Below are 57,095 nucleotides of genomic sequence, written 5' to 3' on the forward strand. Positions count from 1 at the left end.
TTTGGTGGGTTGGTTTTTTTTTAATAGAGACCCCCTTGGGCGGAGCGCGCCGGCCCCCCCCCCCGGCGCCCGGCGCCCTCGACAAGGACAGGGAGAACATCGTGACCTACATCCCTGCTGTCACCCTCAACAACGGCGTCACCATGCCGCAGCTCGGCTTCGGTGTCTTCCAGGTCCCCGACGAGGAGACCACCGCCGCCGTCGCCGGAGCCCTGCGGGCCGGCTACCGCAGCATCGACACCGCCGCGATCTACGGCAACGAACGCGGTGTGGGCCGGGCGCTCGCCGACTCCGGCATCGACCGCGACGAACTGTTCGTCACCACCAAGCTGTGGAACTCCGAGCAGGGCTACGACACCACGCTCGCCGCCTTCGACGCCTCCCTGGCCAAGCTCGGCCTGGACCACGTCGACCTGTACCTCATCCACTGGCCGACCCCGGCCCGTGACCTGTACCTCGACACGTGGCGTGCGCTGGAGAAGCTGTACGCCGACGGGCGCGCCCGCGCCATCGGCGTCTCCAACTTCCAGCCCGCGCACCTGGAACGCCTGCTCGGTGCCGCCTCCGTCGTCCCGGCCGTGAACCAGATCGAGCTTCACCCGGGCCTGCAGCAGGCCGAACTGCGCGAGTTCCACGCCCGCCACGGCATCGTCACCGAGGCGTGGAGCCCGCTCGCCCAGGGTGCCGTCCTCAAGGACGACGCGGTCACCGCGATCGCCGCCGAGCACGGCAAGAGCCCGGCCCAGGTCGTCCTGCGCTGGCACCTGCAGATCGGCAACGTGGTCATCCCCAAGTCGGTCACGGAAACCCGTATCCGCGAGAACTTCGACGTCTTCGACTTCGAGCTCGGTCCGCGGGAGATCGACGCGCTCACCGCGCTCGACCGCGGCATGCGCACGGGCCCGGACCCCGACACCCTCAACTAGCCGACCACCAGGGCCGACGCCGCTCCAAGAGCGGCGCACCCACTTCGCATCCCCCCACGCAGTAACGCAGATTGAGGCTCCACCATGAGCATTCGCTCCCTCCTGCCGGGCCGTATCGGCTTCGGCACCGCTCCGCTCGGCAACATGTTCCGCGCCATCCCCGACGAAGAGGCCGCCGCCACCGTGCGGGCCGCCTGGGACCAGGGCATCCGCTACTTCGACACCGCCCCCTTGTACGGCGCGGGTCTGGCGGAGATCCGGCTCGGCGACGTCCTCGCCGACAAGCCGCGTGACGAGTACGTCCTGTCCACCAAGGTCGGCCGGGTCATCCTCGACGAGGTCGAGGACCCCGCGAGCCGTGAACTCGGCGAAAAGGGCGCTCTGTTCGAGCACGGCCGCCCCAACAGGATCGTCAACGACTACAGCGCCGACGCGACGCTGCGCTCCGTCGAGGACAGCCTGAAGCGTCTCAGGACGGACCGCCTCGACATCGTATGGGTGCACGACATCGCCCAGGACTTCTACGGCGACGACTGGATCGCCATGTACGAGAGCGCCCGCACCGGTGCGTTCCGCGTCCTGTCCCGGCTGCGCGAGGAGGGCGTCATCAAGGCCTGGGGCCTCGGCGTCAACAAGGTCGAGCCGCTGGAGATGACGCTGGACCTGGAGGAGCCGCGCCCCGACGCGTTCCTGCTGGCCGGCCGGTACACGCTGCTCGACCACTTCCGCGCCCTCCAGCGCCTGCTGCCCGCCGCGGCTGAGCAGGACGTCGACATCGTCGTCGGCGGCCCCTACAGCTCGGGTATCCTCGCCGGCGGCAGCCACTTCGAGTACGCCGAGGCGCCCGCGCACATCGTCGACAAGGTCGGCCGGATCAAGGCGCTCGCGCAGCAGCACGGCATCGGCATCAAGTCGGCCGCCCTCCAGTTCGTGCTGGCCCACCCGGCCGTCGCCGCGGCCATCCCCGGCGCGACCCGGCCCAGCCGTATCGCCGAGGACCTCGCCGCGCTCGTCGAGCCGGTCCCGTACGGCTTCTGGAAGGCGCTGCGCGAGCAGAAGATCATCGCGCACGACGCGCCGGTCCCCCTGCAGGAGACCGCGTGACCGCCGCCCGCGCCACCCTCGACGTGCAGCACCCCGCGGATCGGGTCTGGCAGCTCATCGGCGGCTTCGGCGCCCTGCCCGACTGGCTGCCGTACATCACGGCCAGCCGGTCGAGCCAGGGCGGCCGGCTGCGCACTCTGACGAACGCCGAGGGCGGCGTCATCGTCGAACGCCTCGAAGCGTTCGACGCGACAGCCCGCAGTTACACCTACTCGATCGAGCAGGCCCCCTTCCCGGTCACGGGTTACCGTTCCACGCTCCAGGTCGTCGAGCGCGGCGGCGACGGATGCCGGGTGGAGTGGTCGGGCACGTTCACCCCGGACGGCGTCACCGATGTCGAGGCGACCGCACTCTTCGAGGGCATCTACCGGGACGGCCTGGCCGTCCTGGCGCAGACACTCGCCACCTGACCGGGGACGGCCGACAGCGGACAAGACCGGCCGGGATCCCAGCGATCCCGGCCTGCCCGGCCCACGGCAGCGATGCAGCGGAACCGCACCGGCCGATACGGACCGCAAGCCGGCGTGGCAGCTGAGGGCAGCGTCCCCGGGCGGGCCCGACGCGCGCCTACATACCGGCCGGATCCTGCGGCCCCCGCCCCGACAGCACCTCTCCGTACGCCTGCATCAGGTCCGGCAACCGCAGCGTCGCCAGGTCGTCCCGCGACAGCACCCCCGGATACACGGACAACCGCAGATCCCGGTACGCACAGCTCTTCTCGTACAGCGTCCGCAGGAACCGCCCGTTGCCCAGTTCGTCGATCCACCCCTGGTCCACCACGTGCCCGGCGATCGACCTCAGCTCCTCCAGCGCCTCCTCGTCCCACGCGTCCCCGTTCTCGGCGGCCAGCACCTCGCCGATCGAGGTCAGTTCGAGCGGACGGTAGGAGGGGAAGTCCACGCGGGTCGTGAAGCGGGAGGACAGCCCCGGGTTGGCGGCCAGCAGCCGGTCCATGCCCTCCGGGTAGCCGGCCAGGATCACCACCAGGTGGTCCCGGTTGTCCTCGGCCCGCTTCAGCAGCACCTGGAGCGCCTCGTCGCCGTACGCGTCCCCCTTGCCGTAGCCGGAGTTGGAGAGCGAGTAGGCCTCGTCGACGAACAGCACCCCGCCGATCGCGGAGTCGATCAGTTCGTTCGCCTTCACGGCGGTCTGGCCCAGGTACTCGCCGACCAGGTCGGCCCGCTGCGCCTCCACCAGGTGGTCGCCGCCCAGCAGCCCCAGCGCGTAGAACACCCGGCCCAGGATGCGGGCGACGGTGGTCTTCCCGGTGCCGGACGGTCCGGAGAAGACGAAGTGGCGTTTCGGCGGCTGCACCGGCAGCCCCTGCCCGGCCCGCAACCGGGCCATGTTCAACTGCGCGGACAACGCCTTGACCTGCCGCTTCACGGGTTCGAGGCCGACCATGCGCTCCAGCTCCGCGAGCGCCTCCTCCAGCAGTGCGGGGTCGGTCGGCCCGGCCGGCAGCGCGGGCGACGGCACGACCTTCTCCCGTACCGCGGGGTCGATCACCGACGGCATCGCCCCGGCCGGCGGCTCCGGCTCCCCGAGCCGCAGATCACGCCCCTCCGTGCCGAAGAGCGGGTCGAGCATGTCCGGCCCGTCCATGACGTCCTGCCCGGCACCGGTGAGCGTGATCGCCGCGAAGTCGGCCGTGTCGTCGTACCCGTCGCCCTCGGCTATCGCGGCCAGCCGCGCCGAGGTGTCCATGAACGCGGGGTCGACGCGGTGCACGGCCCGGTAGAGGGGGAGTGCGGCGGCGCTGCGACCGGTGCCCTCGTGCGCCCGCGCCAGCCAGTAGCGCAGCTCCTTGCGCTGCGGCTGTTCGCTGCGGCAGCGCATCAGCGCGGCGGAGAGCAGCGGTTCGGCCTGGCCGTACATCTCCAGGCGGACCCGGGCCATGCCGCCGAACAGGCCGGCCTCGATGCCGAGCATGGGGTCGTCGAGGAGCGGGTCGGTGTGCCGTACCAGCTGCTCCCAGTCCTTGACCAGGTAGGCCCGGCAGGCGTGCAGGAAGCGGACCTGGGGGTCGGCGTCCACCGGCGGGAGTCCGGCGAGGGCCCGGTCGAGCTCCGGGACGTGCCGGCCGTCCAGCCAGTGGGAGGCGTGCGCGAGCAGCAGATCGCGCGGGCTTTCGAGGACCGGCTGCACCCACCAGCCCAGCCAGTACCAGGAGTTCAGGGTGCGGCGATGCCGGCCGCGCTGTTCGCCGAAGCGGTCCCGGTGCCGGAACATCCGCAGCAGCGCGGTCGTCGTGTCCACGCGCAGCGCGTGCAGCCCGAGCCAGCCGTCGGCCATCCCGGGATCCATCCGCACCGCGGTGCGGAACTCCTCCTCCGCCTGCGGATAGGCGCCCATCGTGTAGGCGTCCACGCCTCGTAGCCAGGCGAGGTCGGCCGGGGCCTCGGGGCCCTGCGTGCCGAAATCCATCACGTCCCCCACAAACCGTGCCCCCGTGGTTGGCCCCCGGGCTCCCCCCGATGGCCGCCGTTGGTCGAACCGCTGTGCCGCGGACCGGAGTTGCAGGTGCGCGAAGCAGTAGTTCGAAGGTCGCACCGAGGGCATCGTACCTGCGGTTCCACCGCCCGCCGAAGGGTGCCGCACAGGCCGTTTGGCGAGGTGGGGGCAGAGGGGGCGCACACGGGTCGGTGACCGAGGGTGAGCGCGGGGGACGCACGCGGCGCACACAAAAGGGGTAAAGGGCAGAACGAAGCCCCCGATCACGGGGGAACAACCGGGGGCTTCGCGTCTGAGGGGCGGCTTCGAATGGCCGCACATTGAGAACGTAAGTCCTGTACGGCCCCCGGGTCAAGCCGAGTTGAGGTACTCGGGCAACTTCTTGGAGGTGCGTCTTCACAAGTTCAGCACACAGCGGACGGTCCGTCACGGTGGGTGACGGCATGGTCCGGTCCAGCCGTGTACACCGGCCCCGGGAGTACCTCGTACCCCTTCTGTGACTGTGTCACCAGAAGGTCGGCGTAGGGCCTTGAGGGGTCCTCGGTGAAGTGTTCGAGTTCCGCCCTGACCCACTCGACCCAGAAGTCCCGTTGTTCCGCGCCGTCCCGCGCCCTGCCCCGCGTCCAGGACTCCTCGTGCGGCAGCTCCATCCACAGCAGTCGCGCGAGGAAGGGGCGCAGCGCCCGGCGGCCGGCGCCGACGCCCTCGACGAGGACCACCGGGGCCGGCGGCAGCGGGCGGGGCGGGCCGAAGCGGCGGGTGTGCCAGTCGTAGGGGGAGTAGTGGGCCGTACGGCCGTGGCCGAGGGGCTCGATCACCTGGGCCAGCAGGCGGCCGGTCCAGGCGAACAGCTCCTCGTGGCTGGCGATGTCGTCGAGGTGCAGCACCGGCGCCCCGCCCAGGGCGGTGGCCAACTGCCCGGCGAACGTGGTCTTCCCGGACCCGGCGTGCCCGTCGACGCCGACGAGACGCACCGGGCCGCAGGAGGGCGGCAGGGCCCGGAGTGCGGAGGCGAGGTGGTGAATGGCCGTTCCCGAGGTGTGCTGAGGTGTGGGGTGTTTTCCGGAAACATTCTAGTAGTGCGGCGCATAGCGGACGTTTGCGGCCCCGGGAAGGTATCGGCTTGAACCAATTTCGAGCCGTTCTTTGCCGTGCGCATTGATATTTCCGTCCGGCTGACCGATATGTCGACCTCGCGTGTTTCCGGTGCGCCCGGCCCTGAGTAGGGTGCCTTTAGCGTGCACGCGTCGAGCGGAGACGGACAGGGGAAGATGGCCGCGGAGTTATTCGAGGGGCAGTACGTATGGCATCCGGCGGCCGATGACCGCTTGCTCGCGAGCGTATGCGTGGACGTGCGCGCGGGAAGATATCTGAGTGCCCGCGAGGCGCTGGCCGAGACGCGTGCCGACTTCGCCCTGCGGGCCCACCGCTCCCTGGTCCTCGCCTCCGAGGCGGCCGGTACCGATCTGGTGGAGCGGTGGCTGGCCGAGGAGCCGGGCCCGGAGGCCACGCTGATGTGGGCCCGGGTGGCCGTGCAGCGGGCGATCCGGGCGGCCGACGACCGTGACGAGCGGGCCGAGGCACTGGAGCGGATCGCCCTCGCCGCCTGCGACCGGGCCAGCGCCATGAACCCCGCCGATCCCACGCCCTGGGCCGCCAAGCTGGCCATGGCCCGGCTGCACCGCCCGCACGACCCCGCCCCCGGCGGCCTGCTGACCTCCCCGCCCGGCCCGTGGCGGCTGTTCGCGCACACCCTCGCCCTCGACCCCTGGCACCGCGAGGCCCACCACCGCTTCCTGTCCTTCTTCTTCACCCGGTACGGCGGCTCGGTCAACGCGGCCTGGGACGTCGCCGCCTTCCTCGCCCAGCGGGCCCCTGTCGGCTCGGCGCTGCGGCTGCTGCCGCTGGTCGCGCTGGTGGAGAGCCACAACCCCACCCAGCTGCTCGCCGAGCAGGTCTGGGAGCAGCCCCAGTGGCGCAGCACCGCATTGTCGAACTACCACAACTGGCTGCCCACGATGGCCGGATATCGCTTCACCCCGGTGCTCGACCTGGCCTACCTCGCTCACGCGCTGGTCATGGCCCGGTGCGAGTTCGAGGCGCGGGCGGTGTTCACGGTCATGGGGCGGTACGCCTCACGCATGCCCTGGAGCGTCTTCGGCGAACCTGCCGACCAGCTCTCCCGGGCCCGCCGCGCCTGCGGCCTGCCCATCCCCTCCTAGATTCCCAGAGAAAGGCCGGCACGTGTCAGAACGCACAGCGGACCCCGTCACGCTCGACGACGACGCGACCCTGCACGCGATGGGTTATCCGCGGAAACTCACCCGCCGATTCCAGGCGTTCGACAATTTCGCCATCTCCTTCACCATCATCAATATTCTCTCCGGGATTTTCTCGTCCTTCGGATTCGGTATGAATGCGGGCGGCCCCCGCATTCTCGTGTTCGGCTGGATTGGCGTCTGCGTGATGGTGCTGTGTATCGGCGCCGCCATGGCGGAAGTCGCCTCCGCCTATCCGACGAGCGGTGCCCTGTATTTCTCCGCCGGTAAACTCGCCAAACGGCACAAGGGCGCCTGGTCCTGGTACACGGGCTGGCTGAACTTCGTGGGCCAGATCGGCGGCACCGCGGCCACCGGCTACGCGGCCGCCACCTTCATCCAGGCCTTCGTCGCCCTCCAGTGGCCCTCGTACACGCCGACCGCCCACCAGACGGTGCTGATCACGGCCCTGATCATCGTGGTCCAGGGGCTCGCCAACACCTACACCGTGCAGCTCGTCGCGCTGCTGAACCGGATTTCCGTCTGGTGGCTGCTGATCGGACTCGTGGTGATCGTGAGCACACTGATCGTGATGCCGGACCATCATCAGTCGGCGTCCTTCATGACGCATTTCGTGAACAACACCGGCTTCACCAACGGCCTTTACGGCGGCCTGCTCGGGCTCCTGGTCACCAGCTGGACCTTCACCGGCTTCGACGGCAGCTTCCACATGTCCGAGGAAACCGTCCAGGCGACCGTCAACGCCCCCAGAGGGATCATCCGTTCCATCGGCTATTCGGCGATCACCGGCCTGATCCTGATGCTCGCGCTGGTGTACAGCATCGGCGACTACGCCAAGGTGGCGAGCTCCTCCGCACCGCCCGTCCAGATCCTCATCGACGGACTGGGCATGGGCTGGGCGAAGGCGATGCTGCTCGTCGTCATCGGCGCCATGCTCTTCTGCGGCCTCGCCAACCTCACCAGCAACACCCGGCAGATCTTCGCCTTCTCCCGGGACGGCGCCATGCCCGGCTCCCGCCTGTGGCACTCGGTCTCGCCCCGCACCCGGACCCCCGTCAAGGCCGTCTGGCTGGCGGTGGTCTGCTCGCTCGCCCTGGTGGTGCCGGGCTGGTGGTCGCATACGGCGTTCACCGCGATCGTCAGCGTCAACGTCGTCGGCCTCTTCCTCGCCTATGCCGTGCCGGTGTTCCTGAGGCTGCGCCTCGGCGACGAGTTCCAGCCGGGTCCGTGGAACCTGGGCCGCTGGAGCAGGCCGGTGGGCTGGCTGGCGGTGATCTGGATCCTGCTCAGCAGCGTCCTGTTCATGCTGCCGCAGGCCTCGCCGATCACCGTCGACTCCTTCAACTACGCGCCGATCGCGCTGGCCGCCGTCCTGGTCGTGGCCACGGTCTGGTGGTTCGCCACCGCCCGCCGCCGCTTCCAGGGCCCGGTCAGCTACGGCCGCCCCGACGAGGTCGCCGCGATGGACCTCATCTGAACCGACGAGGACCGTGGAAAGGGCCCCCGCGACCGCGCCGGGGCCCTTTCGGTGGACCAGACCAATATTGGTGGGCGTGGCATGGGCGGAAGTGCTGGCAGGGGCATGGCGCCTGCTCCATAGTTGGCCCACAGCCTCTTGCTCCGGATCAGCCGTGACGCGTACACCTGGGGGTTCTCCACCCATGAGCAGAGCCGAACAGCCGTCCCGCAGAACCGTTCTGGCAGCCGCCGCCTCCGTGGCGGCCGCGGCCGTGGCCCAGGGCGTGGTGCCCGCGGTGCCCGCGGCCGCCGCGCCGGAGACCGACGCCGACGGGACCGCCCAGACCGAGACCCGCCGGGCCGGTAACGGCCGGCCGGGCCACGGCAGGGACGGAACCCGCCCGATCGACTATCGCTCCTGGACCACCTACAGCGACTGGAGGACCGGCACCGCCAAGGGCGTCGGGGCCGTCGCCGGGGACCGCCCCGGCGTGGTGATCGGGACCCCGGCCGGCACCACCTCCTACACCGACCCCCACACCGGCACCACCGCCTCCTGGGAGTACGCCACCTGGACCGGCCCGGTGCACCAGTCGGCCGTCCCCGCCACCGAGACCATCGCCTCCTGGAACGCGGACACCCCGGCCGGCACCTGGATCAAGGTCGAGCTGCACGGCACCTACTCCGACGGCACCGACACCCCCTGGTACGTGATGGGCCGCTGGGCGGCCGGCGACCAGGACATCAAACGGACCTCGGTGGACGGCCAGACGGACGGCAAGAGCACCATCTGGACCGACACCTTCGCCATCGACGACGCCACCACGGGCCTGCGCCTCAGCTCGTACCAGCTGCGCCTGACCCTCTACCGCAAGCCGGGCACCAAGCTCACCCCGACCGTCTGGCGGCTCGGCGCCATGGCCTCCGACATCCCGGACCGCTTCACCGTCCCGGCCTCCACCCCGGGCCTGGCCCAGGAGCTCAAGGTCCCGCGCTACTCCCAGGAGATCCACAAGGGCCAGTACCCCGAGTACGACAACGGCGGCGAGGCCTGGTGCAGCCCCACCTCCTCGCAGATGATCGTCGAGTACTGGGGCGGCCGGCCCACCGCCGCCCAGCTGTCCTGGGTCGACCCGTCGTACACCGACCCCCAGGTCTGCTACGCGGCCCGCTACACGTACGACTACCAGTACGGGGGCTGCGGCAACTGGCCGTTCAACGCCGCCTACGCGTCGACGTACCAGGACCTCCAGGGCGTGATAACGCGACTGGCCTCGCTCACCGACCTGGAGACCCTGATCGCGGCCGGCATCCCGGCCATAACGTCGCAGTCGTTCCTGGCCACGGAGCTGACCGGCGCCGGTTACGGCACCTCCGGGCACCTGATGACGGTGATCGGCTTCACCGCGGACGGCGACGTGATCGCCAACGACCCGTTCTCGGCCGACGACGACGCGGTCCGGCGGGTCTATCTGCGGCGGGAGTTCGAGAACATCTGGCTGCGGACCCAGCGGTACAACGCGTCCGGCAAGGTCGTCTCCGGTACCGGGGGAGTCTGCTACCTGTACTTCCCGGCCTGTCCGACCCCGGCCCAGACCAGGGCGCTGGAGGCGGTCGGGGTGCGCTGACCAGGCACGACGGCGGCCCTCGGGCATCCCGGGGGCCGCTTTCCTGTGACCAAGCTCTCCGCCGCAAAAGCCGCAATCAATGGCATGGTGGACGTCATGACCACGCACTCCGCCACCGCCACCCGCGCCCGTACCGGCGGCCCCAAGGACGACGGCCCGAAGGTCCTGGAGCACGTCATGGGCTGGACCCTTGTCGTGGTCATCGCCATGTTGGTAACTCAACTCGGTCTGCTGTGACCTGACCCACGACCCGACCTGACATACTGCGGATGTCCCGCAGCCCGTTGAGACCAGGGTCGAAATTGAATATCAGTCAACAGCGTGCCGCCACCCGTCCCCGGGCGCGCGGCACCGAGCGTTCCGTGGCTCGTCGTGCTGAACTCATCGCCATCGGGCGGAAGTTGTTCGCCGACACCTCCTACGACGCGCTCTCCATGGACGACATCGCCAGGCAGGCGCATGTCGCCAAAGGGCTGATCTACTACTACTTCCAGTCCAAGCGCGGCTACTACCTGGCGATCATCCAGGACTCCGTCGCCGACCTGGTCACCTACGCCGCGAGCGGCCTGGAGCTGCCCCAGACGGACCGCGTCCACCGGACCATCGACAGCTATCTGCGCTACGCCGAGCACCACCAGGCCGCGTACCGCACGATCGTCAGCGGCGGCGTCGGCTTCGACACCGAGGTGCACGCCATCCGGGACGGGGTGCGCGAGGCGATCGTCGCGACCATCGCCGAGGGCGCCTACGGCCGTACCGACATCGCCCCGCTCGCCAGGACCGGTCTGCTCGCCTGGCTGTGCAGCGTGGAGGGCGCCACCCTGGACTGGATCGACCGGCCCGTGCTCTCCCGCGAGACCCTGTGCGAGCTGCTGGTCAAGACGCTCGGCGGCACCCTGCGCGCCATCGAGGAACTGGACCCGGCCTACCGCGCCCCGACCCCGGCCCGCCGGGACACCTGACGCAGAAGGGGCGGGGGTCTCGTGGTACCCCCGCCCCAGGTCCCCCGTGACGGGGGCTAGTTGATGGCCTTGATCAGCTCACCGCTCGCGGTGTCGCCGCTCAGCTCCCAGAAGAAGGTGCCGCCCAGGCCCTGCTGGTTCTTGTAGGTCATCTTGGTCGCGATGGTCGCCGGGGTGTCGTAACTCCACCAGTCGCTGCCGCACTTGGCGTATGCCGTGCCGCCCACCGTGCCCGTTGCCGGGCACTTGGTCTTGAGCACCTTGTAGTCCTCGATGCCCTGCTCGTACGTCCCCGCCGCCGGGCCGGTCGCCGTGCCGCCGGGCGCCGCCTGGGTGACGCCGGTCCAGCCGCGGCCGTAGAAGCCGATGCCGAGCAGCAGCTTGGCCGCCGGGATGCCGAGACCCCTGAGCTTGGCGATGGTCGCCGAGGTGTAGAAGTTCGCCGTCGGGATGCCCGAGTAGGAGTTCAGCGGCGAGTGCGGGGCCGTCGGACCGGTCGAGGCCCAGGCGCCGAAGTAGTCGTACGTCATCGGGTTGTACCAGTCGACGTACTGCGCGGCGCCCGCGTAGTCCGCCGCGTCGATCTTGCCGCCGCTGGTGGCGTCGGCGGTGATCGCGGCCGTGACCAGGGAGCTGCTGCCGAACTTCGAGCGCAGCGCCGCCATCACGTTCCGGAACGCGTCCCGGCCGCTGGTGTCGCAGGTGTTGCCGCAGGCGTTCGGGTACTCCCAGTCGATGTCGATGCCGTCGAAGACCCCCGCCCACTTGGAGTTCTTCACCAGGTCGTAGCAGGACTGCGCGAAGGCGGTGGGGTTCTTGGCGGCCTCGCCGAAGCCGCTGGACCAGGTCCAGCCGCCGAAGGACCAGAGGATCTTGAGGTTCGGGTGCTTCTTCTTCAGCTTCAGCAGCTGGTTGAAGTTGCCGCGCAGGGGCTGGTCCCAGGTGTCCGCGACGCCGTCCACGGACTCGGCGGCCGTATAGGTCCGGTCGGTCGCCGCGTACGAGTCGCCCATCGCGCACTTGCCGCCGGTGACGTTGCCGAAGGCGTAGTTGATGTGGGTGAGCTTGGCGGCCGAGCCGGAGGTCTCGACGTTCTTGACCAGGTAGTTGCGCTGGTAGGTGCCCCATTCCGTGAAGTAGCCGACGACCTTGGAGCCGGCCTGCACCTGGGGAGCTGAGCGGGCTGCCGCGGAGGCGGAGCCCGCGCCGGCCAGCAGCCCGGCGCCGAGGACGGCGCAACAGGCCGCCGAGAGCAGCGCCCGGAACCGGGAGCGGTGAGTGATGTGCATCGGGTGTCTCCTCCTGGGGGAGAGGGGAACGCGCGCCGATTGGCATGAACGCGGTAAAGCGTTGGTCATGAACCCTAGGAGGACTAGACCAGTCAGGTCAATGGTTCGGACCAATTTCGCGGGTTTCGAATGTTGACCTGGAATTCCTGAAGTAAGCGGTCGTTAACTGGTGACGGGAGGTCCCTGATCGGGCATACTCACTGCGCAGCCGCAGGTCAGCAGGTTCCGAGACCCGGAACGCCGACCTCGGCCGCACCCGAACGACAGGCGGAGCCGCCCCTATCCCGCGGGCTGTGACCGCTGCTGCCCGACAGGGAGGAGACCGACGCCATGTCCGACCGCGACCCGCAGCCGGTGGAGCGTCAACTGCCCACGGAAGAGGCGAGGGACCTGCTCGCGCTGGTCCGGGAGCTCGCCCGGCGCGAGATCGCGCCGAAGGCGGCCGAGGAGGAGGACGCCGGGCGCTTCCCGCGCGAGGTCTTCGCCCTGCTCTCCGAGTCGGGCCTGCTCGGCCTGCCCTACGACTCCGAGTACGGCGGCGGTGACCAGCCCTACGAGGTCTACCTCCAGGTCCTGGAGGAACTGGCCGCGGCCCGCCTCACCGTCGGCCTCGGCGTCAGCGTGCACACCCTCGCGAGCTACGCACTCGCCGCCTACGGCACCAAGCAGCAGCAGGTCGAGCACCTGTCCGCGATGCTCGGCGGCGGCCTGCTCGGCGCCTACTGCCTCTCCGAGCCGGCGTCCGGCTCGGATGCGGCCTCGCTACGCACCAAGGCGGTCCGGGAGGGCGAGGACTGGGTGATCAACGGCACCAAGGCCTGGATCACGCACGGCGGCATCGCCGACTTCTACACGGTCATGGCCCGCACCGGCGCCGAGGGCTCGCACGGGATCACCGCCTTCCTGGTCCCGGGTGACGCCGAGGGCCTCAGCGGCGCGGTGCCCGAGAGGAAGATGGGCATGAAGGGCTCGCCCACCGCCCAGGTCCACTTCGACGACGTGCGCGTCCCCGACGAGCGGCGCCTCGGCGAGGAGGGACAGGGCTTCGCCATCGCCCTCTCCGCGCTCGACTCGGGCCGGCTCGGCATCGCGGCCTGCGCGATCGGCCTGGCCCAGGCGGCCCTGGACGAGGCGGTCGGCTACGCCACCGGGCGACGGCAGTTCGGCCACCCCATCGCCGACTTCCAGGGCCTGCGCTTCATGATCGCCGACATGGCCACCCAGATCGAGGCCGGCCGGGCCCTCTACCTCGCGGCGGCCCGGCTGCGCGACGCGGGCCGGCCGTTCGCCAAGCAGGCCGCCATGGCCAAGCTGCACTGCACCGACACCGCGATGAAGGTGACCACCGACGCCGTCCAGATACTCGGCGGGTACGGCTACACCGCGGACTTCCCGGTCGAGCGCTACATGCGCGAGGCCAAGGTCCTGCAGATCGTCGAGGGCACCAACCAGATCCAGCGGATGGTCATCGCCCGTCATGTGGCGGGACCGGAAAGTCGCTGAACTCGCTGAACTGCCCGCGTACGACCGTCGGCGCCGCCAGCCTGGTCCACTCCGGGTCGTGGCGGCCCGGCAGGGTCCGGCCCCGGTCGGACCAGATCCGCAGCAGATCGCGGTAGATCGGCGGATCCTGCGGCGTCGGCGGCGCAAGCGGCTCCGCGGGCGGGGGCACGAAGATCCGGCGCTGACGGCCGAGAGCGGTGTAGGTGGTCGTCACGCCTGGCCAACGCCGGGGCGGCCGCCCCGGTCACCGATCCCCCGAATCGTGCGTGAGTTCGTGCACGTCCGGTCGCGGATCTGGCCTCCCTCTCTTTTCTGACGTACCGTCAGCCAGACCGTCTCCAGCCTCCGGGAGGCCTGCCATGGCCGACGCCCGTCCCGTACCGCTCGACGAGTACCCCGTGCACCAGGTCCCGCTCTCCATGAAGCACGTCGCCACCGGGGACCGCAACGCCTACGACCGCTGCATCTTCCACGTCCTCGACCACGACGGCCGTGCCCTGCTTATCCTCGGCCTCGGCGTCTACCCGAACGCCGGGGTGATCGACGCCTACGCCACCCTGCGCGCCGGGGACACCCTGCACGCGGTCCGCGCCTCGGACGCCCTGGGCGACGACCGGATGCGGCTCGCGGTCGGCCCGCTCCGCATCGAGGTCGAGGAACCGCTCCGGCGCTTCCGCCTTCGCTGCGACGACGCCGTTTTCTGCGACCTCACCTGGACCGCCGACTTCCCGGCCCTGTGGGAGCCGCACCACCTCCAGCGCCGGGGCGACCGGCTGACGCTGGAGGGCCGCAGGTTCGTCCAGGCCGGGGGAGTGGCCGGGGTGATCCGGGCCGGCGGCGAGGAGTACCGCGTCGACCCGGCCGGCTGGACCGGCACCCGGGACCGCAGCTGGGGCGTCCGCCCGATCCCGGGGGAGGACGGCGGGCGGCTCGCCGCGGAGAACCCGACCGAGGGCTTCCACTGGGTCTGGAGCCCGGTCCGCTTCGAGGACCGCTTCCTGATGGTCATCACCCAGGAGGACGCCGACGGCTACCGCACCCTGAACGACGCCACCCTGGTCCGCCCCGGCCGGCGCGACCGCCAACTCGGCTGGCCGCGGACCGAGATCACCTACCGCTCCGGCACCCGCCACCCCGAGCGTGCCGTCGTCCACCTCGGCGACCCGCGCAAACCCCAGGAACTGGAGGTGGAGATCCTCGCCTCCTCGCCGCTCGCGGTCGGCGCCGGCTACCCGCCGGCCGACGACTGGCAGCACGGCACCTGGCAGGGCCGCGGCTGGACGGACCGCCGTACCTACGACCTGACCGCGCCGCACCCCCGCGCCGCCTACGGCGTCACCGACCACGCGGCCCGCTTCCGCCTCGACGGACGGACCGGCCACGGCATCTTCGAGCACGGCTCGTTCGGCAGACACGATCCGAGCGGCTTCACCGGCTTCGACTCGGTGGCGCCCTGAAGGAGGAGGCCGGGATGACGACGACACCGCGCCCGCGCACCACGACGCGCGACCCGGCGGACCTCACGCGCCGGCTGACCGCCTGGCTGGACGCCCGGCTCCCCGGCGCCAAGGCCGTCGGGGTCACGGTCCCCGCCTCCAACGGCATGTCCAGCGAGACCCTGCTCTTCGACATCGAGCACCCCGAACCACCCCTGCGCGCCTGCGCGTTGAGACTCGCGGCGGATCCGGCGGCGTACACGGTCTTCCCGTCGTACGACCTCACCCGCCAGTACCGCACGATGCGGCTGGTCGCCGACCACACCGACGTGCCCGTACCCCGCGTCCTGTGGCTGGAGGAGGACCCGGGGCCGCTCGGGGCGCCCTTCTTCGTGATGGAGCGGGTCGAGGGGCGCGTCCCGCCCGACGTCATGCCCTACACCTACGAGGGGAACTGGCTGCACGCGGCGACCGATGCCGAGCGCGAGCACCTCGAAGCCGCCTCCGTAGGTCTGTTGGCCCGACTGCACGACCAAGTCCCCCCGAGCGAGCTGGAGTTCCTCGCCCTGCCCGGGGACGGTGACGCCCTGCACCGGCATGTCGAGTCCCAACGGCGCTACTACGACTGGGTGGTGGACGGACTCGCCCGCTCACCGCTGATCGAGGCCGCCTTCGACCGGCTGGCGGACCTGTGGCCACGCGAACCCGGCACGCCGGTCCTCGGCTGGGGCGACGCCCGCATCGGGAACGTCGTCTACGCCGGCTTCGACCCCGTCGCCGTCCTCGACTGGGAGATGGCGGCACCGGCCCCGCGCGAGGTGGACCTCGGCTGGACCGTCTACCTGCACCGCTTCTTCCAGGACCTCACGGCCGCTTCCGGACAGCGGGGACTGCCGGCCTTCCTGCGCCGCGACCGCGTCGAGGCCCGCTACGCGCGCCTCACCGGCCACACTCCACGGGACATGGACTTCTACACCCTCTACGCCGCCCTGCGGCACGCGATCGTCATGCTGCGCGTCGCCTACCGGCAGGTGTACTTCGGAGAGGTGGCCGTTCCCGCGGATCCGGACACACTGATCCTGCACCACGGCAGTCTGCGCGCCATGGTGCAGGGCAGCTACTGGGACGCGGTGCGGTGACTCAGGCGGCCTGACGGCTGACGAGCATGCCGCCGTGGCGCAGCGCCGGTACGCGCATCGGGCGCGAGCCCGGGCCGCCGACGTGCGAGAAGGGCTGCGTCCGCCAGTCCAGGCCCTGCGGGAGGGTGAGCAGGATGGCGGTGTCCTGCTCCTGCGGCTCGGCCGACTCGTCCTCGGACGGGACGTCGGCGGCCGCGCGGCCCGTACCGGCACAGACCGTGAGGCCGAACGGGTTCCACGGCGAGGCGCACAGCGCGTGCTCCGGCAGGAACTCCTCGTCCGCCAGCAGCGCGATGGACTGCGCGCAGTCCGGGCAGATCACCCGGAACATCTCGAAGGTGTCGTATGCGTCCAGTTCCTCGACCTCGTCGAGGTCGATTTCGACGCCCTCCGGCTCGGGCTCGACCACCAACTGCGGGCGCTTGGGCGTGGTACGACCAGGGCGCTTAAGACTCTGCATGGGTAACTCCCCCTCGGGCTGGGCCGTTACGGCGCTGCGGCCTCGACCACAGCAAGCACTTCCCGTCCGCTCTCGGCGGTAATCACGAGACCATCACGGAGCCTGTTCGGGGGCTGTGGCGTTCGTCACATGCCGAACGCAGGTGCCCGCTGCGGTCGATTTGTCCCTCAGGTGGCGCACAACCTGCACTCCGTGACATCACGAACCGGCCATGACCTGCGCCGCTGAGCTACCCGAGGAGATCACGCGCACTGTAGCTTTTGCGCCATGGAGGAGCTGGACCGTCAAATCGTGCAGCTGCTCGTCAAGGACGGGCGGATGAGTTACACCGACCTGGGCAAGGCCACGGGCCTGTCCACGTCGGCCGTGCACCAGCGGGTGCGCCGGCTGGAGCAGCGCGGCGTCATCCGCGGCTATGCGGCGGTCGTCGACCCGGAGGCCGTGGGGTTGCCCATGACGGCGTTCATCTCGGTGAAACCGTTCGATCCCAGCGCCCCCGACGACATCGCGGACCGCCTGGCCGGCGTCCCCGAGATCGAGGCGTGCCACAGTGTGGCGGGCGACGAGAACTACATCCTCAAGGTGCGGGTGGCCACCCCGCACGAACTGGAGGAACTGCTGGCCCGGCTGCGCAGCCTGGCGGGCGTGTCGACCCGGACGACGGTGGTGCTGTCGACACCGTACGAGGCACGCCCACCGAGGATCTGAGCAGCGGCTACGGCTACGGCTGCCGCCACCGCTACGGCTGCCGCCACCGCTATGGCCACTGCCACTGCCACCGCCTCGCCGCCGCTGCGGCTGCCGCCATCGTCGCCGCCCCGGCTGTCACCACCACCGCTCCGGCACCGCCCCCGCAGGCGCTATCGCCACCGCCCCACCGCCACCGTTATCGCCGCCCGCCCCGCCGCCACCGCCCCGCCGCCGCTGCGGCTGCCGCCACTGCCCCAGCACCGCTGCGGCTGCTGCCGCCGCTATGGCTGCCCCGCCGCCCCGTCGCTGCTACGGCTGCTGCCGTCGGCCGCCGCCCCACCGCCCCGGTGCCCCGCCGTCGCCCCGGCTGCCGCCACCGCCCCGCCGCCCAGGCACCGAGCGGCTGCCGCCATCGCCACCGCCTGGCCGCCACCGCCCGGCCGCCATCGCCACCGCCGTGGGCAGGCGTTCCGCAGGGCGGAACGGGTGGGCACGGCCGACAGCTCCGGGTGCCTTGGGGCATGCTCCGAGTGCGACTCGGGTCACGACGGGCGGGAACGTCGTGGCTGGTCGCGACCACGCGGAGGAGGCGCATATGAAACGCATACGGAAACAGCCCTGCGCCCCTTCGAAGGCGTGTTCGGGGCGCCCCTCGTTCAAAGTGATCGGGGTGAGGCGCGAGACTGGTCCCCATGAGTGAGCGCAGCCCCGAGCCCAAGACCGTCCTCCTCCGCCGCGGCGAGGTCCACAGTCCCGCCGATCCGTTCGCGACCGCGATGGTCGTGGAGCGGGGGCAGGTCGCCTGGGTCGGGTCGGAGGGGGCCGCCGACGCGTTCGCGGACGGGGTCGACGAGGTCGTGGACCTGGACGGCGCGCTGGTCACCCCCGCCTTCACGGACGCCCATGTCCACACCACCTCGACGGGGCTCGCGCTCACCGGCCTCGACCTGTCCGGGGCCCGCTCGCTGGACGCGGCCCTGGCGCTGGTGCGGGACTTCGCCGCCGCCCGCCCGGCGGACCGGGTCCTGCTCGGGCACGGCTGGGACGCCTCCCGCTGGGCCGACGGCCGCCCGCCGAGCCGCGCCGAGCTGGACGCGGCCACCGGCGGACGTCCGCTCTACCTCTCCCGTATCGACGTCCACTCGGCGGTCGTCACCACGGCCCTGCTGGACCTGGTCGCGGGCGCGGTGCCCCGGGAGGACACCCCGCTGACGAGCGACGCGCACCACGCCGTACGCGCCGCCGCGTTCGCGGCCGTGACGCCCGCGCAGCGCGCCGAAGCCCAGCGCACCGCCCTCGCGCACGCCGCCTCGCTCGGTATCGGCACCGTGCACGAGTGCGGCGGACCGAAGATCTCCTCCGAGGACGACTTCACCGGGCTGCTGCGGCTCGCCGCCGAACTGCCCGGCCCCCGGGTCGTCGGCTACTGGGCCGAGGAGGATGCCGACAAGGCCCGGGAGCTGGGCGCGCTGGGCGCCGCCGGCGACCTGTTCGTGGACGGCGCCCTCGGCTCGCACACCGCCTGCCTGCACGAGCCGTACGCCGACGCCGGTCACACCGCCGGGTCCGCCTATCTGGACGCGGCCGCCGTCGCCGCCCATGTCACCGCCTGCACCGAGGCCGGTCTCCAGGCCGGCTTCCACGCCATCGGCGACGCCGCCGTGACCGCCGTCGTGGAGGGCGTGCGCGCCGCCGCCGAGAAGGTCGGCCCCGCCCGTGTCCGCGCCGCCCGGCACCGCGTCGAGCACGCCGAGATGCTCACGCCCGAGCACATCGCCGCCTTCGCCGAACTCGGCCTGATCGCCTCTGTACAGCCCGCCTTCGACGCGCTGTGGGGCGGCGCGGACGGCATGTACGCCCAGCGGCTCGGTACCGAGCGGGCCCGCACCCTCAACCCGTTCGCCGCCCTGCTCAAGGCCGGGGTCCCGCTCGCCTTCGGCTCCGACAGTCCCGTCACCCCGCTCGATCCCTGGGGGACCGTCCGGGCCGCCGCCTTCCACCGCACGCCCGAGCACCGGGTCTCCGTACGCGCCGCGTTCACCGCGCACACCCGCGGCGGCTGGCGCGCCACCGGCCGGGACGACGCGGGCGTCCTGGTGCCGGGCGCACCCGCGGACTACGCGGTCTGGCGCACCGACGAACTGGTGGTGCAGGCGCCGGACGACCGGGTCGCCCGCTGGTCCACCGACCCGCGCTCCGGCACCCCCGGCCTGCCCGACCTGACCCCCGGCCGCGCGCTGCCGGTCTGCCTGCGGACCGTGGTGGGCGGCCGGACCGTGTTCGTACGACCGGGCGAGTGACCTCCCGCATTCGTACGGCCGGGCGAGTGATCTCCCGGGGTGGCGCGGCCGTGATCGACGGCCGCCGCCCTGTCGCGCGACCTGCGCATCCTCCGCGCTGACCAGGGCTTTGGGGACGTCTTCGCAGGTCAAACGGCTGTTGACAGCCAGCGGCAGCGGGCCGGTAGGTTCGGCCGAGTCCACCACCGGACGCCCGACCGGGGAGCAGTTCGCGCACTTGTCGCAGCGCCGCTGGGTCAGGGACGGTGTGCCGCACCGGGGCACCGTCACTGGGAGCCAGGCTCAGCGCCCGCGCCGACGAGGGAACGTTCCAGCCGGTCGGGAGGTGTGACCCGGGTGGGGCCCGGACGCTCAGTAGACAACGGCTTTCGGTCGACCCGCAGCCAGCGGGTCCCAGGTCGGCCCGAAGGGCGCCGGGCCCCCATCCGTAGGGACAGAGTGGCGAAAGCGTGTATCGCCGCCACCCGAAACGGGCATCCTTACCCCGTTCTTGCGGAATCGACACCACCATGCGAACGAGCTGTCGCGTCAGTGCAGGCCGTGGGCACTATGGTGGTCCCCTGCGTACGACATGAAGGGGCAGCAGTGAACGACGGCGACGGAACCCTTGCGGCACAGCCCCAGGGGAGGCGGTTCGGCCCGCTCGGCACGGCCTTGGTGATCATTCCCACGTACAACGAGTCGGAGAACATCAAGTCCATCGTCGGCCGGGTGCGCCAGGCCGTCCCCGAGGCCCATGTGCTGGTGGCGGACGACAACAGCCCCGACGGCACCGGCAAGCTCGCCGACGAACTGGCCGCCGAGGACGACCACGTCCAGGTACTGCACCGCAAGGGCAAGGAAGGCCTCGGCGCCGCCTACCTCGCGGGCTTTCGCTGGGGCATGGACAACGGCTACGGCGTGCTCATCGAGATGGACGCGGACGGCTCCCACCAGCCGGAGGAACTGCCCCGGCTGCTGACCGCGCTGCAGGGCGCCGACCTGGTGCTCGGCTCCCGCTGGGTGACCGGCGGAAGGGTCGTCAACTGGCCGAAGTCCCGTGAGTTCATCTCCCGGGGCGGCTCCCTGTACTCCCGGCTCGCGCTGGATCTCCCGCTCCGGGACATCACCGGCGGCTACCGGGCCTTCCGCCGCGAGACCCTGGAGGGCCTGGGGCTCGACGAGGTCGCCTCCCAGGGCTACTGCTTCCAGGTGGACCTGGCCCGCCGCGCGGTCAAGGCCGGCTTCCAGGTCGTCGAGGTGCCCATCACCTTCGTCGAGCGGGAGTTCGGCGACTCCAAGATGAGCCGCGACATCCTCGTCGAGGCGCTGTGGCGGGTCACCTCGTGGGGTGTCGCCGAGCGGGTGGGCAAGATCACCGGCAAGGGCAAGTCCTCCTAGCGGACTCCGGGAAAGCCCACAGTTCCGGTTGATCGTCCCCTTATGCCGCACTGAGCCGGGCCCAGGCACACTGGGAGCATGACGACTGGCGCGCAGACCCCTCCGTACACCACCCGGCCCCGGCGCTCCCGGCTCGGCAGATACCTGCCGCTGGGTGTCGCGGTGTGGCTGGTGCTGGAGATCTGGCTGCTGACGGTGGTCGCGGGCGCGGCGGGCGGCATGACCGTGTTCCTGCTGCTGGTGGCCGGCCTCGTCGCCGGCTCCGTGGTCATCAAGCGCGCCGGCCGGCGCGCCTTCCAGAGCCTCAACGAAGCGATCCAGCGCGGCGGCTCCCCGGAGCGCGGCGGTGGCAACGGCCTGATGATGCTGGGCGGCCTGCTCCTCATGATCCCCGGCCTGGTGTCGGACGCCCTCGGCCTGCTGCTCCTGCTGCCGCCGGTCCAGAAGGCGGTCTCCCGCCTCGCGGAGCGCACCCTCGACCGCAAGCTCAGCGCCGCGGCCCCCGGCACCCTGGGCAACGCCTTCCAGCAGGCCCGCATGCACCGCCCGGACGGCAAGGTGGTCCAGGGCGAGGTGATCATCCGGAACGACGGCCCCGAGCCGGGGGACGAGCCGGCGGGAGAGCGGCCGCCGCTGACCCGCTGACGATCCCCGCCAGGGACGGCCCCTGGACAACCGAGGGCGCCGTACGTTCACAGAACGTACGGCGCCCTCGGTTGTTGTGTCGGCTTCCGTTACACGGAACTAGCCGGAACTATGCCGACTTGCGGCTGTCCCTGGGATGAATCGCGATGTTCATCGCCCCGGAACGCAGAACCGCCAGACGCTCCTCAAGGACCTCTTCGAGTTCCTCACGGGTGCGCCGCTCCATCAGCATGTCCCAGTGGGTACGCGCGGGCTTGGCCTTCTTCTCTTCAGGGCCGTCGCCGTCCACCAGAAGTGCCTGGGCCCCGCAGACCTTGCACTCCCACTCCGGCGGGATCTCCGCCTCGACCGAGAAGGGCATCTCGAAGCGATGTCCCTTCTCGCATGCGTACTCCACGGCCTGGCGCGGGGCCAGGTCGATACCGCGGTCCGTCTCGTAGCTGGTCACCACGAGGCGCGTACCGCGAAGAGCTCGCTCACTCATGAATCGTGCCTCCCGGGCTTGTCGCCCACAGGACAGGTGTCGCTGTCGTCGTCATCCGGTCAACGTCCGGTCGGCGGTAAAGATTCCCGTTCCGGGTCATGCGTCGCCGTCGTAGCCGCCCCTTGTTGTACCCACCGGCGCCCGGTTTGTCACATCTGTTAACGGATGTCACCCAGCGTTTCGGCATCTTTGACGCGCAGTAACGGTACGCCTGGCAGGCCAAACGCGTACACTACCGCCCTTTCGCGTTGAACGCTAAATCTTCTGTTAGATCTTCTGCGGGACCGGGTTGCCCGCCTCGTCGATCGCCCGTCGCACCGGTACCCGCGCGAGCAGCGCGAACCCGATGACGAAGAAGGCCACCAGCGAGATGATCGCCGACCGGTAGCTCCCGGTCAGCTGGTAGGTGATCCCGAACAACAGAGGTCCCAGCCAGCTCATCCCCCGATCGCTCATCTCGTACGCCGCGAAGTACTCGGCTTCTTTTCCGGGCGGCACGAGATGTGAGAACAGCGAGCGGGACAGGGCCTGGCTGCCGCCGAGGACGAGGCCGATGCCGCCGGCGAGGACGAAGAACCACACCGGTGCCCCGGCCGGCAGGAAGTACCCGGCCGCCAGTGTCACCGTCCAGGCCACCAGCGAGCCCAGGATGGTGCGCTTGGCCCCGTACGTCCTGGCCAGCCGTCCCATCGTCAGGGCGCCCGCCACGGCCAGTACCTGCACCAGCAGGACCGCCCCGATGAGCGTCGACTGGCCGAGCCCGAGTTCCTCGGAGCCGTAGACGGACGCCTGGGAGATCACGGTCTGGATGCCGTCGTTGTAGACGAGGTACGCCAGCAGGAAGGAAAGCGTCAACGGATGGCGACGCATGTCCCGGGCGGTCGCCGCGAGTTGACGCAGCCCCGGCGCCGTCGCCTCGGCCGCCCGGCCGCCCCGGTCCCGCAGCCGCCGCAGCGGTACGAGGGTGAAAGCACCCCACCACAGGCCGGCCCCGGCCAGGCAGATGCGGACCGCCTCCGTCTCGGAGAGGCCGAAGGAGCCGTGCGCGGAGTAGAGGACCAGGTTGACGATCAGCACCAGCGAACCGGCCGCGTAGCCGAAGGCCCAGCCCCGCGAGGAGATGGTGTCGCGTTCCTCCGCAGGGGCGATCTGGGGGAGGTAGGAGTTGTAGAGCATCAGGGCGACGGACTGGGCGGCGTTCGCGACGATCAGCAGCAGTCCGCCGAGCAGATAGCGGTCGCCGTCCAGGAAGAACATGCCCGTCGTCGCCGCGGCCCCGGTGTACGCGGCCGCGCCGAGCAGCTGCTTCTTGCGGCCGGTGCGGTCGGCCGCGCTGCCCACCAGGGGCATGAGCACGACGGCGAGGATCACCGACAGGGAGACCGAGTAGGCGAAGAAGGAGCCCGCCCGGACCGGGATGCCGAGCGGATGCACGTAGCCGTCGGCATCCGCCGCGTGGTCGGCGACCGACGTGAGGTACGGGCCGAGGAACACGGTGAGGACGCTGGTCGAGTAGACCGAGCACGCCCAGTCGTAGAAGTACCAGCCGCGCTGTTCGCGCCGCAGCTCGGCGGCCTCGTCCAAGACCCCCGTCCGCACGGTTTCGGTGCCCACCCGTGCCCTTGCCCTTCCCGCAGCAGTACCGCCCGCGCGCCTCAGAACCAGACGCCGCGCTTCTGCATGACCTCACGCAACGTGTCGATGTGATCGGTCATGATGCCATCGACTCCCAGGTCCAGGAGCCGGTGCATCCGCTCGGGTTCGTTGATGGTCCAGACGTGGACGTGCAGCCCGCGCGCGTGGGCGGCGCGCACGAAGCGCCGGTCGACCACCTGGACCCCCGACTGGGACTCGGGCACCTGTGCCGCGACCGCCGACCGGCGCACCGCCGCGGGCAGCCCCCAGGAACGCAGCCGCAGCCCGACCACGCCGCGGGTGCCGAACGAGGTGGCGAGGCGCGGCCCGGCCAGCCGCTGCGCCCGCAGCACCCGCGCCTCCGAGAAGGAACCCACGCACACCCGGTCGTAGGCGTCCGTCTTCTCGATCAGGTCGAGAAGCGGCCGCAGGGCAGGCTCCGCCTTGGCGTCCACGTTCCAGCGGACGTCCGGGAACTCCTCCAGCAGCTCCTCGAAGAGGGGGAGCGGCTCGCGGCCCGCCACGCGCGCGTGCCGTACGTCCTCCCACGGCAGGTCGGCGATCCGGCCGGCCCCGTCGGTGACCCGGTCCAGGGTGTCGTCGTGGAAGGCGACCAGCCTGCCGTCCGCCGTGGCGTGCACATCGGTCTCGATGTACCGGTAGCCGAGCTCGACCGCGCGCCGGAACTGCGCCACGGTGTTCTCCAGGCCGTCCGCGGCTCCGCCCCGATGGGCGAAGGCGATGGGGCCGGGGTGGTCCAGGTACGGGTGGCGAATCGGCGTGCTCACGGACGAAGTATCGCGCGCTCGGGTGACCCCGTGGCAACGACCGTGCTGCCGACGGATGCCGCCGGGACGGCGAACACCTTCAGGAACAGCTGCGCGAGCGGGCCGATGGACACGGCGTAGATCAGGGTGCCGGCGCCGACGGTCCCGCCGAGCGCGAACCCGGTGACGACCACCGCGACCTCGATCGCCGTCCGGATGAGCCGGATCGACCGGCCGGTGAGCCGGTGCAGCCCCGTCATCAGACCGTCCCGGGGACCGGGTCCGAAGCTCGCCGCGATGTACAGGCCGGTCGCCGCCCCGTTGAGCACGATGCCGGCCGCCATCAGCGGAATCCGCACGGCGAACCCGTGCACCTCGGGGACGAGGGCGAGCGCGGCGTTCATGGCGAGGCCGATGACGAACACGTTGGAGACCGTGCCGAGGCCCGGCCGCTGGCGCAGCGGGATCCACAGGAGCAGCACGGCCGCCCCCACGACGATCGACACCGTGCCGATGCTCAGTCCGGTGTGCCCGGCGAGCCCCTGGTGCAGCACGCCCCAGGGCTCAAGGCCGAGGCCCGCCTCGACGAGCAGAGCGGAACTCACGCCGTACAGCGTGAGCCCCGCATAGAGCTGGACCAACCGTCGCCCGAGACGGCCTTGCGTGGACAAGGGATACCCCCCTGGTGGTAAAGGTGGACTGACTCATGTCACTCTGTGGCTTGACGGCGAAAGCCATCCATGGCCAATTCGGGGAAGGTGGACTGATTCGCATGGCGCAGTGGACCTCGGCGGTGGGGGCCGCGCAGCTTGCCCGGCTGCTCAACTCGCAGCAGGACCGCCCGGCCGGCCCCGGCACCCGCCGTCCGCCCGCCTACCGCGCCCTCGCCGACGGCATCCGGCTGCTGGTCCTGGAGGGCAGGGTCCCGGTCGCCGCCCGGCTGCCCGCCGAACGCGAACTGGCCCTCGCCCTGTCCGTCAGCCGTACGACGGTGGCGGCGGCGTACGAGGCGCTGCGCGCGGAGGGTTTCCTGGAGTCCCGCCGGGGCGCCGGAAGCTGGACCGCGGTCCCGGCGGGCAACCCGATCCCGGCCCGCGGCCTGGAACCCCTGCCCCCCGAGGCGCTCGGCTCGGTGATCGACCTGGGCTGCGCCGCCCTGCCGGCCCCCGAGCCGTGGCTGACCCGCGCGGTCCAGGGCGCTCTGGAGGAACTCCCGCCGTACGCCCACACCCACGGCGACTACCCTGCCGGACTGCCCGTCCTCCGTTCGATGATCGCCGAACGCTACACGGCGCGCGGGATCCCCACCATGCCCGAGCAGATCATGGTCACGACCGGTGCGATGGGCGCGATCGACGCGATCTGCCACCTCTTCGGCGGCCGCGGCGAGCGCATCGCCGTCGAGTCGCCGTCGTACGCCAACATCCTCCAGCTGATGCGGGAGGCGGGCGCCCGCCTGGTGCCGGTGGCGATGGCCGAGGGGCTGGGCGGCTGGGACGTGGACCGCTGGCGCCAGGTCCTGCGCGAGGCGGCGCCCCGGATCGCGTACGTGGTCGCCGACTTCCACAACCCCACCGGGGCGCTCGCCGACGACGACCAGCGGCGCCGGCTGGTGGACGCGGCCCGCTCGGCGGGCACGGTGCTGGTCGCCGACGAGACGATGAGCGAGCTGTGGCTGGACGACGACGTGGAGATGCCCCGCCCGGTGTGCGGCTTCGACCCGGCGGGCTCCACCGTCATCACCGTCGGCTCGGCCAGCAAGGCGTTCTGGGCGGGCATGCGCATCGGCTGGGTCCGGGCGGCTCCCGACGTGATCCGCAGCCTGGTCGCCGCGCGGGCCTACGCCGACCTGGGCACGCCGGTGCTGGAGCAACTGGCGGTGAACTGGCTGTTCAGCACGGGGGGCTGGGCCCAGGCCGTCGATCTGCGCCGGGCCCAGGCCCGGGAGAACCGGGAGGCGCTGGTGACGGCGGTACGGCGGGAGCTGCCCGAGTGGGAGTTCGAGGTACCGAAGGGCGGACTGACCCTGTGGGTGCGCGCCGGTGGTTTGTCCGGCTCGCGGCTGGCCGAGGCGGGGGAGCGGGTGGGGGTACGCGTCCCGTCCGGCCCGCGGTTCGGGGTCGACGGGGCCTTCGAGGGGTATGTGCGGCTCCCGTTCACCGTGGGCGGAGCGGTGGCGGACGAGGCGGCGACCCGGCTGGCCGCGGCGGCGCGGTTGGTGGAGGCGGGGGTGAGCGGGGGGAACGCGGAGGCGCCGCGGACGTTTGTGGCGTAGCCGGTAGCGCTTCGGCCGCTGGTGCGTGGGGGCAGACATAGCTGCGGGCAGGCGTGCCGCAGGGCGGCACGGGTGGGCGCAGCGGCACCCTGCCGGCGCCGGTAAGCGTCCCACCCCCGCCTCAGCTCTCGGCGACCGCCGCTTCCAGAGGCACCTCCGCCTGCTCCACCACCTCACTCCTCGGCGGCAACAAGGCCAGTACCGCCTCCCGGTCCACCTCGCTCGTCGCGTCGTCGTACGGATCCGGCGTCGCCGGCACCTGAAGCCGCAGTACCGGCCCGTGCCCCAGCCGCGCGTACCCCCGCCCCGGCGGCACCTGGGCCAACGGCGTCGTGTGCGGCGGAGCCCCCAGCGCCGCCGCCAGCTCGTCCGGCAGCGCCGGTCCCAGGACGACACGCGCGCGTGTGTGCTGCTGCACCGCCTCGCTCAACGCGTCCGCGCTGTCGAGCTGCTCGGCGACCACCACGGTGACGTTCGCCGCGCGGCCGTGCCGGAGGGGGACCTGGAGGAGGGTCTGCGGATCCTGGTGGCCGTCCGCCGCGGCCAGGTGGACGAAGGCGCTGGGGCGGTCCAGGAGGATCCACAGCGGCCGCCGGCAGTCGTCCGGCGGCGGATGCCCCGCCTGGCGCGCGCGGTTGAGCGCGATGAGCCGCCGCTCCGTCTCGTTCGTGGCCCACTCCAGGCCGGCCAGCGCCCCGGCGAGCCCGCACTCCACGCCGAGGACCCCGTCCCGGCCGCCGAGGCACAGGTACTCGCCGGTGCCGCCGCCCTCGACGATGAGGACCTCGCCGTACTGGAGGGCCTGCAGGGCGACGGAGCGCAGCAGGGTCGAGGTGCCGCTGCCGGGCCGGCCCATGACCAGCAGGTGCGGCTCGGTGGAGCGGGCACCGGTGCGCCAGACGACCGGCGGTACGTCCCGTTGCTCGTCGCCGTACGCGAGCGGCAGTGTGCGCTGGACCTCGCTGGGGTCGGTGAACCCGAGGACCGTCTCGCCCGGCGCGGTGACGAAGCGCTGGGCGGTGATGTCGGTGGGCAGCGGGGCGAGGACGGTCACCGTGAGCCGGTTGCCCTCCTCGTCCCACGCGAAGTGGTACTCGCGGCCCCGCCCGGACTTCGCGGTGAGCAGGTTCTCGATCCGGGTGCGGGCCGTGGGCTCGCCGTCCGGGAAGTACGCGGGGTAGCGGAGCAGGAGCTGGCCGAGGCGGCCCGCGTCGTCGAACTCGTGGGCGAGGAAGGCCTTCTCCCACTCCCCGCCGTGTGCGTACAGCGGCGCCGGGTCCTCGGCTGCCGAGAAGTACGGCACCAGGGCCTCGTACAGGGACTGGAGCCGCTGGGTCTGCGACTCGTCGGGGCCCTCCGGCGGGGGTGCGGTGCGCTCGCGGCCGTGCCAGGCGCTCGCCGCCATCAGGGTGATGACGGCGAGCAGTGGTCCGTACGGCACCAGGGCCACGACCAGGACGACCGAGGCCACCAGGAACAGCAGTGATCCGCGTTTGTCCTTCGGTGTCTCCGCCCACCGGTGCCGTCCGGCCGAGGCCAGCCGGCTCAGTCCGCGGGTCACGGTGATGAGCGGGTGGAGGACGTCGGTGGCGTTGTCGGCAGCCGTCCGGGCCAGCTCCCGGCTTCGGGCGAGCTGTGCGGTGCCGTTGCTCAGAATGCGGGGGAGAGGGCGCCGGGCCACTGCTGTCTCCTGATGGTGCGTGCGGTCGGGAGGGGCGTCAGAACTTGATGCCGCCGAGCAGGCTCGCGAGGCTCTCGCCGCCTGCCTTGATGCTCGGTGCGATGGCCGTGCTGGCGAGATAGAAGCCGAAGAGTGCCGAGGCCGTGGCGTGCGACGGCTTCAGTCCGTCCTTGCGGAAGAAGAGGAAGACGACGATGCCGAGCACGATGACGCCTGAGATGGAGAGGATCATTTGAGATCTCCTGGTGTCGAAGGGGGACAGTCACCATGAGTTCTTCCAGGATCACAGCAGGTATCTATATGATTAAAGGTGCAATTGGGTGAAATTCTGGGAATTTCCCCCAATTGGCGGATCGTTCCTGGCCTGGACTGACCGGGTCGGTCGCCTTCCGGTGCGGGAATGTGATCGTTCGGCGGGGCTGGGGTGATCTTTACCTCGGGCAGATCCGGTCATGTTCACCCTGTGCCAGTACGCTGGCGATTCACTCGTACGGCCCCACGGCCCGTCCGTTGCCGTACGCTCCACCCGTCCACGGAAGTCCCCGCAGCACACAGGAGAGGCGGTCCGGTCGATGAGCGAAGCCCCCGACCCCGAAGTCGTGGAGCTGGCGACCAAGATCTTCGATCTGGCCCGGCAGGGGCGGACCGAGGCGCTCGTGGCGTACCTCGACGCGGGCGTTCCGGCCAACCTCACCAACGACCGCGGGGACTCCCTCGTGATGCTCGCCGCCTATCACGGGCACGCAGACGCGGTGCGCGAGCTGCTCGCCCGGGGCGCCGAGGCGGACCGGGTCAACGACCGAGGCCAGACACCACTCGCCGGAGCGGTCTTCAAGGGCGAGACGGAAGTGGTCAAGGCGCTGGTGGAGGCCGGTGCGGACCCGGCGGCGGGCACTCCGTCGGCCGTCGACACCGCGCGCATGTTCGGCAAGGCGGAGGTTCTGGAACTGTTCGGTACCTCCTGACCCATCTGTTCTGACCAGCTAAAACACACAAAACGGGGGAGGCGGTACAGGGCCGCCGAAATTTCGGTCGCGGCAGGTCGAAGTGCCGAGTCATCATGACGTCGTGATTCACGGACGCGATGGCTGGGCAGGTGTTGCCGCACCGCGCGGGCCGTGATGCGGCCCGCATGGGCCACTGACGAGAGGCAGAGAGAAATGGTCTACAGCAAGCAAGAGACGGCGGGCGCTCCGACGTTGTGTCACGCGGCCAGGTAGTGCGTGTTCTCCGGTTGCGTCGACGCTTGATGTGAGGCTGTTTCCCATGTTCGATCCGGTCATAGCGCCCAGCGGTACGCTGCTCGGCCTGCTTCAGCGGGGCCGCGGCGACGGCACGCTGCACGCGCTCACCGCCCCGCGCGCCGAAGCGCTCGCGGCGCTGAACCACTGTGTGCTGCGCGATCCCCGCCACGACTGGCAGGTGGAGAACCGCTCCCTGTACTACGCCCGGCTCTACCTCGACCTGCACGGCGAGCTGGACGCCATCGAGGCGCACCTCTTCGACCCCGAGGACGTCCTGGACGACGAGGAGTCCCGCACCGGCCTCGCGCTGGCGGTGCTCGGGCACCTCGCCTCCTACGGCAGGCGGGACGCTCTCGAACTGCTGCGCAGGTACGCCGCGACGGGCTCCAACTGGGCCTGGGCCCTGGACGAGCTGGCGCTGCGCGACGACGACGCGGGCCTGCGTGCCCTCGCCGCCCCGGTGCTCGCACGCTTCACCACGGATGCCGAGGGCGAGGCCGAGCTGGCCGCCGCCGTACGCGACGCGTTCGAACCGCGGCCCTGGCGGCTGTGGGCCGAGGACTCCCGGGAATCGATCGCCACGCGCGTGCGTGCCGCCCAGGAGACCGGCTGTTTCGACCGCTGGCAGCGCCAGATGCGACCTACCGGGCCCCGTCCGGGGTGGAGCGTGCAGGCCGTCTTCGAGTGGGCCCAGCAGGGCGTCGAGCGGGGCGCGGCCCTCCATGTGCCGGCCGCCCGCTGCCTGGCCGCCGTCGCCGGACCCGAGGACCGGCCGGAGATTCTCCAGGCCGCCAAGGACGGCAGCGACGGAGCCCGCTGCACGGCCCTGCGCTACCTCGCCGACAGCAACGACCCCGACGCGCTGAACCTGATCGAAGCCGCGGTGATCGACGGCACGGCCGCCGTCGTGGAGGCCGCCGTCGACGCCTTCGAACGCATGCGCAGTATCGCCGCCGTCGACCGGGCCCGCGGCTGGGCCCGCCGGCCCGACGCCCTGGGCGCCGCCGCCGGCCGGATGCTGGCCTGCCGGGGCGGAACCAAGGACAGCGAACTGGTCCTCGCCGCGCTGCGGGAAGCCGTACGCGGCGAAGGCCCGGACGCGCCGACGCTGTGGACCCTCGTCGACGGCACCGGACGGCTCGGCATCGTCTGCGCCGCACCCGTCCTGCGCCATGTCTACCGCGAGACCGCCTCGTCCCACCTCCGCGGCCGCGCCGCCCGCGCCCTGGCCGCCACCGACCCCTCCTTCGCCACCGGGTTCGCCGTCGAATGCCTGTGGGACTGCGAGGAGACCACCCGCGAACTCGCCGCCCGGCACGCCGAGACCGGTGACGCCCGCGTCGTGGAACAGCTCCGTCGGCTCGCCGCCGACCCCGCCGAGGAGGCGGAGGTCCAGACGGCCGTACGCAGCCGTATCGGACCGGACGCCGCTGCCATGTGACATAGCACTGCCGCCGGCCCACTGCCGAGAAGAACTGCGCCACCACGGGAACCACGGGGGATCCCGCACACGTTCCATACCCGAACGACCGCCCGCCGGATGAACAACCGGTGACCGATGGGGCGGCCGGACATGGACGCCGGCTGGCCCGCTCGGGTGTGCAGGGCAACGCTCATGGGACGTTTAACCACCGGAAAGATCCACTTTGACGCGGCCACGTCCAGCGCGGCGACAACACCGGTATGCGTGTCGTCATCGTGACCGAATCCTTTCCCCCCGATGTGAACGGCGTGGCCCACTGCGCGCTCCAGACCGCCCGACACCTCGTCGATCGCGGTCACGCTCCCCTCGTCGTCGCACCGGCCCCCGCTCCCGGCAACAGGCTCGACGCGTCCGCCGCGCCGTGCCCTGTCGTCCACGTCCCCTCCCTTCCGCTCCCGGGCTATCCCCAGGTCCGCGTCGCCCTCCCCAGCCGCAAGCTCGCCGCCGCGCTGATCGAGCACCGCACCGACGTCGTCCACCTGGCCAGCCCCTTCATCCTCGGCGTCCGCGGCATGGCCGCCGCCGCCCGGCTCGGCATCCCGGCCGTCGCCGTCTACCAGACCGACCTGGCCGGATACGCCCGGACCTACGTGGGCGCCGGCGAGGCGGCCGCCTGGCGCCGGATCCGCTCCGTCCACGGCGCCGCCGACCGCACCCTCGCCCCGTCCACCGCCTCGATCAGCGACCTGGAGGCGCACGGGGTTCCCCGCGTCCAGCTGTGGCAGCGCGGTGTGGACACCGTCCGCTTCCGTCCCGAGTTCCGCGACGAGGCGCTGCGCCGCGAGATCGCCCCGAACGGCGAGGTCATCGTCGGCTACGTCGGCCGTCTCGCCCCCGAGAAGCAGATCGAACTCCTCGCCGGGGTCTGCGGCCTGGAGGGCGTGAAGGTCGTGATCGTGGGCGACGGGCCCAGTCAGGCCCACCTCACCGAGGCGCTGCCCGGCGCTGTCTTCCTCGGCCGCCGCACCGGCCACGACCTCGCCCGGATCTTCGCCTCGTTCGACGTCTTCGCGCACACCGGCCCCTTCGAGACGTTCTGCCAGACCGTCCAGGAGGCCATGGCCAGCGGCGTCCCGGTCGTCGCGCCCGCCGCCGGCGGCCCGATCGACCTGGTCGACCACGGCCGTACCGGGTTCCTGGTCCCGCCGCGCGACGCCGGTGCCGTACGGGAGGCCGTGGCCTCCCTCGTCGCCGACTCCGGGATGCGGGCCGCGTTCGGCCACGCCGCGCGGAGCACGGTCGAAGGCCGTACCTGGGCCGCGGTCGGAGACCAGCTGATCGGCCACTACGAGGACGTGCTCGCGGCGCGTCGGCCGGTGGTGGCGGCATGAGCGTCTCCGCGCCCGGCCCCCTGCGCATCGTCCGGCTGGCCAACTTCGTCGCCCCGTCCTCGGGCGGTCTGCGCACCGCCCTGCGCGAGCTCGGCAAGGGCTTCGTGGCGGCGGGGCACGAATCGGTCCTGATCGTGCCGGGCGAGCGCTACTCGGACCGGGTCGAGGAGCAGGGCCGGGTCATCACGCTGCCCGGCCCGCTGCTGCCCGGCACCGGCGGCTACCGCGTCCTCGCCGACAAGAAGCGGGTGCAGAACCTCCTGGAGCACCTCGCCCCGGACCGCCTGGAGGTCTCCGACCGCACCACCCTGCGCTGGACCGGCCGCTGGGCCCGGCGCGCCCGGATACCCGCCGTGATGGTCTCCCACGAGACCGCCGACGGAGTCCTGCGCACCTGGGGCATGTCCGAGAACCTGTCCCGGCGCACCGCCGACGCGCTCAACATCCGTACGGCGCACACGTACGCGCGCGTGGTGTGCACCACCGAGTTCGCCGAGCGCGAGTTCATCCGCATCGGCGCGCGCAATGTCGTGCGCGCTCCGCTGGGGGTCGACCTGGCGGGCCGCCACCCGGCGCTATGTGACATAGCACTGCGCGCGCAGTACGCACGCGAGGACGAGGCACTGCTCGTCATGTGCTCCCGGCTGTCCGTGGAGAAGCGGCCCGGCACCGCCGTCGACGCCGTGGAGGCGCTGGTACGGCGCGGGCGCCGGGTGGTCCTGGTCGTCGCCGGCGACGGGCCGCTGCGGGCGCGGCTGGAACAGCGGGCGCGTGAGCGCCGGCTGCCGGTCACCTTCCTGGGGCACGTCTCCGACCGGGACACCCTGGGCGCGCTGCAGGCGTCCGCCGACGTCGCCCTGGCGCCCGGTCCCGCGGAGACCTTCGGGCTGGCCGCCCTGGAGGCCATGGCCTGCGGGACACCCGTGGTCGCCAGCGCCTCCTCCGCGCTGCCCGAGGTGATCGGGTCCGCCGGGGCCATCGCGGCCGACCGCGGGGAGGCGTTCGCCGACGCCGTGGAGATGCTCCTGGAGCGGCCCTGCGCCGAGCGCCGGGAAACGGCACGCGCGCGTGCGGAGTGTTTCGGCTGGGGAACGGCAGTGGAGGCCTTCCTCGCCGCGCACGACGCGCCGGTGCTGTGCCGTCGTGACGAGAACGGAACGACGGTACCGGTCCGTCGTGTCGTGCCGGAGGGCGTGGCATGAGAGCGGTTCGCTTCGTGGCGCTCGGGGACTCGCTCACCGAAGGCGTGGGCGATCCCGCCGGTGACGGCTGGCGCGGCTGGGCCGCGCTGCTGGCCGGCGGACTCGGCGCGAAGGACGTGGAGTTCACCAACCTCGCGGTCAGCGGGGCGCAGACCCGGGACGTGCTGGAACGCCAGACCCCGGCCGCGCTGGAACTGCGCCCCGACATCGTCGCCGTCGTCATCGGCGTCAACGACACCCTGCGCTGCACGTTCGACATCCAGGCGGTGGCCGAACGGCTCGACAAGGTCTACGCGGCCCTGACCGCGCAGGGCGCGACCCTGCTCACGGCGTGCCTGCCCGACCCGGGTTCGATGTGGGGGCTCCCGGGCGCCCTGTCCCGTCCGCTGGCCCGCCGGGGGCGTGCGGTCAACATGGTGGTGCACGCCCTGTCCGAGCGGTACGGGGCGGTCCATCTGCACGCGTCCGAGGGCGCCTGGCTCACCGACCGCGAGATGTGGAGCGCGGACCGGCTGCACCCGGGCGAGCGCGGGCACCGGCAGCTCGCCGTCCGCTTCCACGCCCTGCTCGCCCCGCTGGGCATGGCCACGGGGACGCCGCCGTCCCCCGAGCCCGAGTTCCCGGCGCCGACGAGGAAGGCGAGTCTCGTCTGGCTGGCCACGGCCGGCACCGCCTGGGTGATCAGGCGCTGCCGGGACCTGCTGCCCCAGCTGCTGCGGCTGGCCGTCAACGAGATGCGGCACCGCCGCAGGGGCACCAGCGCCCGCCTGGACCTGAGCGCGTCCGCCGCGGTCTCCGCCGCGCTGGCCGCCCTCCAGCCGCCGGAGCGGCCCGCCGACGCCGCCTGACCAGGCGGCGTGACGGGGCCGCTGCGACGGTCCGGCGACGACGTACGGCGGTTCAGCGACGGCGTACGGCCACGAAGCGGACCGGGATGCCCGGGACCGCCTGGGCCACCGCTGGGAGGTCGGTGGCACGCACCACCGCGATGACCGGATAACCGCCGGTGGTCGGGTGATCGGCCAGGAACACCACCGGACGGCCGTCCGGCGGCACCTGCACGGCGCCGAGGACCATGCCCTCGCTGGGGAGTTCACCGGGACGGGCTCGCTCCAGGGCGGGCCCCTCCGTGCGCAGCCCGATGCGGTTGCTCGCCGAGGACACGCGGTACGCGCGCGAGGTGAACGCCCGGACCGCCGCGGGTGTGAACCAGCCGGCCCGCGGGCCGAGTGTCACGCGCAGCACGAGTTCCGCCGGCGGGGACGGCTGCGGTACGACGTCCACGCGCGCGTGCGGGCCCGAGGGCGCGCCCAGAGGCAGCACCGCGCCGTCCGCCAGCGGCGCCGGACCGAGCCGGGAGAGCAGATCCGTGGCCCGGCTGCCCAGCACCGGCTCCACGGCGATCCCGCCGGAGACGGCCACGTAGCTCCGTACGCCGGAGCGGGCCGCTCCCACTTCCAGCAGTTCCCCGGCCGCCACCGGGACGGGCGCGCCCCAGGCCGCCGGACGCCCGCCCACCGTGACGGGGCACGGCGCACCGCCGACCGCCACCACGACGGCCGAACGCGGCCGCACGGCACACCCGTTGAGCGTCGTCTCCAGAACGGCCGCGTCCGGGCCGTTGCCGACCAGCCGGTTGACGAGCGCCGCGGCGGGCGCGTCCAGCGCCCCGGAACGGGGCACCCCCAGATGCGCGTACCCGGGCCGCCCCCGGTCCTGCACGGTGGTCAGCGCACCGGCCCGTACGACGACGAGCGCGCGGTCGGTCATGCGTCCCCCACCGGCACGAACCGCACGCGCGTCCCCGGCGCCAGCAGCGCGGCCGGTTCGCGCGTGTGATCCCACAGCACCGCCTCCGTCGTCCCGATCAGCTGCCAGCCGCCCGGCGAGGAACGCGGGTACACACCGGTGTACGGCCCGGCCAGCGCCACCGCGCCCGCGGGCACCGCGGTACGCGGGGTGGCCCGGCGCGGCACGTCGTAGCGGGCCGGAAGCCCGGTGAGGTAGCCGAAGCCGGGCGCGAAGCCGCAGAAGGCGACCGTGAACTCGGTCTCCGCGTGGATGCGGGCCACCTCCCGCTCGGGCACCCGCCAGTGCGCGGCGACCTCGGCGAGGTCCGGGCCGTCGTAGCGCACGGGAAGTTCGACGGCCGCACGCGTGCGTGGGGGAGTGGGCGGGAGGACGGTGGCGGCCAGTTCGGCGGCCCGGCGGGCCGGGTCGTCGAGGCCGTCGAGCAGGACCGTGCGGGCGGCGGGCACGATCTCGCGGACCGTGAGCGAGCCCTCCGCGCGGCGGCGCAGCAACTCGGCGTGCAGGGCCTGGGCCTCCGCGCCGGAGCCGACCTCCACGAGGAGGGCGTCGTCGCCGACCAGGTGGACCGTCATGGGCGTGGCCGGCTGCTGGCTCGTGCCCGCGCCCGTGCCTGTGCCCGTGCTCGTCCTCATGCGAAGGCCGCCACGGTCACGCCCGCCGCCGCGAGCCGCGCGCGCACCCTGTGCGCCAGCTCCACGGCGCCCGGGGTGTCGCCGTGCAGACAGAGCGAGCGGGCGCGCACGGCGATGCGAGCGCCGGAGTGCGAGGTGACAGCGCCGGAGCGCGCGAGTTCCACCGAGCGCTCCACGACCGTCTCCGGGTCGCTCACCACCGCGCCCTCGCGCCCGCGCGGGACCAGCGTCCCCTCGTCGGTGTACGCGCGGTCCGCGAACGCCTCCGTGACGGCCGGCAGCCCCGCCTGCCGCGCCAGCGCGAGCAGCCGGGAACCGGGCAGCCCCAGCACGGGCAGCGAGGCGTCCGCGAGGAGCACGCCGTCGACCACCGCGGCGGCCTGCTCCTCGTCGTGCACGACCCGGTTGTAGAGGGCGCCGTGCGGCTTCACGTACGCCACGCGCGCGCCGGCCGCACGGGCGAAGACCTCGAGGGCGCCGATCTGGTAGGCCACCTCGGCCGCCAGCTCGGCGGACGGCACGTCCATCGTGCGCCGCCCGAACCCCGCCAGGTCCCGGTAGGACACCTGGGCGCCGATCGTCACTCCGCGCTCGGCGGCCAGCGCGCACACCCGCCGCATCGTGGCCGCGTCCCCCGCGTGGAAGCCGCAGGCCACATTGGCGCTGGTCACAACGGACAGCAGCTGCTCGTCGTCGGTGAGCCGCCAGCGGCCGAAGCCCTCGCCGAGGTCGGCGTTCAGGTCGATCGAGGTCATGGCTGGGCTGTTTCTCCTCTCAGGCCACGCGGTACTGCTCGTCGCGGGCGTCGCTGATGAACATCTGGCCCGGCGCGTGCGTGATGGCGAACGGCGGCCGGGAGGCCGTCACCGCCGCCTGCGGGGTCACCCCGCAGGCCCAGAACACCGGGATGTCGTCCGGGGCGGCGTCCACCGGGTCGCCGAAGTCGGGCCGGCCGAGGTCGTCGATGCCGAGCGCCGAGGGATCGCCGCAGTGTACGGGGCCGCCGTGCACCGCCGGGAGCAGACTGCTCTCCCGGATCGCGGCCGACAGATACCGCGGCGGCACCGGGCGCATGGACACCACCATCGGCCCCCGCAGCCGTCCCGCCGGACGGCACGGCCGGCTGGTCACGTACATGGGTACGTTCCGGCCCTGCTCGACATGCCGGATCGGCACCCCGGCGGCGGCCAGCGCCCACTCGAAGGTGAAGCTGCACCCGAGCAGGAACGACACCAGGTCGTCCCGCCAGTACCCGCGTACGTCCGTGGGCTCGTCCACCAGCTCCCCGTCCCGCCACACCCGGTAGCGCGGCAGGTCGGTACGCAGGTCCGCGCCCTCCGCGAGCACGGTGCCGGTGGCACCGGCGTCGGTGACGTCGAGCACCGGGCAGGGCTTCGGGTTGCGCTGGCAGAACAGCAGCATGTCGTACGCCCAGTCGGCGGGCACCGAGATCAGGTTGGCCTGCGTGTGACCGGCCGCGACCCCGGCCGTGGGGCCCGTGAGGCCCTCCCGGAAGCGGGCCCGGGCGCTTCTCGGGCTCCACGCGCGCGCGTGCTCGTCGACGAGGGCGACGGGACGGTCGTCCGTGGCCAGGGTGAGAAGCGGATCTTCCGTACGGTTCACGCCAGTTCCTTCCCGCGCGTCTCCGGCAGTCCGAACAGGGCCAGGGCCGCGAGCGCGTAGCCCGCCGCGCCGAAGACCAGCGCGCCGCCCACGCCCCAGCTGTCGGCCAGGAAGCCCACCAGGGTCGGGAAGATCGCGCCCACCGCGCGGCCCGCGTTGTACGTGAAGCCCTGGCCGGTGCCGCGCACCGCCGTCGGGTACAGCTCGCTCAGGTACGAACCGAAGCCGCTGAAGATCGCCGACATGCAGAAGCCGAGCGGGAAACCGAGCACCAGGAGCAGCGTGTTGGCGCCGCCCGGGATGTTCGCGTACGCCAGCACGCAGACTGCCGACAGCACCGCGAAGAGCCAGATGTTGCGGCGCCGGCCCAGCCGGTCGGTGAGGTAACCGCCGGTCAGGTAGCCGAGGAAGGCTCCCGAGATCAGGAAGGTCAGATACCCGCCGGTACCGACGACCGACAGGCCGCGCTCGGTCTTGAGATACGTCGGTACCCAGGTCGCCAGTGTGTAGTAGCCGCCCTGGACACCCGTGGACAGCAGGCCCGCGAAGACCGTGGTGCGCAGCAGCCCGGGCGCCTCGGCCGTGCCCGGCCGGAAGATCGCGGCGAACGAGCCGCGCCGCGGGCTCTGTTCGCGTACCGCGACCGCCTGCGGGGCGTCGTGCACCCGGCGGCGCAGCCACACCACGAGGAGCGCGGGCAGCGCGCCGGTCCAGAACATCACCCGCCAGGCCAGGTCCTCGCCGACGAACGAGAAGACCAGCGTGTACACGATCGCGGCGAGGGCCCAGCCGACGGCCCAGGAACTCTGGACCGCGCCCAGCGTGCGGCCGCGGTGCCGGGCGCTCGCGTACTCGGCGACCAGGATCGCGCCGACCGCCCACTCGCCGCCGAATCCGAGGCCCTGGAGAGCGCGGAACACCAGCAGCGTCTCGTAGTTGGGCGCGAAGCCGCAGGCCACCGTGAAGACCGCGTAGGTGACCACCGTGATCATCAGCGCGCGGACCCGGCCGACCCGGTCCGCGAACACGCCCGCCGCGGCGCCGCCCACCGCGGAGACCACCAGGGTGACGGTGGTGAACAGGCCGGTCTGGCCGCTGTCCAGACCGAAGTACGCCGCGAGCGCGACCATGCTCAGCGGCAGGGTGAAGTAGTCGTAGGAATCCAGGGCGTATCCGCCGAAAGCGCCGGCGAACGCGTGCCGGCCGCGCGGGCCGAGGGCGCGCAGCCAGCCGAACGCGCCGTCCTCGGCGGTGCGTTCACCCTTGCCCGGGTGTGCGTCGGAGGTCAGGGCCTGCGGTGGAGGGGTCGTGCTCATGGGCACCTCGCAGATGAGGGACGGAGGGTGCGGGAACTGAGCAGTGCGGGGCCGTACCCAGGGCCGTGTCGACGGCCCTGCCAAGGTGAGCGTGATGAGCACCGTAGAGGATCGTTCAACGATCCTTCAATACCCACGTTGTTTCGTTCCTGTGTCTGCGGTTGAATTCCGGGCATGGCAGAGCAGCTGACGGGACTGGCAGACGACCGCGCCCTCCTCGGGCGGACCAGCACCGCCGAACGGGTCTCCGACATCCTCAGGAGCCGGATCGCCGAGGGCTATTTCCCGCCAGGCACCCGCCTGTCGGAGGACGGCATCGGCGGCGCGCTCGGCGTCTCCCGCAACACCCTGCGCGAGGCGTTCCGGCTGCTCACCCACGAACGCCTGCTGGTCCACGAACTCAACCGGGGCGTCTTCGTCCGGGTCCTGACCGTCGAGGACGTCGAGGACATCTACCGCACCCGCGCCCTCGTCGAGTGCGCCGTCGTGCGCGGTCTCGGCGAGCCGCCGTACGCCCTGGAGAGCCTGTCGGCGGCGGTCGACGAGGGGCAGTCGGCGGCCGCCGCGGATGACTGGAAAGCGGTGGGTACGGCCAATATCCACTTCCACCGGGAACTGGTCGCCCTGGCCGCCAGCGAACGCACCGACGAACTGATGCGCAGCGTCTTCGCGGAACTCCGCCTCGCGTTCCACGTGGTCGACGACCCCCACGCCCTGCACGAGCCGTACCTGGCCCGCAACCAGGAGATCCTGGAGTCGCTGGAGCGCGGCGACAGCGAAGGCGCCGAGCACCTGCTGGAGACGTACCTCACGGACTCCCTGGAACGAGTGGTGGAGGTCTACCGCCGCCGAGTGGACAGCGCCCCGCAATGAACCGCCCCGCACTGAAGCGCCCCTTCAGGAGCGCGGGGAACTGCGCGACCAGCCACAGACGTCCCGCACTTTGACGCACCACCTGCAGTTGCCCGGCGCTCCCGGCGGAGCCGTCCCGCGTCGTTTGGGCCGATGTCAGACCCAGGACCTAGTCTGTGCACCGTGACTTCGCCTGCATCGACGGACAGCGTTCCGCCCCAGCTCAGCGCGGGGCCGCGCCCCGCCCCGGGGCCGGCCGCCGACGAGGGGCTGGCGCGGCGGCTGCGCGCGCTCGCCTGCACGGCGCCGCTGCACGACCTCGACGCCCGCAAGGCGAACCTGGCCGGCGAGTACTCGGTCTACGGCATGGCCGAGGTGGCGCTCTCCGCCATCGACCTGGTCACCCTGAACATGGACTTCGACACCGGCGCCGACCACGAGCAGATCGTCGCCCGGCTGATCCCGCGCATCTCCGCCCAGACCCCGCACCGCCCCGTCGCCGAGCACGAGCGCGTGGCCCGCTGGGTCCTGGAGAACCTGATCAACGTCGGCAGCGTCGACCGCGGCTTCCGCGCTGTGTACGGCACCTTCGCGCCGGACGGCTCGTACGTCCGCCGGGACTACGACTTCAAGCTCATCGAGGAGGTGCCGGGCCCCGGCGGCACGGTGTACCTCCGGACCACCGACGAGGCGGTCAACGTCCTCGTCGGTGCCCTCGACACGGACGTCACCAGCGCCCAGATCGCCGCCGAGGTCAAGCTCGAGGTGCTGATCAACCGCGGCCGGCTCGCCGACGCCCAGCTCGCCGCGGAGCAGGCCCGCTACCGGACCGTGCAGTACTCGGAGAGCCTGCGCCGGGCCCTGGACGCCACCCGGCGCAACGTGCGCGCGGTGGACTGGCTCAACGCCGTTCCCGACATGATCGCCGAGGCCCTGGACCACGTCGCCGACCGCTACCGGCACGAGAACGCGATCCTCACCAACATCCGCAAGGCCCGCGACGAGACCGAGGAGCCCGAGAACAAGCGGCGCGCCGCCGAACTCGTCGACATCGTCAAGGACTGCATCCGACGGCACACCCAGCTGCAGTCGCGGCTGCTGGAGGCCGGGCCGCTGTTCCGTGCGGAGCAGGACCGGCAGGCCTTCGCGACGCCCATGACGACGTCGGGGACGGACCTCTACGGGCACCTGCTCGCGCCGCTGCTGCCGTTGCCCCTGGAGCAGGCGAGCCGGGTCACGGGGGCGTTCTTCGCGCGCGGGACGGGGCTGCGCACGCCGGTGTCGGTACGGGTGGGCGACCTTGTCGACATATTGCTGACGCCGCCGGTGGAGCGGGAGCACCTGGGCGCGGAGATGCCGGAGCCGGACCTCATCGCCACGCCGGACGACAGCCGCTTCAGCGAGGAGCAGCTGGCGGACGCCATGCGGTTGCTGGACCTGCCGGCCGACGCGCCCCGCCGGTTGTCGGGGCTGCTGGCGGAGGCACGGCGCACAGGGGGCGAGGACCTGGCCTACCTCGTCGCTCTGCTGGCGGTGCACGCCGCCAGCCCGGCCGTGGGCACGGCCTATCGGCAGGGTGAGGAGAAACTGCTGTTCGCGGTGGACGACGGCACGGAGCTGGACGACCCCGGATTCGGCGGGGCCGATCTGATCGTCGGGACTGCTTTGCTGGATGCGGTGGGGATGGCTGCGGATCGGACCGAGGCCGCGTGATGTCGTGTGCCGGGTGCGGGTCGTCTGCGGCTGGTCGCGCCCACGCGGCGGTGGCCGCAAATGCAACACAGCCCCGCGCCCCTGCAGGGGCGCACCAGCGCGTCCCTGCTTTCAAGATCGAGGAGTTGTCGTCGTGAGCGAGTACGTTGAGGCCGAGGTGTCTGCCGGGTCGGCGCATGCTGCCGTCACCCCGGCCGACGCCGCCGATGCCGCGCGGCTCGTCGCCTTCGGGTTGCAGCCCAAGTTGCAGCCCGCGCGTGATCAGGAGTACACCGAGCTGCTGCGGCGGTACCGGGAGGACCCTCCGTTCGCGCGGCTCGCCGATGCCGTGGCCGCCGGGCTGGGGCTGGTGGTTCTGGAGGTGTCGCCCCGCGCGGGGATGGCCGTGACCGCCGCCGAGGACTCGGTGTTCGCCGTTCGCATGGGCGACTACGCACGCCGTACGTCCGCGGACGGCAGCGACCGGTTCTTGCACGGGCTCGCCCACCTCGCCGTCGCCGCACTGGCGTTCCCGCGCCCCGAGGACCTGGCCGACGACGGCTACGTCGGGCGGATCACGGTCAACGGTGTCGATGCCTTCGTCCGGCAGGCCTGCCGGAGGCTGGAGGAGCGGGCCGAGGAGGCGGGGGAGAACACCGACCCGGCCACCGACGCGCCCGGTCTGGAGGCCGCCTGGCGGATCTGGGCCAGACGCAGCTCGACCGGCGCCACCAAGGACGCGCGCCGGCTGGCCGGTTCCACCACCGGCATCATAGGCAAGGCGGTCGTCTTCCTCACCGACTCCGGGTTCCTCCAGCGCACCGGCGACGACCAGGGCGGCACCTACCGCACGACGGCCCGCTACCAGCTCCAGGTACGGGACATGGCCGGCAGCGCCGCCATGGCCGAGCTGCTGGAGCTGGGCGTGGTCCCGGTCACCGACGGCACGGCCAGCCTGCTGCCCGCCGACGACACCGAGGACCTGGACCTGGTCGCCGACGCCGGTCTGCCGTTCCACTCCTGAGCCGGCACCACCCCTTTCCCACGTCTTACGAGAGTCCGCCATGTACGAGCTGTCCCGGGTCCGCCTCTACTCCATCGGGCCGGCCGGTGCGCGCTACGCCGACACCGTGCTGGACCTGCGGGGTGTCGGCGAGCCCGTGCCCGACCCCGCGCCCACCCAGGCGGAGTTCTTCGAGGAGGAGCCGGTCGGTCCGCCGCGCCGGCCCGCGCCCGCCGGCGTGCTCTTCCTGGAGAACGGCGGCGGCAAGTCGGTCCTGCTCAAGCTGATCTTCTCGGTGATGCTGCCGGGACACCGGAACACCCTCGGCGGCGCCAGCTCCGGCGTGCTGCGCAAGTTCCTGCTCGCCGACGACTGCGGGCATGTCGCCCTGGAGTGGCAGCACACGCTCACCGGCGAGTGCGTGGTGGTCGGCAAGGTGAGCGAGTGGCGGGGGCGGCAGGTCTCCAACGACCCGCGGAAGTTCGCCGAGGCCTGGTACTCGTTCCGGCCCGGGCCGGGGCTGTCGCTGGACAACCTGCCCGTCGCCGAGTCCACCGCCGTACGGCCGCCCGTGGAGGGCGCCTCCGGGGCGCAGGGGCGGCGGCGGACCATGAAGGGCTTCCGGGACGCCATCACCGAGGCGAGCAAGGTCTATCCGCACCTGGAAGTGCACTGGGAGGAGATCCACGACCGCTGGATCGAGCACCTCGGCGACCTGGGCCTGGACCCCGAACTCTTCCGCTACCAGCGCGAGATGAACGCCGACGAGGGCGAGGCCGCCGGCCTGTTCGCGGTGAAGAAGGACTCCGACTTCACCGACCTGCTGCTGCGGGCCGTGACCGACACCCGGGACACCGACGGGCTGGCCGACCTGGTCGGCGGCTTCGGCAACAAGCTGGGCCGGCGCGCCGAACTGATCGCCGAACGCGACTTCACCGCCGGGTCGGTGGACCTGCTCGGGCGGATCGTGGAGGCGGCGGAAGCGCGGTCGCGCGCGCGTGACATCCACGCGGGCGCCGAGCGCCGTACCCGCACGCTGGCGCGCCGGCTGTCCGCGCGGGGCGTGCAGGAACGGGTGCGCGCCGCCGACCTCTCCCAGCGGGTCACGGCCGCCGCCTACGCCGTCACGCACTCCGAGGGCGCCCGCGAGCGCAGCGCGCTGATCGCCGCCGAACTCGCCTACCGGCACGCCTCCCTGGCGCTGGCCGTCGGCGAGAAGTCCGCCGCCGCGCAGAAACGCGAGCTGGCCGACGCGCGCACCCTGCACTCCGCCTGGCAGGCCGCCGAGACCGCGCTGCGCCACCGCGCCGCCGCCGACCGCGTCGCACGCGTGGCGGCCGCCATCCAGGAGGCCGAGCGGGACGCGGCCCCCGCCCTCGCCGCCCGCGCCAAGGCCGCCGTCGAGCTCGTACGGGCCCTGCACACGGCCGCCCAGAGCGCCGAGCAGCTCGCCAACGAGGAGGAGGAGCGGTCCGCCGCGCTCCAGGAGGTCAGCGACACCGCGTACCGGGACTCGACCTCCGCCGCCACCGAGGCCCAGCGCGCCCGCAGCGAGGCCGGGCACCTCAAGCAGCGGCTCGGCGAGGTCGAGCAGGAGACCGCCGAGGCGGTCCGCGCCGGCTGGCTCGACGACAGCGCCCCGGACGCCGACCCGGCCCGGGCCGCCCTCGCCGCGAGCGACGCCGAGAAGACGGCCGTGGCCGCCTGGGACACCGCCCGCGAGGCCTCCGGCAGGGCGAACGAGCACGCGCGCGAGGCGGCCTCCGCCGAGTCCCGCGCCGAACTCACCGCCGCCCGCGCGGCGGACGCGGCGACGGCGGCCGAGCGGACCTACGACTCCGAGAAACGCCTGGCCGAGAGCCTGGCGGCCGAGCAGCGGCTCACCGAGCTGCTGGGCCTCACCGGCTCGCGCACCACCATTCCGCGGCCCCGGCACGAGCACGAGGGCGGCGACGACACGCTCACCCCCGAGGAACTCGACCGGTTCGCCGACGAGTTGCGGGAACTGCTGGACGACGCCGTCGGTTCCGCCGAGCGGCACCTGTTCGAGCTGCGGACCGCGGCCGCCGACGACTCCCGGATCCTCGGCGCCCTCGGCGACGGCGGACTGCTGCCGCCCGGCCCCGACGTCCTCGCCACCGTCGAGTTCCTCGGCGAGCACGGCATCCCGGCGCTGCCCGGCTGGCGCTACCTCGCCCAGGCCGTCGACCCCGCCGACCACGCGCGCGTGCTCGCCGCCCGCCCCGAACTCGTCGACGGCGTCATCATCACCGACCCCGACACGCACGCCCGCGCCCGCGAGGCGCTGAGCGAGGCGGCCCTGCTGCCGCGCTCCGCCGTCGCCGTCGGCACCGCCGCCGCCCTGCTCGCACCGACCCCGGCACCCGACGCCACCCCGGGCGACGTGTTCCTCGTACCGCCGAACCCGGCCATGCACGACGAGCACGCCGCCGACGAGGAGCGGCAGGCGCTGCGCGCGCGGGCCACCAAGCGGGACGAGGAGATCCGCACCCTCGCCGCCCGGCTCGGCAAGGACCGCGAGCTGGCCGCCCGGCTCGCCTCCTGGCGTACCGGCTGTCCGGCCGGGCGGCTCGTGGAGCTGGCTCAGGAGGCCCGGGACGCACGGGCGTTCGCGGAGGAGTCCGAGGCCGAGCTGGCCGAGGCGCGGACCGTGCGGGCGGAGACCGAGGAGACCGCCGCCGAGGCCGCCCAGGTGCGCGACGAACGGCAGGAGGCCGCCCAGCGGGCCCGGCGCGCGGCCGACGCCCTCGCCGGCCTCGCGTTCCGGCTGCGCGAGCGGGCCGGCTGGCAGGTCAGGCTGCGCGAACTCGCCGACGAGGCCACCGAGTCGGAGGCCCGCGCCCAGTCCTGCCTGGAGCGCGCCCGCGTCGCCGACGAGGACCGGCGCGGCGCCCAGCGCGCCGCCGACGACGCCCGTCGCACCGCCCGCGCACTGCGCGCCGAGCGCTCCGAGATCGCCGGCGCCCCCGACGACGTGCCCGACACCGACGAGGACGCCTCCAAGTCCTCGCTGCCCGCCCTGCGCGAGGCCTACCGGGCCGCCTCGCAGGTGTACGAGAAGGTCGGCGTCGGCGCCGACCTGCGCGCCGAACAGGCCCGCTCGGAGAGCGACGAGAGCGCCGCGCTCGCGGAGCTGGAGCGGCTCAGCAACAAGGTCCGCACCCGCGCCGAGCAGCTGCTCCAGTCGCCCGACGGCTCCGACGGGCCCTCCCGGCAGGCCGCCGCCGCCCGCGCGGAGGAACTGGTGCAGCTCCTGGAGACCCGCATGTCGACCGCGAGCGAGCAGCTCGGGCGGCTCCGCGGCGAGGCCGAACGGCACGCCCCCGAGGACGGCGGGGCACACACCGAACTGCCCGAGGAGCTGCAGCCGCGCGACGCCGAGCACGCACAGGCGCTGCTGCGCACGGCGACGGCCGAACTGGCCGCCCGCACCGAGGCGTTGGCCCAGGCCCGGGAGGCGCACGCCGAACTGCTGGACACGCACCGCGCGGCCGAGGACGCGGCGGCCGGCTTCGAGGAGATCGCCGCCATGCTCCGCGACCTGCTGCGCGAGCACACCGCGGAGGAGGAGCAGGAAGAGCCCGAGCCGTACCCCGGCAGCCTGGAGGAGGCCCGGCACTCCGCCGCCGAGGCCCGCAGGTCGCTGCGCGGCTGCGCCGGAGACCTGTCCGCCGCCGAGGCCGCCGTCCGCGAGGCGAGCGATGTCCTCGTACGGCACGCCAACGCCACCCGGTACGAGGCGGTCCGGACCCCCGCACGCCAGCAGATCCGCGAACTGCCCGCCTCCGCGCTGCCCGAGCACGCCCAGAAATGGGCGGACGCCTTCGCACCACGGCTGCGGGTGCTGACCGACGAACTGGCCCAGCTGGAGCGGAACCGCGACTCGATCGTGGACCGGCTGCGGGGGCTCGTCGAGTCCGCGCTCGCGACCCTGCGCTCCGCCCAGCGGCTCTCCCGGCTGCCCGAGGGGCTCGGCGAGTGGTCCGGGCAGGAGTTCCTCCGCATCCGCTTCGAGGAGCCCGACCAGGCCACCCTCACCGAGCGGCTCGGCGAGGTCGTCGACGAGGCGACCCGGGCCGCCGTGAAGAAGAACTCCGATCTGCGGCGGGACGGAATGTCCCTGCTGCTGCGGGGAGTCGGGGCCGCGCTGCAGCCGAAGGGCGTCGCCGTCGAGATCCTCAAGCCGGACGCGGTGCTGCGCGCCGAGCGGGTGCCGGTGGGGCAGATGGGGGACGTGTTCTCCGGTGGGCAGCTGCTCACCGCGGCCATCGCCCTGTACTGCACGATGGCCGCACTGCGGTCCAACGACCGGGGACGGGACAGGCACCGGCACGCGGGGACGCTGTTCCTCGACAACCCCATCGGGCGGGCCAACGCGACCTATCTGCTGGAGCTCCAGCGGGCCGTGTCGGATGCGCTGGGCGTGCAACTGCTGTACACGACCGGGCTGTTCGACACGACGGCGCTGGCCGAGTTCCCGTTGGTCATCCGGCTGCGGAACGACGCGGACCTGCGGGCCGGCCTGAAGTACATCAGCGTGGAGGAGCATCTCCGGCCCGGACTGCCGCAGCAGCCGCAGGCCGGAGAGGCCGTGCGCAGCGAGATCACCGCCACGCGGATGTTCAGGAAGCCGTCGGCCTGACGGCCCCGTACGCCACCGGAGACGGCGGCCTCAGGGGTGCGTCAGCTGCCCGGCCTGGCCGCCCCGCCGCCGTATCCGCTCCTGCTCACGGTCGGCGGCCCGCTCCCGGCGCCGGGTCGCGCGGCGCTCGCGGCGGAGCGTGCGGGCCGTGCTGCTCGGCTCCGAGACCACGCCGTTGCGCTGGGCCCACACCTGACGCGTCACCAGGACGTCGACCGCGCTCCAGGTGGCCACCACCGTGCTCGCCACGCTGCTGACCACCATCGGGAACGCCAGCCAGGACTGCGCCATCGTGCAGAAGAACGCCACCATGGCCAGCATCAGCGTGACAGCGATGATGATCACCGCCCGCACCGCCGCCGTCCGCACCGGGTCCGGCATCCGGTACCGCTTCGCAGGCTCCTCCACCCACAACGGCCGGTACTGCGGCTGCTGTTGCCGCACCGTTCTCGGGCGCTCGGCCGCACCGTCCTCGGGCGCCGAATGCCGCTGAGCCGTCCCCATCAAGGTGTCACTCCCCACCGCCGGCAAGCCCTCGTACCGGAGTCCGACGACCCCGGCTCCCCAGTGGCTGCCCGGCTTGCTCTCATTTACGCCGCCCGGATGCGAGATACGGCTCCTGTGGCCGAATCTCCACCCATCACCCATGTACAAGGACGAACGAACTCGCCCGATGATTCCCAACCGGGCAAAAAATTCCGGCCAATTGATCCTTCGTGCCGTTCCCGCCCCACTCGCGTGAAGTCGGCGCGATCGCGGTGGCAATCTCCCGCAATGCCCGGACAACTCATCCTGTCTGTCCGCCATGTCTCGGCCCCGAGGCGGAAGTTCACCCTCCGGACTGGTCTTCGAGTTATCCCTGTGACGGTAGTAGGCTCGCGCCGTTTGTTGCCGCACATGTGTACCCCCGGCCGGCGGGGGTCGAGCTGGGGGAGGCCATGCGCTTTCGCGGGAAGTCGATCCGCCGGAAGATCGTGGCGCTGCTTCTCGTGCCGCTGGTGTCCCTGACGGCCATCTGGGGCTTCGCGGCCGTGCTCACGGGACGCGAAGTCACCCACATGTTCCAGGTGTCGTCGATCGTCGAGGACATCGGGTACCCCACCGAGGACGTGGTCCGCGCTCTTCAGCAGGAACGCCGGCAGACCCTGGTCTATCTCGCCGACCCGCGGGCGTCCGACGCGCTCACCGCGCTGAACCGCACGCGCACCGCGACCGACGAGACCGTGGCCGAACTCCGCAGGAACGCCGGGAAGCAGCACGTACGCGACGGCCTGGGCGCCGACGACGGCGAACGCCTCACCGCCGAACTCGACGGCCTCGACGGCATCGAACCCCTGCGCCGCAGCGTCGAGCAGGGCACCGTGGACCGTGCCCAGGCACTCTCCCTCTACAACGCCGTCGTCGACCCCTGCTACACGCTGCTCGGCGCCCTCGGCGGGATCGACGACGTCGAGATGGACAAGCAGGCCCGCGCCCTCGTCAACATCACCCGCGCCCGGGAACTCGTCTCCCGCGAGGACGCCCTGCTCGGCTCCGCCCTGGTGGTCGGCAAGGTCTCCCGGGACGAGACCCGCGAGATCTCCGACCTCATCGCCCAGCGCACCCTCCTGTACGACATCAGCCTCCCGCTGCTGCCGGCCGGCGAACGCGACCGCTTCGACCGCTTCTGGCGGAGCGCCACCACCGCCCCGCTGCTGGCCGCCGAGAAGTCCGTCGTCGCCGCCGGGTCCGGCATGCCGAACGACGTCAGCGCGAAGAGCTGGGACACCACCGCGGGCAATGTGCTCGACGAACTGCGCACCCTCGACGACCAGGTCGGCGACCGCTTCCGGGAGCGCATCCAGCCCGTCGCCGTCAACGTGATCGTCCAGGCGGCCGTCGTCGGTGTCCTCGGCCTGGTCGCCGTGCTGTTCTCGCTGGTCGTGTCGGTCCGGGTGGGCCGCAGCCTCATCCGCGACCTGCGGCTGCTGCGCCAGGAGGCGCACGAGGCCTCCGGAGTCCGGCTGCCGAGCGTGATGCGCCGGCTGTCCGCGGGCGAACAGGTCGACGTGGAGACCGAGGTCCCGCGCCTGGAGTACGACAAGAACGAACTCGGCGAGGTCGGCCATGCCCTCAACACCCTGCAACGCGCCGCCGTGGAGGCCGCAGTCAAGCAGGCCGAGCTGCGCTCCGGTGTGTCCGAGGTCTTCGTCAACCTCGCCCGCCGCAGCCAGGTCCTGCTGCACAAGCAGCTCACCCTGCTCGACACCATGGAGCGCAGGACCGAGGACACCGACGAACTCGCCGACCTCTTCCGCCTCGACCACCTCACCACGCGTATGCGCCGGCACGCCGAGGGCCTGGTCATCCTCTCCGGCGCCGCCCCCTCGCGGCAGTGGCGCCGGCCCGTCCAGCTGATGGACGTGGTGCGTGCCGCCGTGGCCGAGGTCGAGGACTACGAGCGCATCGAGGTCCGCCGGCTGCCCCGCGTCGCCGTCACCGGCCCCGCCGTCGCCGACCTCACCCACCTCGTGGCCGAACTCCTGGAAAACGCCACGGTGTTCTCGCCGCCGCACACCGCCGTGCAGGTCATCGGCGAGCGCGTCGCCAACGGCTTCACCCTGGAGATCCACGACCGGGGTCTCGGCATGGCCGCCGAGGCACTCCTGGACGCCAACCTGCGACTCGCCGAGACGCCCGAGTTCGAGCTCTCCGACACCGACCGGCTCGGCCTGTTCGTGGTCAGCCGCCTCGCCCAGCGCCAGAACGTGCGCGTCTCGCTCCAGCCGTCCCCCTACGGCGGCACCACCGCCGTCGTCTTCATCCCCGACCTGCTGCTGACCGACGACGTCCCCGACACCAACGGCGTCGGCTTCCGCCTCGACCGCGGCCGCCCGGCCAGGGAGTCCGAGCCCGAGGAGAGCCGCCGCTCGGCGGCCCAGCTGCCGGCCCAGCGGCCCGGGCTGCCGGCCGCCCTGCTGGACGGCCCGGTCGAGCTGGAGGCGCCCGTCGACCTGGACGCGCTGGACGGCTTCCCGGGCGCTCTCACCGACGACGACAGCGAGCGCGGCGGGCTGTTCCGCCACCGCCGCTCCGTCGCCCGCGCCGCCGACGACACCTCGCCCGCCGTGACCGAACTCCACCAGCCGGCCCGGGAGAGCACCGACGGCTTCGGGGACGAGCATCCCGGCGGCCCCGTACCGCTGCCCGGACGGCGTACGCCCAAGCTGGTCAGCTCGCACGGCAGGCCCGTCTCCGAGCAGCGCTCCCGCCGCGCCGAGGCGGACGGCCGGGAGGACCGGGGCGAGTGGGGCCCGGCGGACCAGGGCCGCCCCGAACCCGGCGGACTCGCCCCGCTGCCCTCCCGCCGCCGCACCGACTCCTCCGCACGCCGCGCCATCGGCTCCGCCGACCGTGCCACCGGTTCGGCCGACCGCGTCGAGGAACGCACGGCACCCCAGGCCGGCGGCCCGGACGAACCCTCCGGACCCCCCGCCCTGCCCCGGCGCACCCGCCGCTCCGCGACCACCCCCGGCAGCGGCACCGACGACTCCGTCCCGCCCCCCGGCAGCACACCCCCGGAAGCCGCGTCCGGCACCCGGCCGCTGCCCAGGCGGGTACGGCAGGCCAACCTGGCCCCACAGCTGCGACAGGAACCCGCAGCACCCGCCGCACGCGAGCCGGACCCCGTCGAGCGTGACGCCGACGAGGTGCGCAGCCGCATGGCCTCGCTCCAGCGCGGCTGGCAGCGCGGCCGTACCGAGAACGCCGAGGGCGACGGTTCCCGCAACAGCACAGCACAAGGAACGACTAAGGGGGACGGTCGATGACCGATCCGAAGGCGACCGGCCACACGGCGACGAACAAGGGCGAGCTGAACTGGCTGCTGGACGACCTGGTGGACCGGGTGGCCAGCATCCGCAAGGCCGTCGTGCTCTCCGGCGACGGACTGCCCACCGGTGTCTCCAAGGACCTGACCAGAGAGGACAGCGAGCACCTGGCCGCCGTGGCCTCCGGCTTCCACAGCCTCGCCAAGGGCGTGGGCCGCCACTTCGAGGCGGGCAGCGTCCGGCAGACCGTGGTCGAGCTCGACGACGCCTTCCTGTTCGTCACGGCCGCCGGCGACGGCAGCTGCCTCGCCGTGCTCTCCGACGCCGACTCCGACGTCGGACAGGTCGCGTACGAGATGACGCTCCTGGTCAAGCGGGTCGGTGTACATCTGGGGTCCGTTCCGCGCACCGATCTGCCCTCGGGCGGGTAGTGGGATGACATGAGCGGAGACGGTCAGGGAAGAAGTCACTGGTTCGACGACGAGGCCGGACCGGTCGTCCGTCCGTACGCCATGACACGGGGCCGTACCACCAGTGCGGCCCAGCACCGGCTCGACCTGATCGCGGTGGTCGTCACGGAGCCGCACGCGGACGACACGGACGAGGACCGGACGCTCTCCCCGGAGCACGTGGACATCGTCGAGCTCTGCCGCGACGCCCCGCAGTCGGTCGCCGAGCTGGCCTCGGAGCTCGACCTGCCCGTCGGAGTGGTCCGGGTCCTCGTCGGCGACCTCGTCGACGGGGAACTCGTCCATGTCAACCGGCCGGTACCCCCGGCCGAGCTGGTGGACGAGAGTATTCTGCGCGACGTGATCAACGGCCTCCGGGCGCTGTGACCGGCGCGGAAGCGGAGTAGTGACGTGACAGGCTGGCAGTTCTGGGTCGACCGGGGCGGTACGTTCACCGACGTCGTCGCGCGGCGCCCGGACGGCCGGCTGCTGGTCCACAAACTGCTCTCCGACAACCCCGCCCGGTACGCCGACGCGGCCGTGGCCGCCGTACGCGAGCTCCTCGGCGACTCCGGCGACCCGGTCGACGCCGTCCGGATGGGCACCACGGTCGCCACCAACGCACTCCTCGAACGCAAGGGCGAACGCACCCTCCTCGTCATCACGCGCGGCTTCCGCGACGCCCTGCGCATCGCCTACCAGAACCGGCCCCGCATCTTCGCCCGCCGCATCGAACTGCCCGAGCTGCTGTACGAACGGGTCGTCGAGGCCGACGAGCGCGTCGCCGCCGACGGCACCGTGCTGCGCGCACCCGACCTGGAAGCCCTGGCGGGCCCGCTCCAGGAGGCGTACGACGACGGGATCCGCGCCGTCGCCGTCGTCTGCATGCACAGCCACCTGTACCCCGCCCACGAGCAGGCGATCGGCGAGCTGGCGGCCCGCACCGGCTTCCCGCAGATCTCGCTGTCCAGCGAGGTCAGCCCGCTGATGAAGCTCGTCCCGCGCGGCGACACCGCCGTCGTCGACGCCTACCTGTCGCCCGTACTGCGCCGCTACGTCCGCCGGGTCGCCGACGAACTCGAAGGCGTACGGCTGATGTTCATGCAGTCCAACGGCGGGCTTGCCGAGGCCGGGCAGTTCCGCGGCAAGGACGCCGTGCTCTCCGGTCCGGCCGGCGGGATCGTCGGCATGGCCCGGATGTCGCAGCTCGCCGGCTTCGACCGGGTCATCGGCTTCGACATGGGCGGCACCTCCACCGACGTCTCCCACTTCGCGGGCGGCTACGAACGGGTCTTCACCACGCAGATCGCGGGCGTCCGGCTGCGCGCCCCCATGCTGGACATCCACACCGTCGCCGCGGGCGGCGGCTCGGTGCTGCACTTCGACGGCACCCGCTACCGCGTCGGCCCGGACTCGGCAGGGGCCGACCCCGGCCCGGCCTGCTACCGGGGCGGCGGCCCGCTGGCCGTCACCGACGCCAACGTCATGCTCGGCCGGATCCAGCCGGCCCACTTCCCCCAGGTGTTCGGACCGGGCGGGGACCAGCCGCTGGACGCCGGGCTCGTCCGCGACCGCTTCACCGCGCTCGCCCGGGAGATCAGCGAGCGGACCGGCGACGACCGCACCCCCGAGCAGGTCGCCGAGGGCTACCTGAGCATCGCCGTGGCCAACATCGCGGGCGCCGTGAAGCGGATCTCCGTCCAGCAGGGCCACGACGTCACCCGCTACGCCCTCACCACCTTCGGCGGGGCCGGCGGGCAGCACGCGTGCATGGTCGCCGACTCGCTCGGCATCCGCACCGTCCTGGTGCCGCCCATGGCGGGGGTCCTGTCCGCGCTCGGCATCGGGCTCGCCGACACCACCGCCATGCGCGAACAGTCCGTCGAGGCCCCCCTGGACCCCGCCGCCATGCCCGGCATCCGCAAGACCGCCGACGACCTGGAGGCCGCGGCCCGCGCCGAGCTCCTCGCCGAGGACGTCCCCGAGGACCGCGTCGAAGTCACCCGCCGCGCCCAGCTCCGCTACGACGGCACCGACACCACCCTCACCGTCGAGCTCACCGAGCCCGACGCGATGAAACACGCCTTCGAAGAACGTCATCGCGCCACGTACTCCTTCACGCTCGACCGCCCGGTCGTCGTCGAAGCCCTCTCCGTGGAAGCCACCGGCATCACCGAACCCCCCGATCTCTCCACCCTCGCCCCGTACGAGGGCAGCACCGCCGCACCCGGGACCGTCCGCCTCCACACCGGAGGCACCTGGCGCGACGTACCCCTGCACCGCCGCGAGGACCTGCCCCCCGGCGCATCCGTCACCGGCCCGGCGATCATCACCGAGGCCAGTGCCACGACCGTCGTCGACGACGGCTGGCGGGCCGCGGCGACCGATGACGGGCATCTGGTCATGGAACGCGTGGCGGTCACGCAGAGTTCCGATCTCGACACGAAAGCCGACCCGGTTCTCCTTGAGGTCTTCAACAACCTCTTCATGTCGATCGCCGAACAGATGGGCGCCCGCCTGGAGTCGACGGCCCAGTCCGTCAACATCAAGGAACGTCTCGACTTCTCCTGCGCCCTGTTCGACCCGGACGGGAACCTGGTGGCCAACGCCCCGCACATCCCCGTCCACCTGGGCTCCATGGGCACCAGCGTCAAAGAGGTCATCCACCGCCGCGGCACCTCGATGCGCCCCGGCGACACCTACGCCGTCAACGACCCCTACCACGGCGGCACCCACCTGCCGGACGTCACCGTGATCACACCGGTCTTCGCCACGGAGGGTGACCGGATCCTCTTCTACGTCGCCTCCCGCGGCCACCACGCCGAGATCGGCGGCATCGCCCCGGGCTCGATGCCCGCGAACAGCCGCACCATCGACGAGGAGGGCGTCCTCTTCGACAACTGGCTGCTCGCCGAGGACGGCCGGTTCCGCGAGGCCGAGACGCACCGGCTGCTCGCCGGGGCCCGCTACCCCTCCCGCAACATCCGCACCAACCTCGCCGACCTGCGCGCCCAGATCGCCGCCAACCGCAAGGGCGTCGACGAAGTCGGCCGGATGATCGAGGAGTTCGGCCTCGACGTCGTCCAGGCCTACATGCGGCACGTCCAGGACAACGCCGAGGACGCGGTCCGCCGGGTCGTCGACGCCCTCGACGACGGCGCGTGCGCCTACGAGACCGACTCCGGCGCGGTCATCCGGGTACGCGTGCGCGTGGACCGCGGCAACCGGCGCGCCACCATCGACTTCACCGGCACCTCCGCCCAGCTCGCCACCAACTTCAACGCCCCGTTCGCCGTCGTCAACGCGGCCGTGCTGTATGTCTTCCGCACCCTCGTCGCCGACGACATCCCGCTCAACGACGGCTGCCTGCGCCCCCTCGACATCGTTGTGCCGCCCGGATCCATGCTCGCCCCGGAACCGCCCGCCGCCGTCGTCGCGGGCAACGTCGAGACCTCCCAGGCGATCACCGGCGCCCTCTACGCGGCGCTCGGCGTCCAGGCCGAGGGCTCCGGGACCATGAACAACGTGACGTTCGGCAACGAACGCCACCAGTACTACGAGACCGTCGCCTCCGGATCCGGTGCCGGCGACGGCTTCCACGGCGCGAGCGTCGTACAGACCCACATGACCAACTCCCGGCTCACCGACCCGGAAGTCCTGGAGTGGCGGCTGCCCGTCCGCCTCGACGAGTTCGCCGTACGGACGGGCAGTGGCGGCGCGGGCCGCTGGCACGGCGGGGACGGCGCGGTCCGCCGCATCCGCTTCCTGGAACCCATGACCGTCTCCACCCTCTCCCAGCACCGCCGTGTGCCGCCGTACGGCATGGCCGGCGGCGAACCCGGCGCGCTCGGCGCCAACCGGGTGGAACGGGCCGACGGCTCGGTCACCGAACTCGGCGGCAGCGATGCCGCGGACGTCGGTCCCGACGACGTACTCGTCATCGAGACCCCGGGCGGCGGCGGATACGGACGCCCCTCGCCCGGCCCCCGAACCCCTGAACGACCTCAGCAAGCAGGAGAAGAAAACGATGATCTTCGGGCGATCTGAGCGCGGCAAGCCCCCGGTCGAGCCCGTCACGCTCAAGATCCTCGTGGCCGGCGGCTTCGGCGTGGGCAAGACGACCCTGGTCGGCGCGGTCAGCGAGATCCGGCCGTTGCGCACCGAGGAACTGCTCACCGAGGCCGGGCGACCGGTCGACGACACGTCCGGCGTCGAGGGCAAGCACACCACCACCGTCGCCATGGACTTCGGCCGTATCACCCTGCGCGAGGACCTGGTGCTGTACCTGTTCGGCACGCCCGGGCAGGAGCGGTTCTGGTTCATGTGGGACGAGCTTGCCGAGGGCGCGCTGGGAGCCGTCGTGCTCGCCGACACGCGCCGGCTGGAGGACTGCTTCGCCGCCGTCGACTACTTCGAGCGGCGTTCCATCCCCTTCCTCGTCGGCGTCAACTGCTTCGAGGACGCGGCCCGTTACCCGGTGGAGTCGGTCCGCAAGGCCCTCGACCTCGACCCGGACGTACCGGTCGTGCTCTGCGACGCCCGGGACCGCGAGTCGGTCAAGGAGGTGCTCATCGGCGTCGTCCAGCACGCGATGGCGTACGCGGCCGGCCACCGGCAGACCGTCACCACCTGAACGGCGACGGCACGGCCCGTACCCCCGCCGACCGGGGTACGGGCCGTGGTCCCGGGGCGGTTACTCGCCGTCCTCCAGCCAGCCGAAGCTCTTCTCCACCGCCTTGCGCCAGTTCGCGTACTCCCGGTCGCGCACCGGCGCCGCCATGGCGGGCGTCCACTCGACGTCCTTCTGCCAGTGCGACTTGAGCTCGTCCAGGTCGTTCCACACGCCGGTCGCCAGGCCGGCCGCGTAGGCGGCGCCCAGACACGTCGTCTCGGAGACCCGGGGCCGGATCACCGGTACCCCGAGGACGTCGGCCTGGTGCTGCATCAGGAGGTTGTTCTTGGTCATGCCGCCGTCCACCTTCAGGGTGGTGATCTGCACCCCGGAGTCCTGGTACATGGCGTCCACGACCTCCCGCGTCTGCCAGCTGGTCGCCTCCAGGACCGCGCGGGCGAGGTGCGCCTTCGTGACGTACCGGGTGAGCCCGGTGACGACACCGCGCGCGTCGGAGCGCCAGTAGGGCGCGAACAGGCCGGAGAAGGCGGGCACGATGTAGGCGCCGCCGTTGTCGTCGACGCTCGCGGCCAGGGTCTCGATCTCGTCGGCGGTGCGGATGATGCCGAGCTGGTCGCGGAACCACTGGACGAGCGCGCCCGTGATGGCGATCGAGCCCTCCAGGCAGTACACGGGCGCCTCGGTGCCGATCTTGTAGCCCATCGTGGTCAGCAGCCCGCTCTTGGACGGCACCGGCCGGTCGCCGGTGTTGAGCAGCAGGAAGCTGCCCGTCCCGTAGGTGTTCTTCGCCGTGCCGACGTCGTAGCAGGCCTGGCCGAAGACCGCCGCCTGCTGGTCGCCCAGCGCGGAGGCCACC

Annotated in this window: 48 protein-coding genes (1 of these 48 running past the window's edge); 30 read left to right on the plus strand and 18 right to left on the minus strand. The window is 72.3% G+C overall.

All coding sequences use genetic code 11. From position 1 onward, the window contains the following. The first annotated feature begins 143 nt into the window (after window positions 1-143). The 3 genes from ACWGKQ_RS28105 to ACWGKQ_RS28115 all read left to right on the plus strand — a co-directional run bounded on the left by ACWGKQ_RS28105 (window position 144) and on the right by ACWGKQ_RS28115 (window position 2,440). Entirely contained in the window at window positions 144-926 is a 783-nt protein-coding gene (locus tag ACWGKQ_RS28105) for an aldo/keto reductase (RefSeq protein WP_453294808.1), read from the plus strand. Window positions 927-1,010: 84 nt separating this feature from the next. Continuing rightward, a complete protein-coding gene (locus ACWGKQ_RS28110) occupies window positions 1,011-2,030 on the plus strand; it encodes an aldo/keto reductase (RefSeq protein ID WP_453294755.1) in 1,020 nt (339 codons plus the stop codon). After that, the gene (locus ACWGKQ_RS28115) at window positions 2,027-2,440 is read left to right on the plus strand and encodes an SRPBCC family protein (RefSeq protein WP_453294756.1); all 414 of its coding nucleotides are present in this window, start codon (window positions 2,027-2,029) and stop codon (window positions 2,438-2,440) included. Before ACWGKQ_RS28110 ends, ACWGKQ_RS28115 begins: the two co-directional genes overlap by 4 nt. A 157-nt stretch (window positions 2,441-2,597) precedes the next feature. Here the strand turns inward: ACWGKQ_RS28115 and ACWGKQ_RS28120 are convergent, their stop codons facing one another. Both ACWGKQ_RS28120 and ACWGKQ_RS28125 read right to left on the minus strand, forming a co-directional pair. Beyond that, window positions 2,598-4,457, minus strand: coding sequence for an AAA family ATPase (locus ACWGKQ_RS28120; RefSeq protein ID WP_453294757.1), 1,860 nt, complete (start codon window positions 4,455-4,457; stop codon window positions 2,598-2,600). A gap of 431 nt (window positions 4,458-4,888) precedes the next feature. Continuing rightward, window positions 4,889-5,509, minus strand: a complete 621-nt coding sequence (locus ACWGKQ_RS28125; protein ID WP_453294809.1) for a uridine kinase family protein — start codon at window positions 5,507-5,509, stop codon at window positions 4,889-4,891. A gap of 246 nt (window positions 5,510-5,755) precedes the next feature. On the opposite strand from ACWGKQ_RS28125, the gene ACWGKQ_RS28130 reads away from it, so the two are divergent. The 5 genes from ACWGKQ_RS28130 (at window position 5,756) to ACWGKQ_RS28150 (ending at window position 10,811) form a co-directional block, all read left to right on the plus strand. After that, window positions 5,756-6,706 carry a hypothetical protein gene (locus ACWGKQ_RS28130; RefSeq protein WP_453294758.1) on the plus strand — a complete coding sequence of 317 codons (951 nt, stop codon included), beginning with the start codon at window positions 5,756-5,758 and terminating at the stop codon, window positions 6,704-6,706. Between the two features lie 79 nt (window positions 6,707-6,785). After that, window positions 6,786-8,240, plus strand: a complete 1,455-nt coding sequence (locus ACWGKQ_RS28135) for an amino acid permease (protein WP_453294810.1) — start codon at window positions 6,786-6,788, stop codon at window positions 8,238-8,240. 184 nt (window positions 8,241-8,424) lie between these two features. Next, complete coding sequence (locus ACWGKQ_RS28140) at window positions 8,425-9,849, plus strand: peptidase C39 family protein (RefSeq protein ID WP_453294759.1); 1,425 nt, start codon at window positions 8,425-8,427, stop codon at window positions 9,847-9,849. A 96-nt stretch (window positions 9,850-9,945) separates the two neighbouring features. Further along, window positions 9,946-10,086 carry an SCO1431 family membrane protein gene (locus tag ACWGKQ_RS28145; RefSeq protein WP_453294760.1) on the plus strand — a complete coding sequence of 47 codons (141 nt, stop codon included), beginning with the start codon at window positions 9,946-9,948 and terminating at the stop codon, window positions 10,084-10,086. 65 nt (window positions 10,087-10,151) lie between these two features. Then, window positions 10,152-10,811 carry a TetR/AcrR family transcriptional regulator gene (locus tag ACWGKQ_RS28150; RefSeq protein WP_453294761.1) on the plus strand — a complete coding sequence of 220 codons (660 nt, stop codon included), beginning with the start codon at window positions 10,152-10,154 and terminating at the stop codon, window positions 10,809-10,811. A gap of 56 nt (window positions 10,812-10,867) precedes the next feature. On the opposite strand, the gene ACWGKQ_RS28155 is transcribed toward ACWGKQ_RS28150, so the two are convergent. Beyond that, window positions 10,868-12,100: a glycoside hydrolase family 18 protein gene (locus ACWGKQ_RS28155; RefSeq protein WP_453294762.1), complete on the minus strand. Its 1,233-nt coding sequence runs from the start codon at window positions 12,098-12,100 to the stop codon at window positions 10,868-10,870. Between the two features lie 330 nt (window positions 12,101-12,430). Between ACWGKQ_RS28155 and ACWGKQ_RS28160 the strand changes: the two genes are divergently transcribed. Continuing rightward, entirely contained in the window at window positions 12,431-13,603 is a 1,173-nt protein-coding gene (locus tag ACWGKQ_RS28160) for an acyl-CoA dehydrogenase family protein (protein WP_453294763.1), read from the plus strand. Here the strand turns inward: ACWGKQ_RS28160 and ACWGKQ_RS28165 are convergent. Further along, window positions 13,566-13,817, minus strand: coding sequence for a hypothetical protein (locus ACWGKQ_RS28165; RefSeq protein ID WP_453294764.1), 252 nt, complete (start codon window positions 13,815-13,817; stop codon window positions 13,566-13,568). The two genes, ACWGKQ_RS28160 and ACWGKQ_RS28165, sit on opposite strands and share 38 nt — an antisense overlap. A 145-nt stretch (window positions 13,818-13,962) precedes the next feature. Here ACWGKQ_RS28165 and ACWGKQ_RS28170 point away from each other — a divergent pair, with 145 nt between their 5' ends. Together ACWGKQ_RS28170 and ACWGKQ_RS28175 are read left to right on the plus strand one after the other, a co-directional pair. Beyond that, window positions 13,963-15,060, plus strand: a complete 1,098-nt coding sequence (locus ACWGKQ_RS28170; RefSeq protein ID WP_453294765.1) for a hypothetical protein — start codon at window positions 13,963-13,965, stop codon at window positions 15,058-15,060. 14 nt (window positions 15,061-15,074) lie between these two features. After that, a complete protein-coding gene (locus ACWGKQ_RS28175; RefSeq protein WP_453294766.1) occupies window positions 15,075-16,178 on the plus strand; it encodes a phosphotransferase family protein in 1,104 nt (367 codons plus the stop codon). A 1-nt stretch (window position 16,179) separates the two neighbouring features. Here ACWGKQ_RS28175 and ACWGKQ_RS28180 read toward each other — a convergent pair whose 3' ends face one another. After that, window positions 16,180-16,638: a hypothetical protein gene (locus tag ACWGKQ_RS28180; protein WP_453294767.1), complete on the minus strand. Its 459-nt coding sequence runs from the start codon at window positions 16,636-16,638 to the stop codon at window positions 16,180-16,182. A gap of 267 nt (window positions 16,639-16,905) precedes the next feature. On the opposite strand from ACWGKQ_RS28180, the gene ACWGKQ_RS28185 reads away from it, so the two are divergent. The 4 genes from ACWGKQ_RS28185 to fxsA all read left to right on the plus strand — a co-directional run bounded on the left by ACWGKQ_RS28185 (window position 16,906) and on the right by fxsA (window position 21,653). Beyond that, window positions 16,906-17,346, plus strand: coding sequence for an Lrp/AsnC family transcriptional regulator (locus ACWGKQ_RS28185; protein WP_004002750.1), 441 nt, complete (start codon window positions 16,906-16,908; stop codon window positions 17,344-17,346). A gap of 674 nt (window positions 17,347-18,020) precedes the next feature. Next, window positions 18,021-19,628: an amidohydrolase gene (locus ACWGKQ_RS28190; protein ID WP_453294768.1), complete on the plus strand. Its 1,608-nt coding sequence runs from the start codon at window positions 18,021-18,023 to the stop codon at window positions 19,626-19,628. Between the two features lie 585 nt (window positions 19,629-20,213). Next, on the plus strand, window positions 20,214-21,008 hold the full coding sequence (locus ACWGKQ_RS28195; RefSeq protein ID WP_453294769.1) for a polyprenol monophosphomannose synthase: 795 nt from the start codon (window positions 20,214-20,216) through the stop codon (window positions 21,006-21,008). A 78-nt stretch (window positions 21,009-21,086) separates the two neighbouring features. Then, window positions 21,087-21,653: an FxsA family membrane protein gene (gene fxsA, locus ACWGKQ_RS28200; protein ID WP_453294770.1), complete on the plus strand. Its 567-nt coding sequence runs from the start codon at window positions 21,087-21,089 to the stop codon at window positions 21,651-21,653. A gap of 109 nt (window positions 21,654-21,762) precedes the next feature. On the opposite strand, the gene ACWGKQ_RS28205 is transcribed toward fxsA, so the two are convergent. From ACWGKQ_RS28205 to yczE, 4 genes are all read right to left on the minus strand, one after another. Next, window positions 21,763-22,137, minus strand: coding sequence for an RNA polymerase-binding protein RbpA (locus ACWGKQ_RS28205; protein WP_010046329.1), 375 nt, complete (start codon window positions 22,135-22,137; stop codon window positions 21,763-21,765). Between the two features lie 267 nt (window positions 22,138-22,404). Beyond that, window positions 22,405-23,751, minus strand: a complete 1,347-nt coding sequence (locus ACWGKQ_RS28210; protein WP_453294771.1) for an MFS transporter — start codon at window positions 23,749-23,751, stop codon at window positions 22,405-22,407. A 41-nt stretch (window positions 23,752-23,792) separates the two neighbouring features. Beyond that, window positions 23,793-24,560, minus strand: coding sequence for a glycerophosphodiester phosphodiesterase (locus ACWGKQ_RS28215; protein WP_453294772.1), 768 nt, complete (start codon window positions 24,558-24,560; stop codon window positions 23,793-23,795). Then, entirely contained in the window at window positions 24,557-25,210 is a 654-nt protein-coding gene (gene yczE, locus ACWGKQ_RS28220; RefSeq protein ID WP_453294773.1) for a membrane protein YczE, read from the minus strand. Before yczE ends, ACWGKQ_RS28215 begins: the two co-directional genes overlap by 4 nt. Before the next feature lie 101 nt (window positions 25,211-25,311). Here yczE and ACWGKQ_RS28225 point away from each other — a divergent pair, with 101 nt between their 5' ends. After that, complete coding sequence (locus ACWGKQ_RS28225; protein ID WP_453294774.1) at window positions 25,312-26,814, plus strand: SCO1417 family MocR-like transcription factor; 1,503 nt, start codon at window positions 25,312-25,314, stop codon at window positions 26,812-26,814. Between the two features lie 121 nt (window positions 26,815-26,935). Here ACWGKQ_RS28225 and ACWGKQ_RS28230 read toward each other — a convergent pair whose 3' ends face one another. Beyond that, on the minus strand, window positions 26,936-28,495 hold the full coding sequence (locus ACWGKQ_RS28230) for a hypothetical protein (protein ID WP_453294775.1): 1,560 nt from the start codon (window positions 28,493-28,495) through the stop codon (window positions 26,936-26,938). Window positions 28,496-28,532: 37 nt separating this feature from the next. Beyond that, the gene (locus tag ACWGKQ_RS28235; protein WP_089103318.1) at window positions 28,533-28,727 is read right to left on the minus strand and encodes a hypothetical protein; all 195 of its coding nucleotides are present in this window, start codon (window positions 28,725-28,727) and stop codon (window positions 28,533-28,535) included. Window positions 28,728-29,067: 340 nt separating this feature from the next. Between ACWGKQ_RS28235 and ACWGKQ_RS28240 the strand changes: the two genes are divergently transcribed. From ACWGKQ_RS28240 to ACWGKQ_RS28260, 5 genes are all read left to right on the plus strand, one after another. Continuing rightward, window positions 29,068-29,460, plus strand: coding sequence for an ankyrin repeat domain-containing protein (locus ACWGKQ_RS28240; protein ID WP_453294776.1), 393 nt, complete (start codon window positions 29,068-29,070; stop codon window positions 29,458-29,460). A gap of 301 nt (window positions 29,461-29,761) precedes the next feature. Continuing rightward, window positions 29,762-31,180 (plus strand): HEAT repeat domain-containing protein, encoded by a 1,419-nt coding sequence (locus ACWGKQ_RS28245; RefSeq protein ID WP_453294777.1) that lies wholly within the window; start codon window positions 29,762-29,764, stop codon window positions 31,178-31,180. A 242-nt stretch (window positions 31,181-31,422) separates the two neighbouring features. Continuing rightward, a complete protein-coding gene (locus tag ACWGKQ_RS28250) occupies window positions 31,423-32,553 on the plus strand; it encodes a glycosyltransferase family 4 protein (RefSeq protein WP_453294778.1) in 1,131 nt (376 codons plus the stop codon). Next, entirely contained in the window at window positions 32,550-33,755 is a 1,206-nt protein-coding gene (locus ACWGKQ_RS28255; protein WP_453294779.1) for a glycosyltransferase, read from the plus strand. Before ACWGKQ_RS28250 ends, ACWGKQ_RS28255 begins: the two co-directional genes overlap by 4 nt. Continuing rightward, entirely contained in the window at window positions 33,752-34,603 is an 852-nt protein-coding gene (locus tag ACWGKQ_RS28260) for an SGNH/GDSL hydrolase family protein (RefSeq protein WP_453294780.1), read from the plus strand. The genes ACWGKQ_RS28255 and ACWGKQ_RS28260 overlap by 4 nt, the downstream gene beginning before the upstream one ends. A gap of 52 nt (window positions 34,604-34,655) precedes the next feature. Here ACWGKQ_RS28260 and ACWGKQ_RS28265 read toward each other — a convergent pair whose 3' ends face one another. The 5 genes from ACWGKQ_RS28265 to ACWGKQ_RS28285 are packed head-to-tail and all read right to left on the minus strand — an operon-like array spanning window position 34,656 to window position 39,138. Next, on the minus strand, window positions 34,656-35,525 hold the full coding sequence (locus ACWGKQ_RS28265; RefSeq protein ID WP_453294781.1) for a 5-oxoprolinase subunit C family protein: 870 nt from the start codon (window positions 35,523-35,525) through the stop codon (window positions 34,656-34,658). Next, the gene (locus tag ACWGKQ_RS28270) at window positions 35,522-36,139 is read right to left on the minus strand and encodes a 5-oxoprolinase subunit B family protein (RefSeq protein WP_453294811.1); all 618 of its coding nucleotides are present in this window, start codon (window positions 36,137-36,139) and stop codon (window positions 35,522-35,524) included. Before ACWGKQ_RS28270 ends, ACWGKQ_RS28265 begins: the two co-directional genes overlap by 4 nt. A 56-nt stretch (window positions 36,140-36,195) precedes the next feature. Next, window positions 36,196-36,954 carry a LamB/YcsF family protein gene (locus ACWGKQ_RS28275; protein ID WP_453294782.1) on the minus strand — a complete coding sequence of 253 codons (759 nt, stop codon included), beginning with the start codon at window positions 36,952-36,954 and terminating at the stop codon, window positions 36,196-36,198. 19 nt (window positions 36,955-36,973) lie between these two features. Beyond that, a complete protein-coding gene (locus tag ACWGKQ_RS28280; RefSeq protein ID WP_453294783.1) occupies window positions 36,974-37,822 on the minus strand; it encodes a putative hydro-lyase in 849 nt (282 codons plus the stop codon). Next, window positions 37,819-39,138, minus strand: coding sequence for an MFS transporter (locus ACWGKQ_RS28285; RefSeq protein ID WP_453294784.1), 1,320 nt, complete (start codon window positions 39,136-39,138; stop codon window positions 37,819-37,821). Before ACWGKQ_RS28285 ends, ACWGKQ_RS28280 begins: the two co-directional genes overlap by 4 nt. Window positions 39,139-39,312: 174 nt before the next feature. Between ACWGKQ_RS28285 and ACWGKQ_RS28290 the strand changes: the two genes are divergently transcribed. From ACWGKQ_RS28290 to ACWGKQ_RS28305, 4 genes are all read left to right on the plus strand, one after another. Next, complete coding sequence (locus tag ACWGKQ_RS28290) at window positions 39,313-40,011, plus strand: GntR family transcriptional regulator (protein WP_453294785.1); 699 nt, start codon at window positions 39,313-39,315, stop codon at window positions 40,009-40,011. Between the two features lie 162 nt (window positions 40,012-40,173). After that, window positions 40,174-41,703, plus strand: a complete 1,530-nt coding sequence (locus tag ACWGKQ_RS28295; RefSeq protein ID WP_453294786.1) for a hypothetical protein — start codon at window positions 40,174-40,176, stop codon at window positions 41,701-41,703. Window positions 41,704-41,836: 133 nt separating this feature from the next. Further along, window positions 41,837-42,706: a hypothetical protein gene (locus tag ACWGKQ_RS28300; RefSeq protein ID WP_453294787.1), complete on the plus strand. Its 870-nt coding sequence runs from the start codon at window positions 41,837-41,839 to the stop codon at window positions 42,704-42,706. A 40-nt stretch (window positions 42,707-42,746) separates the two neighbouring features. Next, a complete protein-coding gene (locus ACWGKQ_RS28305) occupies window positions 42,747-47,348 on the plus strand; it encodes a hypothetical protein (RefSeq protein ID WP_453294788.1) in 4,602 nt (1,533 codons plus the stop codon). 30 nt (window positions 47,349-47,378) lie between these two features. On the opposite strand, the gene ACWGKQ_RS28310 is transcribed toward ACWGKQ_RS28305, so the two are convergent. Further along, entirely contained in the window at window positions 47,379-47,852 is a 474-nt protein-coding gene (locus ACWGKQ_RS28310) for a hypothetical protein (protein WP_453294789.1), read from the minus strand. A 434-nt stretch (window positions 47,853-48,286) separates the two neighbouring features. Here ACWGKQ_RS28310 and ACWGKQ_RS28315 point away from each other — a divergent pair, with 434 nt between their 5' ends. Genes ACWGKQ_RS28315 through ACWGKQ_RS28335 form a run of 5 tightly spaced genes read left to right on the plus strand, consistent with a single transcriptional unit; the run spans window position 48,287 to window position 56,239 of the window. Beyond that, window positions 48,287-51,157, plus strand: coding sequence for a nitrate- and nitrite sensing domain-containing protein (locus tag ACWGKQ_RS28315; protein WP_453294790.1), 2,871 nt, complete (start codon window positions 48,287-48,289; stop codon window positions 51,155-51,157). Beyond that, window positions 51,154-51,588, plus strand: a complete 435-nt coding sequence (locus ACWGKQ_RS28320; protein ID WP_189268075.1) for a roadblock/LC7 domain-containing protein — start codon at window positions 51,154-51,156, stop codon at window positions 51,586-51,588. The genes ACWGKQ_RS28315 and ACWGKQ_RS28320 overlap by 4 nt, the downstream gene beginning before the upstream one ends. A gap of 9 nt (window positions 51,589-51,597) precedes the next feature. Further along, window positions 51,598-51,993, plus strand: a complete 396-nt coding sequence (locus ACWGKQ_RS28325) for a DUF742 domain-containing protein (protein ID WP_453294791.1) — start codon at window positions 51,598-51,600, stop codon at window positions 51,991-51,993. A gap of 24 nt (window positions 51,994-52,017) precedes the next feature. Next, entirely contained in the window at window positions 52,018-55,653 is a 3,636-nt protein-coding gene (locus ACWGKQ_RS28330) for a hydantoinase B/oxoprolinase family protein (protein WP_453294792.1), read from the plus strand. Beyond that, window positions 55,634-56,239 carry a GTP-binding protein gene (locus ACWGKQ_RS28335; protein WP_453294793.1) on the plus strand — a complete coding sequence of 202 codons (606 nt, stop codon included), beginning with the start codon at window positions 55,634-55,636 and terminating at the stop codon, window positions 56,237-56,239. Before ACWGKQ_RS28330 ends, ACWGKQ_RS28335 begins: the two co-directional genes overlap by 20 nt. Window positions 56,240-56,299: 60 nt before the next feature. Here ACWGKQ_RS28335 and glpK read toward each other — a convergent pair whose 3' ends face one another. Further along, window positions 56,300-57,095: the 3' portion of a glycerol kinase GlpK gene (gene glpK / locus ACWGKQ_RS28340; protein WP_453294794.1), read on the minus strand. Its footprint extends 722 nt past the window's final position; only the last 796 of its 1,518 coding nucleotides appear in the window; its start codon lies beyond the right edge, outside the window; it ends in the stop codon at window positions 56,300-56,302.

Source organism: Streptomyces sp. NPDC054770 (genome assembly GCF_053611985.1).

What these genes read in the sequence shown, in the direction of transcription:
- ACWGKQ_RS28105 (WP_453294808.1), top strand. Translation starts at nt 144, where the DNA reads ATGCCGCAGCTCGGCTTCGGTGTCTTCCAGGTCCCCGACGAGGAGACC.
- ACWGKQ_RS28110 (WP_453294755.1), top strand. Translation starts at nt 1,011, where the DNA reads ATGAGCATTCGCTCCCTCCTGCCGGGCCGTATCGGCTTCGGCACCGCT.
- ACWGKQ_RS28120 (WP_453294757.1), bottom strand. Translation starts at nt 4,457, where the DNA reads ATGGATTTCGGCACGCAGGGCCCCGAGGCCCCGGCCGACCTCGCCTGG.
- ACWGKQ_RS28130 (WP_453294758.1), top strand. Translation starts at nt 5,756, where the DNA reads ATGGCCGCGGAGTTATTCGAGGGGCAGTACGTATGGCATCCGGCGGCC.
- ACWGKQ_RS28135 (WP_453294810.1), top strand. Translation starts at nt 6,786, where the DNA reads ATGGGTTATCCGCGGAAACTCACCCGCCGATTCCAGGCGTTCGACAAT.
- ACWGKQ_RS28140 (WP_453294759.1), top strand. Translation starts at nt 8,425, where the DNA reads ATGAGCAGAGCCGAACAGCCGTCCCGCAGAACCGTTCTGGCAGCCGCC.
- ACWGKQ_RS28145 (WP_453294760.1), top strand. Translation starts at nt 9,946, where the DNA reads ATGACCACGCACTCCGCCACCGCCACCCGCGCCCGTACCGGCGGCCCC.
- ACWGKQ_RS28155 (WP_453294762.1), bottom strand. Translation starts at nt 12,100, where the DNA reads ATGCACATCACTCACCGCTCCCGGTTCCGGGCGCTGCTCTCGGCGGCC.
- ACWGKQ_RS28160 (WP_453294763.1), top strand. Translation starts at nt 12,431, where the DNA reads ATGTCCGACCGCGACCCGCAGCCGGTGGAGCGTCAACTGCCCACGGAA.
- ACWGKQ_RS28170 (WP_453294765.1), top strand. Translation starts at nt 13,963, where the DNA reads ATGGCCGACGCCCGTCCCGTACCGCTCGACGAGTACCCCGTGCACCAG.
- ACWGKQ_RS28175 (WP_453294766.1), top strand. Translation starts at nt 15,075, where the DNA reads ATGACGACGACACCGCGCCCGCGCACCACGACGCGCGACCCGGCGGAC.
- ACWGKQ_RS28180 (WP_453294767.1), bottom strand. Translation starts at nt 16,638, where the DNA reads ATGCAGAGTCTTAAGCGCCCTGGTCGTACCACGCCCAAGCGCCCGCAG.
- ACWGKQ_RS28185 (WP_004002750.1), top strand. Translation starts at nt 16,906, where the DNA reads ATGGAGGAGCTGGACCGTCAAATCGTGCAGCTGCTCGTCAAGGACGGG.
- ACWGKQ_RS28190 (WP_453294768.1), top strand. Translation starts at nt 18,021, where the DNA reads ATGAGTGAGCGCAGCCCCGAGCCCAAGACCGTCCTCCTCCGCCGCGGC.
- fxsA (WP_453294770.1), top strand. Translation starts at nt 21,087, where the DNA reads ATGACGACTGGCGCGCAGACCCCTCCGTACACCACCCGGCCCCGGCGC.
- ACWGKQ_RS28205 (WP_010046329.1), bottom strand. Translation starts at nt 22,137, where the DNA reads ATGAGTGAGCGAGCTCTTCGCGGTACGCGCCTCGTGGTGACCAGCTAC.
- ACWGKQ_RS28225 (WP_453294774.1), top strand. Translation starts at nt 25,312, where the DNA reads ATGGCGCAGTGGACCTCGGCGGTGGGGGCCGCGCAGCTTGCCCGGCTG.
- ACWGKQ_RS28235 (WP_089103318.1), bottom strand. Translation starts at nt 28,727, where the DNA reads ATGATCCTCTCCATCTCAGGCGTCATCGTGCTCGGCATCGTCGTCTTC.
- ACWGKQ_RS28240 (WP_453294776.1), top strand. Translation starts at nt 29,068, where the DNA reads ATGAGCGAAGCCCCCGACCCCGAAGTCGTGGAGCTGGCGACCAAGATC.
- ACWGKQ_RS28245 (WP_453294777.1), top strand. Translation starts at nt 29,762, where the DNA reads ATGTTCGATCCGGTCATAGCGCCCAGCGGTACGCTGCTCGGCCTGCTT.
- ACWGKQ_RS28250 (WP_453294778.1), top strand. Translation starts at nt 31,423, where the DNA reads ATGCGTGTCGTCATCGTGACCGAATCCTTTCCCCCCGATGTGAACGGC.
- ACWGKQ_RS28255 (WP_453294779.1), top strand. Translation starts at nt 32,550, where the DNA reads ATGAGCGTCTCCGCGCCCGGCCCCCTGCGCATCGTCCGGCTGGCCAAC.
- ACWGKQ_RS28260 (WP_453294780.1), top strand. Translation starts at nt 33,752, where the DNA reads ATGAGAGCGGTTCGCTTCGTGGCGCTCGGGGACTCGCTCACCGAAGGC.
- ACWGKQ_RS28265 (WP_453294781.1), bottom strand. Translation starts at nt 35,525, where the DNA reads ATGACCGACCGCGCGCTCGTCGTCGTACGGGCCGGTGCGCTGACCACC.
- ACWGKQ_RS28270 (WP_453294811.1), bottom strand. Translation starts at nt 36,139, where the DNA reads ATGACGGTCCACCTGGTCGGCGACGACGCCCTCCTCGTGGAGGTCGGC.
- ACWGKQ_RS28275 (WP_453294782.1), bottom strand. Translation starts at nt 36,954, where the DNA reads ATGACCTCGATCGACCTGAACGCCGACCTCGGCGAGGGCTTCGGCCGC.
- ACWGKQ_RS28285 (WP_453294784.1), bottom strand. Translation starts at nt 39,138, where the DNA reads ATGAGCACGACCCCTCCACCGCAGGCCCTGACCTCCGACGCACACCCG.
- ACWGKQ_RS28290 (WP_453294785.1), top strand. Translation starts at nt 39,313, where the DNA reads ATGGCAGAGCAGCTGACGGGACTGGCAGACGACCGCGCCCTCCTCGGG.
- ACWGKQ_RS28305 (WP_453294788.1), top strand. Translation starts at nt 42,747, where the DNA reads ATGTACGAGCTGTCCCGGGTCCGCCTCTACTCCATCGGGCCGGCCGGT.
- ACWGKQ_RS28310 (WP_453294789.1), bottom strand. Translation starts at nt 47,852, where the DNA reads ATGGGGACGGCTCAGCGGCATTCGGCGCCCGAGGACGGTGCGGCCGAG.
- ACWGKQ_RS28315 (WP_453294790.1), top strand. Translation starts at nt 48,287, where the DNA reads ATGCGCTTTCGCGGGAAGTCGATCCGCCGGAAGATCGTGGCGCTGCTT.
- ACWGKQ_RS28320 (WP_189268075.1), top strand. Translation starts at nt 51,154, where the DNA reads ATGACCGATCCGAAGGCGACCGGCCACACGGCGACGAACAAGGGCGAG.
- ACWGKQ_RS28325 (WP_453294791.1), top strand. Translation starts at nt 51,598, where the DNA reads ATGAGCGGAGACGGTCAGGGAAGAAGTCACTGGTTCGACGACGAGGCC.
- ACWGKQ_RS28335 (WP_453294793.1), top strand. Translation starts at nt 55,634, where the DNA reads ATGATCTTCGGGCGATCTGAGCGCGGCAAGCCCCCGGTCGAGCCCGTC.